At 69.9% G+C, this 57,671-nt stretch carries 47 protein-coding genes and 4 tRNA genes (2 of these 51 cut by a window edge); 38 read left to right on the top strand and 13 right to left on the bottom strand.

The annotated features are described in order from the left end of the window. Nucleotides 1-55 carry the 3' end of an AAA family ATPase gene (locus ACSU1G_RS23415; protein WP_439282425.1) on the top strand. 3,215 nt of this gene lie to the left of the window's left edge, so the window shows 55 of its 3,270 coding nt (coding positions 3,216-3,270); its start codon lies beyond the left edge, outside the window; its stop codon occupies nucleotides 53-55. 3 nt (nucleotides 56-58) lie between these two features. Here ACSU1G_RS23415 and ACSU1G_RS23410 read toward each other — a convergent pair whose 3' ends face one another. The 8 genes from ACSU1G_RS23410 to ACSU1G_RS23375 form a co-directional block, all read right to left on the bottom strand. Next, the gene (locus tag ACSU1G_RS23410) at nucleotides 59-3,352 is read right to left on the bottom strand and encodes an efflux RND transporter permease subunit (protein ID WP_439282665.1); all 3,294 of its coding nucleotides are present in this window, start codon (nucleotides 3,350-3,352) and stop codon (nucleotides 59-61) included. A gap of 25 nt (nucleotides 3,353-3,377) precedes the next feature. Then, on the bottom strand, nucleotides 3,378-4,862 hold the full coding sequence (locus ACSU1G_RS23405) for a malate:quinone oxidoreductase (protein WP_439282424.1): 1,485 nt from the start codon (nucleotides 4,860-4,862) through the stop codon (nucleotides 3,378-3,380). Between the two features lie 51 nt (nucleotides 4,863-4,913). Continuing rightward, nucleotides 4,914-6,656 (bottom strand): ABC transporter substrate-binding protein, encoded by a 1,743-nt coding sequence (locus ACSU1G_RS23400; protein ID WP_439282423.1) that lies wholly within the window; start codon nucleotides 6,654-6,656, stop codon nucleotides 4,914-4,916. A gap of 58 nt (nucleotides 6,657-6,714) precedes the next feature. Beyond that, nucleotides 6,715-6,799: transfer RNA gene (locus ACSU1G_RS23395), tRNA-Leu, on the bottom strand. 78 nt (nucleotides 6,800-6,877) lie between these two features. Further along, the gene (gene bcp / locus ACSU1G_RS23390; RefSeq protein ID WP_439282422.1) at nucleotides 6,878-7,354 is read right to left on the bottom strand and encodes a thioredoxin-dependent thiol peroxidase; all 477 of its coding nucleotides are present in this window, start codon (nucleotides 7,352-7,354) and stop codon (nucleotides 6,878-6,880) included. Between the two features lie 66 nt (nucleotides 7,355-7,420). After that, entirely contained in the window at nucleotides 7,421-9,151 is a 1,731-nt protein-coding gene (locus tag ACSU1G_RS23385) for a peptidoglycan DD-metalloendopeptidase family protein (RefSeq protein WP_439282421.1), read from the bottom strand. Between the two features lie 214 nt (nucleotides 9,152-9,365). After that, a tRNA-Lys gene (locus tag ACSU1G_RS23380) sits at nucleotides 9,366-9,440 on the bottom strand. Nucleotides 9,441-9,520: 80 nt separating this feature from the next. Beyond that, entirely contained in the window at nucleotides 9,521-9,988 is a 468-nt protein-coding gene (locus ACSU1G_RS23375; RefSeq protein WP_439282420.1) for a hypothetical protein, read from the bottom strand. Between the two features lie 148 nt (nucleotides 9,989-10,136). Between ACSU1G_RS23375 and ilvD the strand changes: the two genes are divergently transcribed. The 10 genes from ilvD (at nucleotide 10,137) to ACSU1G_RS23325 (ending at nucleotide 23,377) form a co-directional block, all read left to right on the top strand. Further along, complete coding sequence (ilvD, locus tag ACSU1G_RS23370; protein WP_439282419.1) at nucleotides 10,137-11,885, top strand: dihydroxy-acid dehydratase; 1,749 nt, start codon at nucleotides 10,137-10,139, stop codon at nucleotides 11,883-11,885. Nucleotides 11,886-12,278: 393 nt separating this feature from the next. Beyond that, nucleotides 12,279-14,117: an acetolactate synthase large subunit gene (locus tag ACSU1G_RS23365; RefSeq protein ID WP_439282664.1), complete on the top strand. Its 1,839-nt coding sequence runs from the start codon at nucleotides 12,279-12,281 to the stop codon at nucleotides 14,115-14,117. Nucleotide 14,118: 1 nt separating this feature from the next. Continuing rightward, nucleotides 14,119-14,631, top strand: coding sequence for an acetolactate synthase small subunit (ilvN, locus tag ACSU1G_RS23360; RefSeq protein ID WP_439282418.1), 513 nt, complete (start codon nucleotides 14,119-14,121; stop codon nucleotides 14,629-14,631). A gap of 54 nt (nucleotides 14,632-14,685) precedes the next feature. Continuing rightward, complete coding sequence (gene ilvC / locus ACSU1G_RS23355; RefSeq protein ID WP_439282417.1) at nucleotides 14,686-15,717, top strand: ketol-acid reductoisomerase; 1,032 nt, start codon at nucleotides 14,686-14,688, stop codon at nucleotides 15,715-15,717. A gap of 203 nt (nucleotides 15,718-15,920) precedes the next feature. Beyond that, nucleotides 15,921-17,519 carry a phosphoglycerate dehydrogenase gene (serA, locus tag ACSU1G_RS23350; protein WP_439282416.1) on the top strand — a complete coding sequence of 533 codons (1,599 nt, stop codon included), beginning with the start codon at nucleotides 15,921-15,923 and terminating at the stop codon, nucleotides 17,517-17,519. Nucleotides 17,520-17,601: 82 nt separating this feature from the next. Then, nucleotides 17,602-18,411 carry a hypothetical protein gene (locus ACSU1G_RS23345; protein WP_439282415.1) on the top strand — a complete coding sequence of 270 codons (810 nt, stop codon included), beginning with the start codon at nucleotides 17,602-17,604 and terminating at the stop codon, nucleotides 18,409-18,411. A 9-nt stretch (nucleotides 18,412-18,420) separates the two neighbouring features. Continuing rightward, entirely contained in the window at nucleotides 18,421-20,067 is a 1,647-nt protein-coding gene (metG, locus tag ACSU1G_RS23340; RefSeq protein ID WP_439282414.1) for a methionine--tRNA ligase, read from the top strand. Between the two features lie 126 nt (nucleotides 20,068-20,193). Continuing rightward, on the top strand, nucleotides 20,194-21,303 hold the full coding sequence (locus ACSU1G_RS23335) for a 3-isopropylmalate dehydrogenase (protein WP_439282413.1): 1,110 nt from the start codon (nucleotides 20,194-20,196) through the stop codon (nucleotides 21,301-21,303). A gap of 125 nt (nucleotides 21,304-21,428) precedes the next feature. After that, nucleotides 21,429-22,538 (top strand): branched-chain amino acid aminotransferase, encoded by a 1,110-nt coding sequence (locus ACSU1G_RS23330; protein WP_439282663.1) that lies wholly within the window; start codon nucleotides 21,429-21,431, stop codon nucleotides 22,536-22,538. 44 nt (nucleotides 22,539-22,582) lie between these two features. Then, entirely contained in the window at nucleotides 22,583-23,377 is a 795-nt protein-coding gene (locus tag ACSU1G_RS23325) for a fumarylacetoacetate hydrolase family protein (protein ID WP_439282412.1), read from the top strand. Nucleotides 23,378-23,387: 10 nt separating this feature from the next. Here the strand turns inward: ACSU1G_RS23325 and ACSU1G_RS23320 are convergent, their stop codons facing one another. Beyond that, nucleotides 23,388-24,167 carry a hypothetical protein gene (locus ACSU1G_RS23320; protein WP_439282411.1) on the bottom strand — a complete coding sequence of 260 codons (780 nt, stop codon included), beginning with the start codon at nucleotides 24,165-24,167 and terminating at the stop codon, nucleotides 23,388-23,390. 304 nt (nucleotides 24,168-24,471) lie between these two features. On the opposite strand from ACSU1G_RS23320, the gene ACSU1G_RS23315 reads away from it, so the two are divergent. The 8 genes from ACSU1G_RS23315 to ACSU1G_RS23280 all read left to right on the top strand — a co-directional run bounded on the left by ACSU1G_RS23315 (nucleotide 24,472) and on the right by ACSU1G_RS23280 (nucleotide 33,737). Further along, on the top strand, nucleotides 24,472-26,712 hold the full coding sequence (locus ACSU1G_RS23315; RefSeq protein ID WP_439282410.1) for a carbon starvation CstA family protein: 2,241 nt from the start codon (nucleotides 24,472-24,474) through the stop codon (nucleotides 26,710-26,712). Continuing rightward, nucleotides 26,712-26,918 carry a YbdD/YjiX family protein gene (locus ACSU1G_RS23310; protein WP_439282409.1) on the top strand — a complete coding sequence of 69 codons (207 nt, stop codon included), beginning with the start codon at nucleotides 26,712-26,714 and terminating at the stop codon, nucleotides 26,916-26,918. Before ACSU1G_RS23315 ends, ACSU1G_RS23310 begins: the two co-directional genes overlap by 1 nt. Before the next feature lie 28 nt (nucleotides 26,919-26,946). After that, the gene (gene gltX, locus ACSU1G_RS23305; protein WP_439282408.1) at nucleotides 26,947-28,491 is read left to right on the top strand and encodes a glutamate--tRNA ligase; all 1,545 of its coding nucleotides are present in this window, start codon (nucleotides 26,947-26,949) and stop codon (nucleotides 28,489-28,491) included. 139 nt (nucleotides 28,492-28,630) lie between these two features. Continuing rightward, nucleotides 28,631-28,702, top strand: a tRNA-Gln gene (locus ACSU1G_RS23300). 113 nt (nucleotides 28,703-28,815) lie between these two features. Further along, nucleotides 28,816-28,891: transfer RNA gene (locus ACSU1G_RS23295), tRNA-Glu, on the top strand. A gap of 146 nt (nucleotides 28,892-29,037) precedes the next feature. Then, the gene (locus tag ACSU1G_RS23290) at nucleotides 29,038-30,831 is read left to right on the top strand and encodes a dynamin family protein (RefSeq protein WP_439282407.1); all 1,794 of its coding nucleotides are present in this window, start codon (nucleotides 29,038-29,040) and stop codon (nucleotides 30,829-30,831) included. Between the two features lie 3 nt (nucleotides 30,832-30,834). Then, complete coding sequence (locus tag ACSU1G_RS23285) at nucleotides 30,835-32,568, top strand: GTPase (protein ID WP_439282406.1); 1,734 nt, start codon at nucleotides 30,835-30,837, stop codon at nucleotides 32,566-32,568. A gap of 14 nt (nucleotides 32,569-32,582) precedes the next feature. Continuing rightward, nucleotides 32,583-33,737 (top strand): thiamine-phosphate kinase, encoded by a 1,155-nt coding sequence (locus ACSU1G_RS23280; protein WP_439282405.1) that lies wholly within the window; start codon nucleotides 32,583-32,585, stop codon nucleotides 33,735-33,737. Between the two features lie 42 nt (nucleotides 33,738-33,779). On the opposite strand, the gene ACSU1G_RS23275 is transcribed toward ACSU1G_RS23280, so the two are convergent. Continuing rightward, on the bottom strand, nucleotides 33,780-35,264 hold the full coding sequence (locus tag ACSU1G_RS23275; RefSeq protein WP_439282662.1) for a UDP-glucose dehydrogenase family protein: 1,485 nt from the start codon (nucleotides 35,262-35,264) through the stop codon (nucleotides 33,780-33,782). A 185-nt stretch (nucleotides 35,265-35,449) separates the two neighbouring features. Then, complete coding sequence (locus ACSU1G_RS23270) at nucleotides 35,450-36,217, bottom strand: IclR family transcriptional regulator (RefSeq protein ID WP_439282404.1); 768 nt, start codon at nucleotides 36,215-36,217, stop codon at nucleotides 35,450-35,452. A 104-nt stretch (nucleotides 36,218-36,321) separates the two neighbouring features. On the opposite strand from ACSU1G_RS23270, the gene leuC reads away from it, so the two are divergent. From leuC to ACSU1G_RS23240, 6 genes are all read left to right on the top strand, one after another. Then, a complete protein-coding gene (gene leuC, locus ACSU1G_RS23265) occupies nucleotides 36,322-37,827 on the top strand; it encodes a 3-isopropylmalate dehydratase large subunit (RefSeq protein WP_439282403.1) in 1,506 nt (501 codons plus the stop codon). 2 nt (nucleotides 37,828-37,829) lie between these two features. Beyond that, the gene (leuD, locus tag ACSU1G_RS23260; protein WP_439282402.1) at nucleotides 37,830-38,432 is read left to right on the top strand and encodes a 3-isopropylmalate dehydratase small subunit; all 603 of its coding nucleotides are present in this window, start codon (nucleotides 37,830-37,832) and stop codon (nucleotides 38,430-38,432) included. Nucleotides 38,433-38,560: 128 nt separating this feature from the next. Beyond that, a complete protein-coding gene (murA, locus tag ACSU1G_RS23255; RefSeq protein WP_439282401.1) occupies nucleotides 38,561-39,889 on the top strand; it encodes a UDP-N-acetylglucosamine 1-carboxyvinyltransferase in 1,329 nt (442 codons plus the stop codon). Nucleotides 39,890-39,898: 9 nt separating this feature from the next. Continuing rightward, nucleotides 39,899-40,663 carry a lysophospholipid acyltransferase family protein gene (locus ACSU1G_RS23250; protein WP_439282400.1) on the top strand — a complete coding sequence of 255 codons (765 nt, stop codon included), beginning with the start codon at nucleotides 39,899-39,901 and terminating at the stop codon, nucleotides 40,661-40,663. Further along, entirely contained in the window at nucleotides 40,660-41,727 is a 1,068-nt protein-coding gene (locus tag ACSU1G_RS23245; protein WP_439282399.1) for an NAD(P)H-dependent glycerol-3-phosphate dehydrogenase, read from the top strand. The genes ACSU1G_RS23250 and ACSU1G_RS23245 overlap by 4 nt, the downstream gene beginning before the upstream one ends. Then, a complete protein-coding gene (locus ACSU1G_RS23240) occupies nucleotides 41,724-42,878 on the top strand; it encodes a D-alanine--D-alanine ligase family protein (protein WP_439282398.1) in 1,155 nt (384 codons plus the stop codon). The genes ACSU1G_RS23245 and ACSU1G_RS23240 overlap by 4 nt, the downstream gene beginning before the upstream one ends. A gap of 43 nt (nucleotides 42,879-42,921) precedes the next feature. Here ACSU1G_RS23240 and ACSU1G_RS23235 read toward each other — a convergent pair whose 3' ends face one another. After that, nucleotides 42,922-43,500 (bottom strand): DUF3515 domain-containing protein, encoded by a 579-nt coding sequence (locus tag ACSU1G_RS23235; RefSeq protein ID WP_439282397.1) that lies wholly within the window; start codon nucleotides 43,498-43,500, stop codon nucleotides 42,922-42,924. Nucleotides 43,501-43,684: 184 nt separating this feature from the next. On the opposite strand from ACSU1G_RS23235, the gene ACSU1G_RS23230 reads away from it, so the two are divergent. From ACSU1G_RS23230 to rsmD, 5 genes are read left to right on the top strand one after another with little or no spacing between them, the layout of a single operon-like run. After that, entirely contained in the window at nucleotides 43,685-44,761 is a 1,077-nt protein-coding gene (locus ACSU1G_RS23230) for an LCP family protein (protein WP_439282396.1), read from the top strand. 26 nt (nucleotides 44,762-44,787) lie between these two features. Then, nucleotides 44,788-46,245: a polysaccharide biosynthesis tyrosine autokinase gene (locus ACSU1G_RS23225; protein WP_439282395.1), complete on the top strand. Its 1,458-nt coding sequence runs from the start codon at nucleotides 44,788-44,790 to the stop codon at nucleotides 46,243-46,245. 10 nt (nucleotides 46,246-46,255) lie between these two features. Beyond that, nucleotides 46,256-47,395: a DAK2 domain-containing protein gene (locus ACSU1G_RS23220; RefSeq protein WP_439282394.1), complete on the top strand. Its 1,140-nt coding sequence runs from the start codon at nucleotides 46,256-46,258 to the stop codon at nucleotides 47,393-47,395. After that, nucleotides 47,392-49,686, top strand: coding sequence for an ATP-dependent DNA helicase RecG (locus ACSU1G_RS23215; RefSeq protein ID WP_439282393.1), 2,295 nt, complete (start codon nucleotides 47,392-47,394; stop codon nucleotides 49,684-49,686). Before ACSU1G_RS23220 ends, ACSU1G_RS23215 begins: the two co-directional genes overlap by 4 nt. 10 nt (nucleotides 49,687-49,696) lie before the next feature. Next, nucleotides 49,697-50,317 carry a 16S rRNA (guanine(966)-N(2))-methyltransferase RsmD gene (gene rsmD / locus ACSU1G_RS23210; RefSeq protein ID WP_439282392.1) on the top strand — a complete coding sequence of 207 codons (621 nt, stop codon included), beginning with the start codon at nucleotides 49,697-49,699 and terminating at the stop codon, nucleotides 50,315-50,317. Here rsmD and ACSU1G_RS23205 read toward each other — a convergent pair. Further along, entirely contained in the window at nucleotides 50,270-51,481 is a 1,212-nt protein-coding gene (locus ACSU1G_RS23205) for an aminotransferase class I/II-fold pyridoxal phosphate-dependent enzyme (RefSeq protein ID WP_439282391.1), read from the bottom strand. The genes rsmD and ACSU1G_RS23205 overlap by 48 nt on opposite strands. A 24-nt stretch (nucleotides 51,482-51,505) precedes the next feature. Here ACSU1G_RS23205 and coaD point away from each other — a divergent pair, with 24 nt between their 5' ends. The 8 genes from coaD to ACSU1G_RS23165 all read left to right on the top strand — a co-directional run. Further along, nucleotides 51,506-51,976 (top strand): pantetheine-phosphate adenylyltransferase, encoded by a 471-nt coding sequence (gene coaD, locus ACSU1G_RS23200; protein WP_439282390.1) that lies wholly within the window; start codon nucleotides 51,506-51,508, stop codon nucleotides 51,974-51,976. A gap of 46 nt (nucleotides 51,977-52,022) precedes the next feature. Next, complete coding sequence (gene galU / locus ACSU1G_RS23195) at nucleotides 52,023-52,934, top strand: UTP--glucose-1-phosphate uridylyltransferase GalU (protein ID WP_439282389.1); 912 nt, start codon at nucleotides 52,023-52,025, stop codon at nucleotides 52,932-52,934. 254 nt (nucleotides 52,935-53,188) lie between these two features. After that, on the top strand, nucleotides 53,189-53,710 hold the full coding sequence (locus ACSU1G_RS23190; protein WP_439282661.1) for a YceD family protein: 522 nt from the start codon (nucleotides 53,189-53,191) through the stop codon (nucleotides 53,708-53,710). A gap of 2 nt (nucleotides 53,711-53,712) precedes the next feature. Next, nucleotides 53,713-53,916: a 50S ribosomal protein L32 gene (gene rpmF, locus ACSU1G_RS23185; protein ID WP_439282388.1), complete on the top strand. Its 204-nt coding sequence runs from the start codon at nucleotides 53,713-53,715 to the stop codon at nucleotides 53,914-53,916. A 1-nt stretch (nucleotide 53,917) separates the two neighbouring features. Next, complete coding sequence (gene rnc / locus ACSU1G_RS23180; RefSeq protein ID WP_439282387.1) at nucleotides 53,918-54,640, top strand: ribonuclease III; 723 nt, start codon at nucleotides 53,918-53,920, stop codon at nucleotides 54,638-54,640. After that, the gene (gene mutM, locus ACSU1G_RS23175) at nucleotides 54,633-55,610 is read left to right on the top strand and encodes a bifunctional DNA-formamidopyrimidine glycosylase/DNA-(apurinic or apyrimidinic site) lyase (protein WP_439282386.1); all 978 of its coding nucleotides are present in this window, start codon (nucleotides 54,633-54,635) and stop codon (nucleotides 55,608-55,610) included. The genes rnc and mutM overlap by 8 nt, the downstream gene beginning before the upstream one ends. Nucleotides 55,611-55,711: 101 nt before the next feature. Continuing rightward, nucleotides 55,712-56,980 carry an LCP family protein gene (locus tag ACSU1G_RS23170; protein WP_439282385.1) on the top strand — a complete coding sequence of 423 codons (1,269 nt, stop codon included), beginning with the start codon at nucleotides 55,712-55,714 and terminating at the stop codon, nucleotides 56,978-56,980. 3 nt (nucleotides 56,981-56,983) lie between these two features. Continuing rightward, nucleotides 56,984-57,671, top strand: the 5' portion of a protein-coding gene (locus ACSU1G_RS23165) for a glycosyltransferase family 4 protein (protein ID WP_439282384.1). 524 nt of this gene lie beyond the right edge of the window; 688 of the gene's 1,212 nt are visible here — the first part of the coding sequence; its start codon is at nucleotides 56,984-56,986; its stop codon lies off the right edge, out of view.

Here is a 57,671-nt window from a genome sequence, read left to right as displayed (position 1 = left end):
GCAGAAGACCAAGCAGGGCTCCCACCTGCAGGTCCGGGTACCGGACCCGGCCTGACCGCTATCCGGTGGTGGTGGTGGTGGTGATGGTGGTGGCGGTGCGGGCACGGCGCCGTTCGGCCCGACCCTCGAGAAGCCGATACAGCACCGGCACGAGGATCAGGGTCAGCAGGGTCGAGGACACCAGCCCGCCGACCACCACGATGGCCAGCGGCTGGGAGATGAAACCGCCCTGCCCGGTGAGTCCCAGAGCCATCGGGGTCAGGGCCAGGATGGTGGCCAGCGCGGTCATCACGATCGGGCGCAGACGGTGCAGGGCGCCGTGTTCCAGTGCCGTGGCCAGCGTGTAGCCGGGCCGCCGCCGGTACTGGTTGATCAGGTCGATCAACACGATCGCGTTCGTCACCACGATCCCGACGAGCATCAGCATGCCGATCAGGGAGGGCAGGCCCAGGGAGGTACCGGTGGCCAGCAGCAGCAGGATGGCTCCGGTCGCGGCGAAGGGGATCGAGATCAGCAGGATGAGCGGCTGCAGCAGGGACTTGAAGGTGGCCACCATGATGACGTAGACGATCGCCACGGCGGCGAGCAGTGCCAGGAACAGGTCGTTGAAGGTCTGCTCCTGCTGCGTGGCTGCCCCGCCCAACTCGGCTGCTGTCCCCTCCGGTAGGTCCACGCCCTCCAGGGCGGTCCCGACGGCGGCCGAGACGGCACCGAGATCGTCTCCGGACGGTGTCACGGAGACCACGGCGATGCGATCCGAGTTCGACGACGTCACCGAGGAGCGCACCTCCTGCTGGGAGACGTCAGCCAGCTCCGCCAAGGCCACCGGCCCGCGGGCCGTCATGACCTGGACCTCGCGCAGTTCGTCGAGCGTGGTGATCTGCGCCGGTTCGCCGATCAGCACGGGGTAGTCGGTGTAGTCGATGCGCACGGATCCGGAGGGTACCGGGTTGAGTGCCGCCGCGGCCTGGCCGGCCACAGCCTCCTCACTCAGTCCGTGCTCGGCGGCGGCCAACGAGTCGACGTCCACCTGGAGCGTGGGGCGCACCGCGGCGAGGTCCGAGGTGACCTCACCCGCCCCCTCGATCCCGGTCATGGACTGCACCACGGCCTCGGTGGCCTGTTCCAGCAGTGCCGGGGAAGGGGCCGAGACCTCGACCTGGACGTCCGAGGACATCCCCATGCCGCTGGCCGTGGACAGTGCGACCTCACCGGCGCCCTCCAGACCGGCCAACCGGGTGCGGGCCTGCTCCTGCAGGGTCACCTGATCCACCGCGGCGTCCGTCAGGACGGTGAACGTGGCCTCATCAGAACTCCCGGCCATCCCGGGGATGAAGCCGGCGGATCCGGCGGTCCACTGCACGTCCTGGACGCCGTCGAGGTCCACGAGGACCGCCTCCACCAGGCCGGCGGCCCGGGAGGTCTCCTCCAGTGAGGAGCCGGGCTGCTGTGTGGCGGTGACGGTGAAGGTGTTCTGTCCCGTGTCTCCCAGCAGGTTGGTGGGCACCAGGGGGATCAGCGCCACGGTGCCGGCCAGGAGGGCGCCCGCCGCCACCAGGGTGAGGGCGGGGCGGCGCTGGGTGCCACGGAGCACCGGGAGGTAGAGGCGCTGCAGGGTGCCGCGCGCGATCCCCGGCCCAACCTCGGACTGGCCGGCGACGCCCGGCACCGACTCGGCCGGCACCGACTGCACCGACGCCGATTCCGCAGGCACCGATTCGGCCAGCACCGGTTCGTCCAGCGCCGGTTCGGCCGGCACCGGCTCGGCGTGGCGTCCCCGCCGGCGGGACTGCGCGCGTTCCACCGAACGTCCCAGGAACCACCAGGACAGCACGGGCACGATCGTCAGGGCGACCAGCAGTGAGGCCAGGAGGGCGATGGTCATGGTGATGGCGAAGGGCCGGAAGAGCTCACCGGCCATGCCTCCCACGAGGGCGATCGGGGCGAACACGGCCACCGAGGTGAGGGTCGATGCGGTGATGGCGGTGGCCACCTCGCCCGTGCCCGTCAGGATGGCGGTGCGCTTGTCCTGACCCAGGGAGAGGTGGCGCTTGATGTTCTCGACCACCACGATCGAGTCGTCCACCACGCGGCCGATCGAGATGGTCAGGGCACCGAGGGTCAGCATGTTCAGCGAATAGTCCGAGACGCGCATGCCGATGAACGTCACCAACAGGGACAGCGGGATCGAGATGGCGGTGACGAGGGTGGACCGCACGGAGGCCAGGAAGGCGAGGATCACCACCACCGCGAACAGCAGTCCCAGAAGTCCCTCGACGGCCAGGGTGCTGATGGACTCCTCGATGAACGGGGCCTGGTCGAACACCACCGTGATCTCGGTGGCACCGGCCGTCTCGCCCAGCTGTTCCTGCAGCTGGGGGATCAGCGCGTTGATGGCGTGGGACAGGCTCACCGTGTCCGCGTCCGGGGTCTTGGTCACGGACAGCCCGAGGGTGTCCACCCCGTTGGTCCGCGTCACGGAGGTGGCCTCACCGTCACGGATCACGACGTCGGCCACCTCGCCCAGGCGCACCGGCCCGGTGGCACTGGACGCGCCGTCCCCGGCACCGCCCACCGCAGCATCGGCATCCTCGGCATCATCCGCGGGGACGAGTGGCACGTCGGAGACATCCTCGAGGGATTCGACGGGTGCCCCGGCCTGCACGGGCAGCGTGAGAGTCCCCTCCGTGATCTGGCCGATGGGGAACAGTCCCACGTTCTCCTCGAGCGCGGTGGTGATGTCACCGGCGTTCAGGCCTGCGGCGGCCAGCGCCTCGTCATCGGGCAGGACCGCGATGTGCTGGTCGGTGCCTCCGGTCACCGATGCGGCGCGGACGCCGTCGAGCTTCTGCAACCGGGGCACCGCGAGCCGCTCGACCTCCGAGCGCAACTCGTTCAGGCCGACGTCGGGGTCCGGGGAACCCACCGCCATGAAGACCACCGGGAAGTCCGAGACGGACCCGGCGAACGAGGTCGTCTCGGTGCCGTCGGGCAGGCGGGAGGAGACGTTGGCCACAGCTCGGTCCACCTGGGCGCGTGCCCGGTTGAGGTCCGTGCCGTACTCGAAGCGCAGGGCGATGGTGTTCAGGCCCGTGGTGGAGGTGGAGCTCGAGGACTCGAGACCTTCCACGGCCTGCAGCGCCGTCTCCAGCGGCTCACCGACCTGCCGGTCCACGACGTCGGGGGAGGCCCCCTGCATGACCGAGCTGACGGAGACGACCGGCAACTCGAGGGAGGGGATCAGCTCCTGTTTGAGCTGACCGACCATCAGCAGCCCGAAGACCGCCGTCAGGACGGTGACGAGGGCGATGAGTGCCCTGTTGGCCAGGGAGAAACGTGCCAGGGAACCCATCGCCCAGGTGTGGCCGGCCGGCCGGTCAGGCCAGCTTGAGGGCGGCAGCAGTGGCTTGTTCAACCTCGTTCATCAGGGTTCGGTCCTGATTGAGGTGGCGGCCCAGGGACGGGATCATCTCCTGCAGCTTCGGACGCCACCCATCCATCTTCGCGGGGAAGCACTTCTCCAACAGGTCCACCATGATCGGGGCGGCGGTCGAGGCACCGGGGGAGGCACCGAGCAGGGCGCCGATCGATCCGTCCGCAGCCGTGACGACCTCGGTACCGAACTGCAGCACGCCACCCTTCTTCGGATCCTTCTTCATGACCTGCACGCGCTGGCCGGCCGTGATCATCTCCCAGTCGCCGCCGTCGGCCAGGGGGTAGAAGTCCTGCAGGGCCTCTACCTTCTTGGACTGGCTCTTGAGGACCTCGCTGACGAGGTACTTGACCAGGCCGAAGTTGTCCTTGGCCACATTGAGCATGGGCAACAGGTTGTGGGGGCGGACCGAGAGCGGCAGGTCCAGGTAGGAGCCGGACTTCAGGAAGTTCGAGGAGAACCCGCCGTAGGGCCCGAACAGCAGCGAGCGGCGTCCGTCCACGAACCGAGTGTCCAGGTGCGGCACGGACATCGGCGGGGCGCCGACCGAGGCCTGGCCGTAGACCTTGGCCATGTGCTGGTTGACGATGGTCTCGTCCGTGCACTTGAGGAACTGGCCCGAGACCGGGAAGCCGCCGAAGCCCTTGGACTCGGGGATGCCGGAGGACTGCAGCAGGTGCAGGGCGCCACCGCCGGCGCCGAGGAAGACGAAGCGGGCGCGTGCGGTGGTGGACTCGCCGGCGGCCTTGTTCTTGACCTTGAGCTCCCAGCGGCCGTCCGTGCCCCGGTCCACCGAGGTGACCTGGTGGCCGAAGCGCACATCCACCCCGGAGTTGGCCAGGTTCGTGGTCAGCTGGCGGGTCAGGGACCCGAAGTCCACGTCCGTGCCGTTGGTCTGGCGGGAGGCCGCCAGGCGCTTCCCGTCCTGCCGGCCGTTGATCAACAGCGGGGCCCACTCGCGGATGGTGTCCGCGTCCTCCGAGTACTCCATGGTCTCGAACAGCGGCTGCGCGCTGAGCGAGGCGTGGCGGGTCTTGAGGTAGTCGGCGTGGTCGTCGCCCCAGACGAAGCTCATGTGGGGCAGGGGGTTGATGAAGGTCTTCGGATCGCCGATCTTGCCCTCGTTGACCAGGTAGGACCAGAACTGGCGGGACACCTGGAACCGCTCGTTGATACCCACGGCCTTGGTCGCATCGACGGTGCCGTCGGCGCCGAGGGGTGAGTAGTTGAGCTCGCACAGGGCGGCGTGTCCGGTGCCGGCGTTGTTCCAGGGATCAGAGGCCTCGAGGCCGGCCTGGTTCAGGTTCTCGAAGAGCGCGATGGACCAATCCGGCTGCAGCTGCTGCAGGAAGGTCCCCAGCGTGGCGCTCATGATGCCACCCCCCACCAGGACAACGTCGTAGGTGGTTGCGGCAGACTGCTGGGTCACGATTCTCTCCCGGAGTAACGGTTGGGGTGTGGGTGGCTTCATCCGACTTTACTACCGGCCCGAGCCCGGCTGATCCACGGGGACGATCCGGTCGAAGCGCTCGTCCAACACCGGTGAGGTCGGGTAGGAGACCAGATCGTGCCCGGCGGCCACGGCCGAGATCGGGTAGACCAGCGGCAGGGCCGGCAGGTCCAGGGCCACGGACTCCGCGGCTCGCCGGTAGAGGGTGGTCCGGGTCTCTGTGCTGGAGCTGGCGGCGGCCCGGTCGAGGGTCTCCACCACCAGGGGGTTGTCATAGCCGAACTCGACCGAGTGCGCACCGAAGAGGGGTTCCAGGAAGTGATGGGGATCACGGTATTCCCCGGTGCGTCCCAGGAGGTGGAAGGCGCGATCGGAGCCTGCGGGGATCCGCTCCAGGTAACCGTCCTCCCAGGCCACGGGCACCGGTTCCAGGACGAAGCCGACCCGCGCGAGGTCTTCGGCGATCCGCGCATAGATCGGTTCCGGGGACGGCAGGTAGGGGCGGGACGTCTGGACCGGGTAGAGGAAGGGCAACGGCTCGCCCCGGTATCCGGCCAGTTCCAGCAGGTCCCGGGCCTTCTCCCGGTCGTAGTCGTACGTGGTCAGCTCAGGGTTGGTCACGCCGAGGGACGGCGGGACGAACTCGTTTGCCCGGGCGGAGCCCACCAGGAAGTATTCCTCGGCGAGGGCCCTGCGGTCGATGGCATGGGCCGCTGCCCGGCGGACGTAGAGCTGACCCAGGAGGGGATGCCGCATGTTCATGCCCAGGTACAGCACCGAGAACGGATCTCGTTGGAGGACCTGCGCACCGCCCTGGACCAGGGGACGCAGGGTGGCCGGCGTGACGTAGTCGAAGGCGTCCAGACGGCCCCGGCGCAGCTCGCGGAGCCGCTGTCGGGCGCCGGAGATCACGGCCAGGTGCACGGGGCCGACGGGGGAGGGGCCGTGGCGGTAATCCGGCACCGCGTCCAGCACGATCGGGGGCGCCTCGCCCGGCCAGCCCGGCCCGTCCGGCCCATCCGGCGCGTCCTGAGCGTCGGCCTCGCCCCAGCGGAACGGCCCGGTGCCGGCGGGGCGTGCCGCTGGGAGGCTCTCCGGGCCGGTGGTGCCGAGGGACTGGTCGAAGTCCGCCCAGGAGTCGGGCGAGCTCAGCGCGAACGGCGGTGACGTGAGGGCCGCTGCGAGGAAGACGATCGGTTCGGACAGGACGAGGGAGACGGTCCGCTCGCCCACGGTCTGGCATTCCACATAGCGGCACTGCTCCTCGCCCGCGAAGCCGCCGAAGACCGAGGGGAACGCCAGTCGAGGCAGTCGGTCCAGCCGGTCCTGACCGAGGAGTTCCGGCAGGCGGGCCCACCTCTCGAAGTTGGCGGCCACCACCTCCGCGGTGAGGGGCGTGCCGTCATGGAAGACGACGTCCGGGGTGAGGGAGAAGGTGTAGCGCCGGCCGTCCTCGGAGGCCCTCCACTCGCTCGCCAGTTGGGGGATCGGGGCGCCGGTGTTGGGGTCGACACCCAGCAGGGTCTCCAGGACCTGGCGCGTGCTGCGGTGGGACTCGGCGTCCACGGTCAGGGCCGGGTCGAGGGATTGCGGCTGCGCCGGCACGCCGATGGTCAAGGGCACGGTGGCCGGGACCGGAGGTTCGGCGGACGAGACCGGCCCGCGGCCGGTGGCCGGTATCGACTCGCTGCGGATCTGGGCGGCGCAACCGGTCATCGGCAGGACGAACGCAGCCGCCAGGGAAGTGATGGCGGTGCGGCGTGAGATCTCCACGCGTCCGGGCCTCCCTGCAGCGGATCGGGAACGGATCTGGGGTTGAGCAGTGGACTGCTGGTGCGGGCGGGGGGACTTGAACCCCCACGTCCGGAGACACTGGAACCTAAATCCAGCGCGTCTGCCAATTCCGCCACGCCCGCAAGCCCCGCCAGGCGGGGACAACGGCCCATCCTACCCGGTGGCACCTGCGGTAGATGGCGGGGGCTGCGAGGCGCGGATCAGGCCAGGGAGAGGTCCCGGCGGAGCTTGGCCACGTGGCCGGTGGCCCGGACGTTGTACTGAGCCAACTCGACCGTGCCGTCGGGGCCGACCACCACGGTGGAGCGGATCAGCCCCTCGTAGGTGCGGCCGTAGTTCTTCTTCTCGCCCCAGGCGCCGTAGGCCTCGGCGACGGCGTGGTCCTCATCCGAGAGCAGGGGGAAGGTCAGGCCCTCCTGCTCGGCGAACGAGGCCAGCTTGGCGGGGGCGTCGGGCGAGATGCCCAGCACCGTGAAACCCTCGGCGGCGAAGGCGCTGAGGTTGTCTCGGAAGTCGCACGCCTGGGTGGTGCAGCCGGGCGTGGCGGCGGCGGGGTAGAAGTACACGATGACGCGCTGGCCGGAGTGGTCGGACAGGGAGACCGTGCCGCCGTCCTGATTCGTGAGGGTGAACGCGGGGGCGGTGTCGCCGGGGGCGAGTCGGTGCTGATCAGTCATGAGCACCACTGTAGGTCGTGGGGGAGGAGGTCAGGGAAGTCGAGGAGGCGCGGCCACGGAGGCTCATCAGTTCTCCGCCGAGTCCTTCAGCGCGGCCAGGAACTCCTCATCTGCGCACAGCGGCAGTGACTCCAACCAGGCGGCGCCGGGATCGACCTCGGTGAACCGCTCCTTCTCCACGAGGGCAGGATTCTCCGACTCGTCCAGTACCGCGATGATCTCTGCCAGGACCGTCTCGGCCGTGATGACCACCGACTCACCCTCGAGGTCTTCCGGATCCAGGGCGACGCACCAGCGCGCCGCCTCGTCCTCGGTCAGCGCCGGAGGAGGTGGCGGCGTGGGGGCCTCAGGGACCGGCGGCGCAGGCTTTGTGGGCGCAGGCTCTGTCGGTGCGGGGTCCGGGGTGGGAGCGGGCGTCGGTTCGGTGGGGTCCGGCTGCGTCGGAGTAGGTGTCGGCGTCGGCTCCGGAGTGGGCTCCGGGGTTGGGGTGGGCGTGGGCGGCGCGGACGGAGTGGGCGCCGGCGTGGTCGGGGGGACGGTCGGTGCCGGGGTCGGTTCAGGGGTCGACGGCGGCGCGGACGGTGTGGACGGGGGGCGGGCCGGTGCCGTGGGCCGGGTCGGGGGCTTGGCGGTTGGTTTCGCGGTCGGTTTAGCCGTCGGTTTCGCGGTCGGCCGGGTGGATGGCTGCTCGGTGGGTGTGGCCGGAGACCGGGGCGTGTCGGCCGGCGGCGAGGCGCTGGGGCGGTCCCGATGGCTGTTGCTGTTGCTGTTGCTGTTGCTGGGCGTCCGGGCCTCCTCCCGGGGGCCGGACGCCCGGATGGGCGGTGTAGCGGGGGTCTGTGCGGTGGGGGGCGTCGCGGTGCCACGTGCCCTCTGACGCAACCGCTGCAATTCCTCGGCGGTGAGCGCGGTCGGCTGGCCGGCCACGGCGGGCAGGACGAGGGCCGGGTCCAGTGACTGGCCGTCCACGGTGATGCCGAAGTGCACGTGGCAACCGGTGGAGTTGCCCGTGGTGCCGGCCAACGCGATCACGTCCCCCCGGGTCACCGTGTCTCCGGGGGTGACCAGCAGGGCGGAGTTGTGGTGATAGGCACTGGCCAGGCCCTCACCGTGGTCGATGTCCACCCGCAAACCGGAGGTCCCCCGATCGGCAGCGAAGCGCACGGTACCGTCAGCCGCCGCATGGACCGGCGTGCCGCAGGCCACCGGATAGTCCTGGCCGATGTGGAACTGTACGGCAGGGCCGTTCCGCGTGGGGTTGACCCGCCAGCCGAAGGGCGAGCTGAGGCTGATCGGACCGGACACCGGATGGTCCAGGACCACCCCGAGATCCGGAACGGAACCGCGGTAGACCGAGGCCGGCGCCTGGTCCGTGTTGCCGGTGAGCGAGCTGTTGCGCTCCTGCAGGGCCTGTTGCTGCGCGGCCGAGAGCACCACGAGTGAACCGGGGTACGCGCCGCGGACCGAGGCGAAGGTGGCCGTGACGGCCGGGGCGAGCGGACCGGCCGGGCCATCTCCGAATCCGCCGTCTCCGGTGCCGCCGGCTGAGGGGCCGAGCCCTCCGGACAGGAAGTCGGGCAACAGCGAGGACGACTCGCGCCGGGCCTCCAGTCCACCGCCGCCCAGGGGGCCATCGGCGCGCTCGGCGACGGCCGCCGTCGTGCCGTGGTGTTCTCCGGAGCCGCTGGACGGCGTGGCATCGGACGGCAGGGCCGAGGTGGGACCGATCCCCCCGGAGACGGCCGCCAGGACCAAGGCCGCAGCCGCCGCGCCTGCCGGCGCCCATCCATGCTTCACGATCCGCCGAACCTCCCACGCCAACCCACGACTGTTACCCCGATAGCGTGGCACGCTTTGGCCACGGGAGGTAGGCCTGAGGGTGAACAGAAGGTGCTTCGGGCGTGTCGGATCTCACACGTGGAGACCGGATGAGTGGATCCTTCGGGCTGACGGTGCGTTAAACCAGTAGGACCCCGGTACCGTGACCGGGGTCCTACTGGTTCTACTGCTGTGGTGCACCCCCCGGGACTCGAACCCGGAACCCATTGATTAAGAGTCAATTGCTCTGCCATTGAGCTAGAGGTGCTGGCGTGCTGCGCCGGTATTCCGGCCCGTGCAACGAGGGAAAACATTACCAGAGGAGTCCGGCGGAAGCGAAATCGGCGCCTACTCGTCGTAGTACGAGTCCAGGGTGTCCATGAAATGGGACATGAACTGGTGGAAGTCCTCCGCGTCGGACTCCTGCTCGAGCACGAGGGTGCCGTCGCCGTCCTGTCTCGGCGTGCCCACCAGGGCCCGCAGGTTCTCCGGCAGGGGCACGCGTGGCGAGCCGGCCACCTCGAACCAGGTCCGGAATCCGGTGACGGTCTCCACCTGGTAGCCGGTCCCGGTGTCCGCGAGGGTCGCCACGTTGTCCAAGGCGACCGTGGCGATCGAGGTGTCCTCGCGCAGCTCCGGCAGGGCCTCGAGGTCCACGGGGCACAGCAGCAGTTCCAGTGGCTGGCGCCGGTAGCCGATCGTCCAGGGGTTCCCGGCACCGGAGGGCTGGCCGTAGACCAGGTTGAAGTCCCCGTGGTTGAGGACCTGGGAGTCGAAGGCCCCGCGGAGCAGGTACTTGAGGTCGTCGCCATCCATGCCCACAGTCTACGGAGGTGCGACCCCGGCAGGCGGCAGGCGCCCGGGCGCGGCCGACATCGGCGCCCTGCCTGTCACCCTGCCTGTCACCTGTGCCGGATCGTCACGTGCGCCGGATCGGTGGGGTGGCGGTCCTAAGATGGAGGCCATGACCAGCCCCACCGCAGACACCACCCTCCCCGGGGGGCCCGGCGGCAACGACGCCTCCGCCCCGGACATCAAGCCCCGCTCCCGCGCGGTGACCGACGGAATGGAGCGCGCCCCCGCCCGCGGCATGCTCCGTGCGGTCGGCATGGGCGATGACGACTTCGCCAAGCCGCAGATCGGCATCGCCAGCTCGTGGAACGAGATCACCCCCTGCAACCTGTCCTTGGACCGCCTGGCGCAGGCGTCCAAGGAGGGCGTGCACGCCGGCGGTGGTTATCCGCTCGAGTTCGGCACCATCTCCGTGTCGGACGGCATCTCCATGGGCCATGACGGCATGCACTACTCGCTCGTCTCCCGGGAGGTCATCGCCGACTCCGTGGAGACCGTGATGCAGGCCGAGGCCCTGGACGGCTCCGTCCTGCTGGCCGGCTGTGACAAGTCCCTGCCGGGCATGCTGATGGCCGCCGCCCGTCTGGACGTGGCCAGCGTCTTCATATACGCCGGTTCCACCATGCCGGGCTACGCCACCCTGGAGGACGGCACGGAGAAGCAGGTCACCCTGATCGACGCCTTCGAGGCCGTGGGCGCCTGCGCCCGAGGCCTGATGAGCGAGAAGGACCTGGACACCATCGAACGGGCGATCTGCCCGGGCGAGGGCGCCTGCGGTGGGATGTACACCGCCAACACCATGGCCTGCATCGGTGAGGCACTCGGCATGTCCCTGCCCGGTTCCGCCGCCCCGCCCTCGGCTGACCGCCGCCGCGATGTCTTCTCCCGCCAGTCCGGTGAGGCCGTGGTGAACCTGCTGCGCCTGGGCATCACCTCGCGGGACATCCTGACGATGAAGGCCTTCGAGAACGCGATCGCCGTGACCATGGCCTTCGGCGGATCCTCCAACGCCGTGCTGCACCTGCTGGCGATCGCCCGCGAGGCCGGCGTGAACCTGACCCTGGACGACTTCAACCGCATCGGGGACAAGGTCCCGCACCTGGGTGACCTCAAGCCCTTCGGCCAGTACGTCATGACCGATGTGGACAAGGTGGGCGGCGTGCCCGTGGTCATGAAGGCCCTGCTGGACGCCGGCCTCATCCACGGCGACGCCCTGACCGTCACGGGAAAGACCGTGGCAGAGAACTTGGCGGACATCACCCCGCCGGACCTGGACGGCAAGGTCCTGCGTGCGCTGGACAACCCGCTGCACCACAACGGCGGCCTCGCGGTGCTCAAGGGGTCCCTGGCCCCGGAGGGTGCCGTGGTGAAGTCCGCCGGCTTCGACGCCGACGTCTTCGAGGGCACCGCCCGCGTCTTCGAGCGCGAGCGCCAGGCCATGGACGCCCTGGAAGCCGATGAGCTGAAGGCCGGCGATGTGGTGATCATCCGCTACGAGGGACCCAAGGGCGGCCCGGGCATGCGCGAGATGCTCGCCATCACCGGCGCCATCAAGGGCGCCGGCCTCGGCAAGGACGTCCTGCTGCTCACCGACGGCCGCTTCTCGGGTGGCACCACCGGCCTGTGCATCGGTCACGTGGCCCCCGAGGCGTCCGACGGCGGCCCCATCGCCTTCGTGCGCGACGGAGACCGGATCCGGGTGGACATCGCGGCCCGCACCCTGGACCTGCTGGTGCCCGAGGACGAGCTCGCCTCCCGCCGTGACGGCTGGGAGCCGGTCCCGCCGAAGTTCACCACGGGCGTGCTGGGCAAGTACGCCAAGCTCGTGCACTCGGCCGCAGAGGGCGCCTACCTCGGCTGATTGTCCACGGACCGGACAGCCGTCTCACGATGCGAGACGGCTGTCCGGTAGATTGACACCATCAGCACCACCTCGGGGATACTGGACCCATGTCCAACACACGACGAGTCGTCGTTATCCAGCGCCTGGCCTGAACCACGGTTCGGAAAGGGCGGGTTCGCCCGCTGCCAGGCGCGAGACCCCGAGTAGGCCGACCGGCCGCCGTCGGGGTTTTTTTGTTGGGGAAGCGGAACGGAGCCGGCCACCATATCGGCTCCACGAGTTTCCCCGCCGTGAGGCGGGCGGACCCGGGGGACACCCGGGCCGGCACCCAAGGCGCACCAGTCGCCATCGGACAAGCAGTGACGAAGAGGCACAGCAATGAGTAACGGATCCCGCATCACCCCGTCGGTGATGCCATCCCATGCAGCCCGTGACAAGCGGGACAAGAACGAGTCGACGCCAGACCGCCTGGTCCCGGGGTCGAACCGCGTGATCGGGCCGATCCAGATGACCGGTTCACAGGCGATCGTGCGGGCCCTGGAGGAGCTGGGCGTCACGGATGTCTTCGGGCTTCCCGGCGGGGCGATCCTGCCGACGTACGACCCGTTGATGGACTCCACCGTCATCCGCCACATCCTCGTGCGGCACGAGCAGGGGGCGGGCCACGCGGCGCAGGGCTACTACCTGGCCTCCGGCCGACCCGGCGTGGCCATCGCGACCTCGGGCCCCGGCGCCACCAACCTGGTCACCGCGATCGCGGATGCGCACATGGACTCCCAGGCCTGCGTGTTCATCACGGGGCAGGTGGCCTCCAGTGCGATCGGCACCGACGCCTTCCAGGAGGCGGACATCGTGGGCATCACCATGCCGATCACCAAGCACTCACGGCTGATCACCCGCGCCCAGGACATCCCGCAGGCCCTGGCCGAGGCCTTCCACATCGCCACCACGGGCCGTCCCGGTCCCGTGCTGATCGACGTGGCCAAGGACGCCCAGCAGGGGTCGATGGAGTTCTCCTGGCCGCCGAAGATCGACCTTCCCGGTTACCGCCCCGTGCTGCGCGGCCATTCCAAGCAGGTGCGCGAGGCCGCACGGATGATCCAGCAGGCCGAACGGCCGGTGCTCTACGTGGGTGGCGGCGTGTCCCGCGGCCACGCCAGCGTGGAGCTGCGGGCCCTGGCCGAGCTGACCGGCGCGCCGGTCGTCACCACACTGACGGCCCGCGGCGTCTTCCCCGACTCCCATGACCAGCACCTGGGCATGCCGGGGATGCACGGCTCCGTGGCCGCCGTGTCCGCGTTGCAGATGTCCGACCTGCTGATCACCCTCGGCGCCCGTTTCGACGACCGCGTCACGGGCCAGCTGTCCAGCTTCGCCCCCAAGGCCAAGGTCATCCACGCCGACATCGATCCGGCGGAGATCTCCAAGAACCGCACGGCGGATGTGCCGATCGTCGGCTCGGTCAAGGAGATCATCCCCGAGCTGGCCGATGCCGTGCGGGACCTCCACGGGGAATCCGGGACTCCGGACCTCTCCGAGTGGTGGAAGGTGCTGCGCCGCCTGAGGGAGACCTACCCGATGGGGTACACGCCACCCGAGGACGGGCTGATGAGCCCGCAGAAGGTCATCGAGCGGCTCTCGGCGCATTCCGGGCCGGAGGCCGTCTATGTGGCCGGCGTGGGACAGCACCAGATGTGGGCGAGCCAGTTCGTGCAGTACGAACGCCCGCACCAGTGGCTGAACTCGGCGGGGCTCGGGACCATGGGCTTCTCCGTCCCGGCCGCCATGGGCGCCCAGGTCGGCAACCCGGACCGCGTGGTCTGGGCGATCGACGGCGACGGCTGCTTCCAGATGACCAACCAGGAGCTGGCGACCTGCCTGATCAACAAGATCCCGATCAAGGTCGCGATCATCAACAACTCCTCGCTGGGCATGGTCCGGCAGTGGCAGACCCTGTTCTACGAGTCCCGGTACTCCAACACTGACCTGAACACCGGCCATGACACCATCCGGGTGCCCGATTTCGTCAAGCTCGCGGAGGCCTACGGCTGCGTCGGCCTGCGCTGCGAGAGGGAAGAGGACCTGGACGCCACGATCGAGCAGGCCCTGGCGGTCAACGACCGCCCCGTGGTCATCGACTTCGTGGTCTCCCGGGACTCCATGGTGTGGCCGATGGTCCCCTCGGGCGTGTCCAACAGTGAGATCCAAGTGGCCAAGGACATGACCCCTGACTGGGACGAGGAGGACTGACATGGCAAGGCATACGCTGTCCGTTTTGGTGGAGGATGTGCCGGGCGTGCTGACGCGCGTCGCCAGCCTCTTCGCCCGCCGCGCCTTCAACATCCACTCCCTGGCGGTGGGCACCTCGGAACTCGAGGGACTGTCCCGCATGACGGTGGTGGTGGATGCCGAGGGCGACCTGCTGGAGCAGGTCACCAAGCAGTTGAACAAGCTGGTCAACGTCATCAAGGTGGTCGAACTGGCCGCCGACGCCTCGGTCCAGCGCGACCACCTACTGGTCAAGGTCCGCTCCGACGCCGCGTCCCGGTCCCAGGTGGTCCAGGCCGTCGAGCTCTTCCGCGCCTCCGTGGTGGACGTCTCCACGGACTCGGTCACCATCGAGGCGACCGGGGCCGCCGACAAGCTCTCCGCCCTGCTCGAGGTCCTGGAGCCCTTCGGGATCCGTGAACTCGTGCGCTCCGGCACCATCGCCGTGGGGCGCGGGGGCAAGTCGATGACCGACAGGGCTCTGCCCAAAAACTGATACCAACCCCTCAACCCGACCAAGCAAGCCGATCAAACATCAAGGAGAACTCCTGTGTCGACCACCAAGTACTACGAAGACGACGCCGACCTGTCGATCATCCAGGGCCGCACCGTCGCCGTCATCGGCTATGGCTCACAGGGCCACGCGCACTCACTGAGCCTGCGTGATTCCGGCGTCGACGTCCGCATCGGGCTCGCCGAGGGCTCGAAGTCCCGCGCCAAGGCCGAGGCTGAGGGCCTGCGCGTCGTCACCGTGGCCGAGGCCGCGGCCGAGGCCGACCTGATCATGATCCTCACCCCGGACCAGGTCCAGGGCGCGGTCTACAACGAGCACATCGCCCCGAACCTGCAGGACGGCGACGCCCTGTTCTTCGCCCACGGCTTCAACATCCGCTACGGCTACATCCAGCCGCCGGCCGGTGTGGACGTCGCCCTGGTGGCCCCGAAGGGGCCGGGCCACGTGGTCCGCCGCGAGTTCGAGGCCGGCCGCGGCGTGCCGGCACTGATCGCCGTGGAGCAGGACGCCACCGGCAAGGCCCAGGCCCTGGCGCTGTCCTACGCGAAGGGCATCGGCGGCACCCGCGCCGGCGTCATCGGGACCACCTTCACCGAGGAGACCGAGTCGGACCTCTTCGGTGAGCAGGCCGTGCTCTGCGGCGGCGCCTCGCAGCTGGTCCAGTACGGCTTCGAGACCCTGACCGAGGCCGGCTACCAGCCGGAGATCGCCTACTTCGAGGTGCTGCACGAGCTCAAGCTGATCGTGGACCTGATGGTCGAGGGCGGCATCGCCAAGCAGCGCTGGTCCGTCTCGGACACCGCCGAGTACGGCGACTACGTCTCCGGCCCGCGCGTGATCGACCCCTCCGTCAAGGAGAACATGAAGGCCGTGCTGGCCGACATCCAGGACGGCACCTTCGCCAAGCGCTTCATGGACGACCAGGCCGCCGGCGGTCCGGAGTTCAAGAAGCTGCGTGCTGCGGGCGAGGCTCACCCGATCGAGAAGACCGGCCGCGAACTGCGCCAGATGTTCTCCTGGCTCAAGGACTCCGACGACGACTACACCGAGGGCACCGCGGCCCGCTGAGCCGGCTGGTCCCGCCTTCTGACGGAACCACGGTTCCCGACGCCGGCCCCTCGTCTACCTGCCTTCCCTGCGGTAGGCGAGGGGCCGGCGTCGTTCCTCCTCGTGGCCAACCCCTAGAATCGACAAGGCCGACCCGGGCCAGCGCGCCCGGTCCGCCGGCCCACACACCTCCCCACCCCAGTCCCAACGAAAGCGAATGATCCGTGTCTGAGACCAAGCCCGTCGTCCTCATTGCTGAAGAACTCTCCCCGGCCACGGTGGACGCGCTGGGTCCCGACTTCGAGATCAGGACCACGGACGGTGCGGACCGCGCCCAGCTGCTGGCCGCGCTGCCCGAGGCCAATGCCGTGCTGGTCCGCTCGGCCACGAAGATGGATGCCGAGGCCATCGCGGCCGCCCCGAACCTCAAGGTCATCGCCCGCGCCGGCGTGGGACTGGACAACGTGGACACCAAGGCCGCCACCCAGGCGGGCGTGATGGTCGTCAACGCCCCGACCTCCAACATCCTCTCCGCCGCGGAGCTCACCTGCGGCCACATCCTGGGCGTGGCCCGCAACATCGCCCCGGCCAACCGGGCGCTCAAGGACGGGGAGTGGAAGCGCTCCAAGTACTCGGGCGTGGAGCTGTACGAGAAGAAGCTCGGCATCATCGGGCTGGGCCGCATCGGTTCGCTGGTGGCCGAGCGCATGCGGTCCTTCGGCATGGAGATCCTGGCCTACGACCCCTACGTCACCTCCGCCCGCGCCCAGCAGATGGGCGCCCGGCTGCTCTCCCTGGACGAGCTGCTCACCGAGGCCGACTTCCTCACCATCCACATGCCCAAGACCCCGGAGACCATCGGGATGATCTCGGACGAGCAGTTCGCCCTCATGAAGGACACCGCCTTCGTGGTGAACGTGGCCCGTGGCGGACTGATCGACGAGGAGGCACTGGACCGCGCCCTGGGCGCCGGCATCATCGGCGGAGCGGCCATCGACGTGTTCACCTCCGAGCCGGCTGTGGGCCTGCCGTTCTTCGCCCACGACCACGCCGTGGTGACCCCTCACCTGGGGGCCTCCACCACCGAGGCCCAGGAGAAGGCCGGGGTGTCCGTGGCCAAGTCCGTGCGCCTGGCCCTGGCCGGCGAGCTGGTCCCGGACGCCGTCAACGTGGCCGGTGGCGTCATCCATGAGGACGTCCGCCCCGGCATCCCGCTGGTGGAGAAGCTCGGACGCCTCCTCACCGCCCTGTCCACGGGGGACTCCCTCACCGTGGTGGAGCTGGAGGTGGCCGGTGAGATCGCGGACAAGGACGTGAAGTCGCTGCAGCTGGCGGCGCTCAAGGGCGTGTTCACGGACGTGGTCTCGGACCAGGTCTCCTACGTCAACGCCCCGGTGCTGGCCGAACAGCGCGGCATCGAATCGCGGCTGACCACCACCTCCGAGTCCCCGGCCTACCGCAACACCATCACCGTCAAGGGCGCCACCTCCAACGGCACGCAGCTCTCGGTGGCCGGCACCCTGACCGGTCCCAAGCAGGTGCAGAAGGTGGTGGGGATCGACGGCTACGAGCTCGAGGTGCCGCTCACCGCGCACCTGCTGGTGTTCCGTTATGCCGACCGTCCGGGCGTCATCGGCACCATCGGCCGGGTCCTCGGGGAGGCCGGCGTGAACATCGCCGGCATGGACGTCTCCCGCCAGGTCGAGGGCGGCGAGGCCTTGGCCCTGCTGACCCTGGACGCCGCGCTGCCGGCCGGTGTGGCCGAGGACCTCGGTCAGAGGATCGGAGCCTCCAAGGCGGTCGGGATCGACCTCGAGGACTGAACGCGCCGTCCGGCCCTGATCCCGTGAGTCATGACGTGGCGCCTCTCATCAACCTCTCATCCACCTCTGCTGGACTACTGCGATGCGTGCTTCTGAGCAGGTGAGGCGGGATCGTGCCCCGGCTGTCCTGAGATCTGGGAACTGGTGGGGCCCCACCCTGTGGTCGCTCGTGGCCGTCAGCGTGGTCCTGGTGCTGCTCTCCGCCGCCGCCCCCCTGGTGCTCGGAGCAGGTCCCGTGGACCGTACCTCGCCGGTGCGGGTCTTCTTCGACGTGTCCGGGGAGCGCAATCTGCCCACGTGGTGGAACAGCGGGCTGCTGATGCTGGCCGGCGTCCTGAGCGCCGCCGTGGGGTTGCTGCGCCGCCGCGCCCGGGTGGACGGCCGGTCCGGGTGGCTGGCCTGGTGTGGCTTGGCGCTGCTGCTGGCTCTGATGTCCCTGGACGAGTACGCCGGAATCCATGAGCGCTTGGACGGACTCTGGCGCCTGGTGGTGGGGCAGAACCCCCTGCCGGCCTTCGGCTGGCTCATGCTGGGTGTCCCGGTGGCCCTGGGCGTGGTGGTCTTCCTGTGGCTGTGCGCCCGCGTGTTGCCCGCCCCCTCGACCACGCTGTATGTGCTGGGGATCGGGGTGTTCTTCCTCGGTGCCCTCGGCGCCGAGGTCCTCGTGGTGGCCGCGGGGATCCCGCTGGACTCCTGGGCCTACGTGGCCAGCTACCACGTGGAGGAATTGCTGGAGTTCACCGGTTCCGCGCTGTTGGTGGTGGCGCCGCTGTCAGCCGCGCGGCTGACATCCGTGGAACCGTCCCGGGAGGAAGGCGGAGCCGCTGGCCTGGAGCTGCGATGGCATGAGGGGCGCGGCCGCACGCGCCGTGGGCCCGCGGCGATGCGATAGATTCGACGGGTGACTTCTCCGGTGAACAACCCCCAGGACCAGGCCCCGATTCGGGAGTCGTACTACCTGACGACCGCCATCTCCTACCCGAACGGCGATCCGCACATCGGCCACGCCTACGAGTACGTGGGCACCGACGTGATGGCGCGCTTCCAGCGGCTGGACGGCAAGGATGTGTACTTCCTGACCGGCACGGACGAGCACGGTCAGAAGATGCAGCAGACGGCCGAACGTGAGGGGATCAGCCCTCTGGAGCTGGCCACGCGCAACGCCGCGCGGTTCAAGGCGGTGGACGACGAGGTGCTGGACATCTCCTACGACCGGTTCATCCGCACCACCGATGCGGACCACGCGGCCGCGGTCCAGGAGATCTGGCGGCGCATGGAGGCCGCGGGGGACATCTACCTGGACACCTACGCCGGGTGGTATTCGGTCCGCGACGAGCGGTTCTTCACCCAGGACGAGACCGAGGTGCGCGAAGACGGTCAGCGCTACGCCGCGGAGACCGGGACCGAGGTCACCTGGACCGAGGAGGAGAGCTACTTCTTCCGTCTCTCGAAGTACCAGGAGCCGCTGCTGGAGCTGTATCGCTCACGGCCGGACTTCGCGGCGCCGCAGTACCGCTTCAACGAGGTCATCCGCTTCGTGGAATCCGGGCTGGGTGACCTGTCCATCTCCCGGACCTCCTTCGACTGGGGCATCAGCGTCCCGGCGCCGGCCGATGCCTCCGGCCAGCGGCCCACGCAGGACCATGTCACGTACGTCTGGGTGGACGCCCTGACGAACTACCTGACCGGGGCGGGCTTCCCGGACGAGGAGTCCGAGCAGTTCCGGCGGTGGCCGGCCGACCTGCACGTCATCGGCAAGGACATCTCCCGCTTCCACTGCATCTTCTGGCCCGCGTTCCTGATGAGCGCCGGGATCGAGTTGCCGCGGCGCGTCATGATCCACGGCTTCCTCAACAACAACGGCGAGAAGATGTCCAAGTCGCTGGGCAACGTGGTGGGGCCGGCCGAGTGGGTCCAGCGTTACGGACTGGACGCCGTCCGGTACTTCCTGCTGCGGGAGTTCCCCTTCGGGGCGGACGGCTCCTACAGCCACGACGCGGTCGTCGGGCGGAAGAACGCGGATCTGGCGAACAACCTGGGCAACCTGGCCCAGCGGTCCCTGTCCATGGTGGCCAAGAACCTGGGCGGGATCCTGCCGGAGCCCGGGGAGTTCACGGACGCCGACCGCGCCCTGCTCGAGTCGGTCTCCGCACTGCTGGCCGGTGCCCGTGCCGACTACGCCGTGCAGGACTACCACCACGCGCTCGAGACCACGTGGTCCGTGCTGGGGGACGCCAACGCCTACTTCGCCGAGCAGCAGCCGTGGGTGCTGCGCAAGACGGACCCGGCCCGCATGGCCACCGTGCTGTACGTGACGCTGGAGTCGGTCCGGCGGGTGGCGCTGCTGGTCCAGCCCGTCATGCCAGGCTCGGCCACCCAGCTGCTGGACCTGCTGGGCGTCGAGGACTCCGGCGACGCCGGCCGCTCCGGTTCCTCAGGGACCGGCGCGCGATCCTTCGCGGCCTGGGACGCGGCCCTGGTGCCGGGTACCGCCCTGCCCGCGCCGACCCCGGTCTTCCCCCGCCACGAGGAGCCGGACGCGGGCTGACCCGCGGTTCCCGGATCCCGTCCTCCTGTTGGAATCCGTCCTCCTGTCCTGGGGCCTGATGTCCATCATGTGGACGCGACGACCACATGATGGACGTTCGACCGTGCTCGTCCATAGTCTGTAGCCATGGACAACGTCACCTCAGCACCCGCCCCCTCCGCCCCCTCCGCCTCGAGCACGCTGGACCTGGCCGTGATCGGCGGGGACGGGATCGGTCCGGAGGTCACCGCCGAGGCGCTCAAGGTCATGCGGGCGGCCACGGTGGCAGCGGGCGACGCCGAGATCCACGCCACGGAGTACTCCCTCGGCGCCGCACACTGGCTCGAGACGGGGGAGACCCTGACCGATGAGACCCTGGAGCAGCTGCGTGGCCATGACGCGATCCTCTTCGGCGCGGTCGGCGCCGCCCCGAACGACACCCGCATCCCGTCCGGCCTGATCGAGCGCGACCTGCTGTTGAAGCTGCGGTTCTCCCTGGACCATGGCGTCAACCTGCGCCCCTCCCGGCTCTACCCCGGAGTGGTGAGCCCGCTGGCCCACCCCGGGGACATCGACTTCGTGGTGGTGCGCGAGGGCACCGAAGGCCCCTACGTGGGCAACGGCGGGGCCATCCGCACCGGCACCCCGCAGGAGATCGCCACCGAGGTCTCGATCAACACCGCCTTCGGCGTGGAACGGGTCGTGCGCCATGCCTTCGCCCTGGCCGCCGAGCGCCCCCGCCACCACGTGAGCCTGGTGCACAAGCACAACGTCCTGATCCATGCCGGCCACCTGTGGCGCCGGACCGTGGAGGCCGTGGCGGCCGAGTACCCGCAGGTCACCCACGACTACATGCACGTGGACGCGGCCACGATCTACCTGACCACAGATCCTGCACGCTTCGACGTGATCGTCACCGACAACCTCTTCGGGGACATCCTCACGGACCTGGCGGCGGCCGTCAGCGGCGGAATCGGCCTGGCCGCCTCCGGCAACCTGAACATCTCCGGGACCGGGCCCTCCATGTTCGAACCGGTCCACGGCTCCGCCCCGGACATCGCCGGTCAGCAGAAGGCGGATCCCACGGCAGCCATCCTCTCCGCCGTCCTGCTGCTCGAGCAGGCCGGCCGCACCGAGGCGGCCCGGCGCATCAACGAGGCGGTGTGGGCTGATCTGGCGGCACGCGCCGACTCGGGCGGCCAGGCCGCGCCCCGGTCCACCGCGCAGATCGGTGACGCCATCTCCGCGCGCCTGTAGGGACGCCCGCCGGTGGAGAAACCCGCTGGTGGGGAAGCGGGCCGGTGGAGAAGCCCGGGCTGGAAGGACCGCACCGTGTCGGGTTCTATGATGGATGGACTCGAGAGAAGGAAGATGCCGTGACCATGGAGTTCACCCGCCACCCCCATCCGACGCCTGTGTCCGAGGACCGGCGTCGCGAGATCCTGGTCGATCCCGGTTTCGGGCAGCATTTCACGGATCACATGGTCTCCATCGACTGGACCCGCCCCGACGCGGAGGCCGACGCCTCCGGCACCGGTGGTGCGTGGCGCGATGCGCGGATCGAGCCCTTCGGCCCGCTGTCCCTCTCACCTGCCGCCGCCGTGTTCCACTACGCGCAGGAGATCTTCGAGGGACTCAAGGCCTACCGCCATGAGGACGGCAGCGTGTGGACGTTCCGCCCGCAGGCCAACGCGGCGCGGCTGAACCGCTCCGCGCGTCGTATCGCCCTGCCCGAGCTGCCGGAGGAGGACTTCCTCGAGGCGTTGCGGCTCCTCGTGGCCACGGACGCGTCCTGGGTGCCCGAGGGCGAGGGGCAGTCGCTCTACCTGCGCCCGTTCATGATCGCCACGGAGGAGTTCCTCGGGGTGCGGCCCTCCAACGAGGTCGCCTTCAAGGTCATCGCGTCCCCGGCCGGAAACTACTTCGGTGGCGAGCTGAAGCCCGTGTCCATCTGGGTCTCCCGCGAGCTGGCGCGTGCCGGGCACGGTGGGACCGGTGCCGCGAAGTTCGGCGGCAACTACGCCGCCTCCCTGGCCGCCCAGCTCGAGGCCACCGCCCACGGCTGCGACCAGGTGCTGTTCCTCGACCCCACCCGCGAGAACGCGGTGGAGGAGCTCGGCGGGATGAACATCTTCTTCGTCTTCGCCGACGGCACCCTGGTCACCCCGGAGCTCACCGGCACCATCCTCGAGGGGATCACGCGGTCCTCCGTGATCCAGCTCGGAAGGGACCGCGGGCTGGACGTGGTGGAGCGCACCGTCACGCTGGACGAATGGCGCGAGGGCGTCTCCAACGGGCAGATCAGCGAGGTCTTCGCCTGCGGCACGGCCGCCGTCATCACCCCGATCGGGACCCTGGTGGACGGCGAGGACTCCTTCGCCTCGCCGGAGTTCGACGAGACCAGCGTGGCCATGGACATCCGTGATGAACTGCTCGGGATCCAGACCGGGCACTCCGAGGACCGCCACGGCTGGCTGTACCGGCTGGCCTGAGCCAGCGGTCCTCACCACCGTATGCGCTGGCTTAGGCTGGTTCCATGCGCATTGCCCGATTCGTCGTCGACGCCGAACCCCAGTACGGACTCATCGAAGGAGAGCCGGACGCACCTGAGCAGGACCTGGAGGTCGTGGTCCTGCACGGTGATCCGTTCTTCCAGGGGATCCAGCCCACCGCCACCCGGCACCGCCTGGCTGACGTGCGCCTCGTGGCGCCGATCATCCCGCGGTCCAAGATCGTGGGGATCGGCCGCAACTGGGCAGACCATGCCTCCGAACTGGGCCATCAGGTCCCGGACAGCCCCCAGTTCTTCCTCAAGCCCAACACCTCCGTGGTGGGCCCGGGCGAGCCGGTGACCCTGCCGCCCTGGTCCGAGGAGGTGTCGTACGAGGCCGAGCTGGCCGTGGTCATCGGGACCATCTGCAAGGACGTCCCCGCGGAGCGGGTGGATGATGTGGTCTTCGGCTACACCGTGGGCAACGACCTCACGGCCCGGGATGCCCAGAAGGCGGACCTGCAGTGGGCCCGCGCCAAGGGCTTTGACGGGTCCTGCCCCCTGGGCCCGTGGATCGAGACCGGGCTCAAGAGCGCGGACACCGAGGACCTGGGCATCCGGATGACGCTGGACGGCGCCCTCGTCCAGGACGGCCGCACCTCGGACATGGTCTTCGGCGTGCGCGAGATCGTCTCGGCGGTGTCCCAGGCCTTCACGCTGCTGCCCGGTGACGTCATCCTCACGGGGACGCCGGCCGGCGTCGGGCGGGTGGAGGCCGGCCAGCGCACGGAGGCGACCGTCGAGGGCATCGGTTCCCTGACGACCCTCTACCGGCGCTGACCGGACCGGGTCAGAACCGGCGGCACTGGTCCTCCTTGGAGCCGTGCACCACGTTGGACCAGCCGCGCGGGAGCCGGTTCTCCTTGCACTGTAGGTTGCCGCGGATCGTATTGCCCGTGATCTCCTGCCAGCCGGCGCGGTTCTTGAACACCTGGGTGTCCCCGCCGACCTGATTGCGGTACATGGCCAGGTAGCTGCCCTCCTCGTGCTGGACATCGCCGTTCACCGTGGTCCGCTCGACGCGGGTGTTGGTGTACTTGGCCTGGACGTCGCCGTAGACGCGGGAGGTCAGCACGTGCAACCCCTCGCGGGTCCTCTCGGCCTGGACATTGCCGAAGACCCGGCCGGACTGGAAGCGCGCGAACCCGGCGTTTTTGACCTGGAGGTCTCCGTCGATGGTGGACTGGAACACCGAGATCAGCGCCGGTGAGGACTCGCCCTGCACGTTGCCGCCCACCGAGCCGTGCCGGAACCGCAGGGTGGAGCCGGACTCCAGCGTGATGTTGCCGTTGACGCGCACGGCGGTCATGTCGCAGGTCCGTCCGCGGGGGACGGTGACGTTGTCCCGGATCACGGTGTCCTTCAGGACGCCCGCACAGGATCGGTCGGCGTGGGCGGGTTCAGCCGTGGCACCGGCGGCAGTCCAGAAGGAACCGGCGGCCAGCAGGACCGCCACGGCCAGGCCCCAGACCCGACGGCGGCGGGCCGGCCGGACTGCAGGGCTCGCTCCGGCGGCGTCCGGGTGCAGGGAAGGCTGTGGGGAAGACTGGGAGGATGCGGTGATGTACATGGAAGGTTCCTCTTCTGCGGGGAGCCGGTCTGTCCAGCTCATGGACCCCATTGAGCCATCGGAGGATGAGACCTCGGTGAGACCCCGGTGAGACCTCCGTGAGATCGGGGTGGGAACGAGGTGAGATCGCGGGGGACCACCGTGACGCGGGGCGAGGCTGCTGGCGCACCGCATCTTGACCCGTCGAGGCCTGATGGCGAAGATATACAGGCGTCACGTGAACCACAGGGATCACTGGAACAACTCTGACCACGCCTGTCACATCTAACGCATTTGTCACATCTGTCACCGAGGGGATCCGACGATGAGCCATACCAATCCGTCCGGCACCGAGAGGGTGGCTGATCTGCCACCGGTCCACGTGGAGTCCGCACCGCGGTGGACGCCGCTGAAGATCGCGCTCTGGGCGGGCATCGCCCTGCTGGGCGGCGTGGCCTGGGTGATGCTGGCCATCGTCCGCGGTGAGACCGTCAATGCGATCTGGTTCGTCTTCGCCGCGGTCTGCACCTATCTGGTCTTCTACCGCTTCTATTCGAAGTTCGTGGAGCGCAAGATCGTCCGGCCGGATGACCGTCGGGCCACCCCTGCCGAGTACAAGGCCGATGGCAAGGACTACGTCGCCACGGACCGCCGGGTGCTCTTCGGGCATCACTTCGCCGCCATCGCCGGTGCCGGTCCGCTCGTGGGGCCCGTGCTGGCCGCGCAGATGGGATACCTGCCCGGCACGATCTGGATCATCGTCGGGGTGGTGCTGGCCGGTGCGGTGCAGGACTACCTGGTGCTGTTCTTCTCCACCCGCCGGGGTGGACGCTCCCTGGGTCAGATGGCCCGGGACGAGCTGGGCCGGGTGGGTGGCTATGCCGCCATCGTGGCGACACTGCTGATCATGGTCATCATCACCGCCATCCTGGCCCTCGTGGTGGTCAATGCCCTGGGCGAGAGCCCCTGGGGCGTGTTCTCGGTGGGCATGACCATCCCCATCGCCCTGTTCATGGGCGTCTACCTCCGTTTCCTGCGGCCGGGGCGGATCGCCGAGGTCTCCCTGATCGGCTTCGTGCTGCTGATGGCCGCCATCGTGGGTGGCGGCTGGGTGGCCGACACCGAGTGGGGCGCCATGTTCTTCACCCTGGACCGCACCACCATTGCCTGGGGCATCATCGTCTACGGGTTCATCGCGGCCGTGCTTCCCGTCTGGTTGCTGCTGGCCCCGCGCGACTACCTCTCCACCTTCATGAAGATCGGGGTCATCCTCCTGCTGGCGGTGGCGATCGTCATCGTCCAGCCCGCCATCGATGTCCCGGCGGTCAGTGAGTTCGCCTCACGGGATGACGGGCCGGTCTGGGGCGGTGCACTGTTCCCCTTCCTGTTCGTCACGATCGCCTGCGGTGCCCTGTCCGGGTTCCACGCACTGATCGCCTCCGGGACCACCCCGAAGATGATCGAGAAGGAGAAGCAGACCCGGTTCATCGGCTACGGCGGCATGCTGATGGAGTCCTTCGTGGCCGTCATGGCGCTGGTGGCGGCAGTGTCCATCGACCGGGGCATCTACTTCGCCATGAACGCCCCGGCCGCGATGACCTCCGGTTCCGTGGAGGGCGCCGTGGCCTGGGTGAACTCGCTGGGACTGGCCGGGGTGGACCTCACCCCGCAGATGCTGACCACGCTCGCCGAGCAGGTGGGCGAGGAGACCGTGGTCTCCCGGACGGGCGGGGCTCCGACCCTGGCTGTGGGCCTTGCCCTGATCATCGGCCAGTGGATCGGGGGCTCGGGCATGATGGGCTTCTGGTACCACTTCGCCATCATGTTCGAGGCACTGTTCATCCTCACCGCCGTGGACGCCGGCACCCGGGTGGCGCGGTTCATGCTGCAGGACTCCATCGGCAACGTGGTGCCCCGCTTCAAGGACACCGGCTGGCGGCTCGGGGCATGGCTGTGCACGGCCATCATGGTGGCCGGCTGGGGGGCCGTGCTGATCATGGGGGTGGGGGACCCCCGCGGCGGGATCAACACCCTGTTCCCGCTGTTCGGCATCGCCAACCAGCTGCTGGCCGCGATCGCCCTGGCCGTGGTGCTCACCATCGTGGCCCGCCGCCGGACCTTCGGGGCCCTGTGGGTCGTGGCCTTGCCGCTGGCCTTCATCACGGTGGTCACCACCGTGGGCTCGTTGCAGAAGATCTTCTCCCCGGCCACGGCCGTGGGCTACTGGGCGCAGCACGTCCAGTTCCGGGACGCCCTGGCGGCCGGGGAGACCTCCCTGGGGGCCGCACCGGACGTGGCCGCCATGGAGTCGATCATGCGCAACTCCTTTATCCAGACCTCGCTGTCCGTCATCTTCCTGGTGTTGACCCTGGTGGTGATCGCCACCTCGGTGACACGTACCCTCCAGGCGTTCCGTTCCACCGAGGTGGTCGACCATGCGGAGCCCGCCGTGCCCTCGCGGATCTTCGCCCCGGCCGGGCTGGTGGCCAGCCGGGAGGAGAAGGCGATCCAAGCGCAGTGGGACGCGCTGCCGGAGGACCGCCGCACCGTCCGGGGTGGCCACTGATGCGCCAGTCGATACCGGGGCGGCTGAGACGTGGCGGGGCCTCCCTGCTCTGGTTCCTCCGGGCGCTGCTGGGGGAGGACCGCTACCGTCAGTACGTGGAACACCAGTCCCGGGCCCACCCGGGACTGGTTCCCCTCAGTGAGCGGGACTTCTGGCGGATGATCTACCGGGAGCAGGACCTCAACCCCTCGGGACGCTGCTGCTGAGTTCCCAGCGGCTAAACTTCAGGGCATCATGACTGAATCCCTGCCCGGTACCCCCGTTCCCGCATCCGCCGATATCCCCGCCGTTCCCGCCGACGCGCCCGTGCGGGTCCGGTTCTGTCCTTCGCCCACCGGCACCCCGCACGTCGGGTTGATCCGCACCGCCCTGTTCAACTGGGGCTGGGCGCGCCACACCGGCGGGAAGATGATCTTCCGCATCGAGGACACGGACGCCAAGCGGGACTCCGAGGAGAGCTACCAGCAGCTGCTCGAGGCCATGGCCTGGCTGGGCATCGACTGGGACGAAGGCGTGGAGGTCGGAGGCCCGCACGGTCCGTACCGCCAGTCGCAGCGCTCCGAAATCTACCAGGACGTCATCACCCGGCTGAAGGACGGCGGCCACATCTATGAGGCCTTCTCCACCGCCGACGAGGTCGAGGCCCGCCACCGCGCCGCCGGCCGCGACCCCAAGCTCGGCTATGACAACCACGATCGTGAACTCACCGAGGACCAGAAGGCCGCGTTCCGGGCCGAGGGCCGCGCACCGGTGCTGCGCCTGCGCATGCCGGATGCGGATATCACGTTCACGGACACCGTGCGCGGTGAGATCACCTTCCGCGCCGGATCGGTCCCGGACTTCGTGGTGGTCCGGGCCGACGGTAATCCGCTGTACACGTTGGTCAACCCCGTGGACGATGCCCTGATGGAGATCACGCACGTGCTGCGCGGCGAGGACCTGCTGTCCTCCACGCCGCGCCAGATCGCCCTGTACCAGGCCCTGTATGCGGTGGGCGTGGCGAAGTACATGCCCGAGTTCGGCCACCTGCCCTACGTGATGGGGGAGGGCAACAAGAAGCTGTCCAAGCGCGACCCACAGGCCAGCCTGTTCCTGCACCGCGAGAACGGGTTCATCCCCGAGGGCCTGATCAACTACCTGGCCCTGCTGGGCTGGTCGCTGTCCGCGGATGAGGACATCTTCACGCGCGAGCAGTTCATCGAGGCCTTCGACATCCATGACGTTCTGGCTAACCCGGCCCGCTTCGACGAGAAGAAGGCCACCGCCATCAACGGCACGCACATCCGGCTGCTGGACGGCGCCGACTTCCGCGACCGCTTGGTGCCCCACCTGCGCGCCGCCGGACTCGTCGGAGCGGAACTCTCCGAGCGCGAGGGCCGGATCCTGGACGCGGCGGCCCCGCTGGTCCAGGAGCGGGTCGCCCTGCTCGGTGAGGCGGTGGACATGCTCGCGTTCCTCTTCCTCCAGGACGGACAGATCACGACGGCGGACGGGGCCCTCAAGGGAATGCCCGCCGACCTGCCCGGTGTCCTGGCCGCGGCCCGGGCGTCCCTCGCCACCCTGGACGCGGCCTCCTGGACCGTGGAGGGCATCGAGGCGGCCCTGCGCTCCGCCCTGATCGACGGGCTGGGCCTGAAGCCTCGCCAGGCCTTCGGCCCGGTCCGGACCGCAGTGTCCGGCAAGAAGGTCTCGCCACCGCTGTTCGAGTCCCTGGAGATACTGGGCCAGGAATCATCCCTGGCACGGCTGGACCGCTTCGCGGCCGAACAGGCCGGTTGAGAGCCGCCGGCGCCGCCCCGGTGACCTCGTTTTGTCATCGGGGCGGAACGCCGGTATAGTAAACACCCGTGCCGGAGAGACTGCGGCACGGATGGCTGAAGACCGAATCGGTTCCTCCGAACACGGACTTGACAGCCTATGGGGTATGGTGTAATCGGCAACACAACGGTTTCTGGTACCGTCATTCTAGGTTCGAGTCCTGGTACCCCAGCGGTTTCACTGAACAGCGCAGTATCGATTTGGTGAAGACCTCCAGAGTGTGAAACACTTCTGGGGTTGCCCCAGCGGATGTGCCACGGCGCAGAACGCTGGAGCAACGGTGACGGCCCCATCGTATAGCGGCCTAGTACGCTGCCCTCTCACGGCGGTAACGCGGGTTCGAATCCCGCTGGGGTCACCACAGTATGAAGGCCCGGTCCATCTGGACCGGGCCTTCGTCGTTCCCAGGTGTCTGGACACGACTGTCCGGACCAGGCTGTCCGGACCAGGCTGTCTGGACCCGGTGGGGGCCGCCCCGGTACCGTGTCAGATGTCATGATGGGGTGCGTGAGCACCACAGATGACGACGCCTCCGCGCTGGGATCGCTGCCTGCGGCGGCGGCCGAGGCGGTGGACCTGCTGAGCCGGCTGCGCCTGGGGCTGGAGCAGGTCGCCCTGCCGCTGGGGATCGACGGAGCCGCCGAATCCGCACGGATCCGGGATGCCGTGCTGAACCAGGTGGATGACTACGTCCTGCCGCGCTACCGCAGCCTCGACGCGCCCCTGTTGGCCGTCGTCGGGGGCTCCACCGGCGCCGGGAAGTCGACGCTGGTCAACGCGCTGGTCGGCCACCCGGTGACCCGTTCCGGAGCTATCCGCCCCACCACCCGCCAGCCGATCCTGCTGCACCATCCGGACGACGTCGAATGGTTCACCACCGCACGGGTGTTGCCCCATCTGTCCCGGACCCGGGGGCACCGGGCCGATCCGGAGGAGGCCGTGACCGCCGACCGGGCCGGTGTGGACCCCGACCCCGCGGCCATCGGCTCCCTCGTCATGGTGGCCGAACCTTCCTTGACCGCCGGATTGGCGTTGCTGGACGCCCCGGACATCGACTCCATCGCCGACGAGAACCGTCGGTTGGCGGGGCAGTTGCTCTCCGCCGCCGACCTGTGGATCTTCGTCACCACCGCCAACCGCTACGCGGACGCCGTGCCCTGGGAATTGCTGTTGGACGCCGCCGCCCGGGATATCACCGTGGCGGTCGTGCTGGACCGGGTACCGGCCGGCGTCCACGCCGAGGTGGGAGCCGATCTGCGCGGGATGCTGGAGCGGCAGGGGCTGGGATCGGCCCAGCTGTTCGTGGTCACCGAGTCGGTACTGGACTCTGAGGGCATGCTGCCCGCCGGCGCCGTGGACCCGCTGCGGGACTGGCTGGCGTCCATCGCCGCCGATGCCGGCTCGCGCTCCGAGGTGGCCCGCCGCACCCTGAACGGGGTGGTCCGTCAGCTGGCGGACAAGGTGGAGGGCCTGGTCCGGGCCGAGGAGGACCAGCGCCGGGCTGCGGCGCGGCTGACCGGGGACGTGGACTCGGCGTACGAGCAGGCGCTGCAGGAGGTCCTGGCCTCCACCCAGGACGGGACGCTGCTGCGCGGTGAGGTCCTCTCCCGCTGGCAGGACTTCGTGGGGACCGGGGAGTTCTTCCGTTCGCTCGAGTCCGGGATCGGCCGGCTGCGGGACCGGCTGACCGCGTTCCTGACGGGCCGGCCGGCCCCGCCGGAAGAGGTCGAGACGGCCATCGAGACCGGCCTGCACGCCGTGCTCGTGGAGCAGGCCGCCGCGGCTGCTGAAGAGGTCGAGCAGCGCTGGCGGCAGGACGCCGCCGGGCGCGGGCTCGTGCACGGCCTGGACCTGGCCGGACTGCCGGAGGATTTCCCCGCACGGGCCGCCGCCCAGATCCGCGGCTGGCAACAGGACCTGATCCACCTGATCCAAGCCGAGGGGGCGGGCAAGCGGACCATGGCCCGGATCTCCGCCCTCGGCGTCAACGGCGTCGCGGTCACCCTGATGGTCGTCTCCTTCGCCTCGACCGGTGGACTGCTGGGCATCGAGGTGGGGATCGCGGGGGGCACAGCGGTCCTCGCCCAGAAGCTGCTCGAATCGATCTTCGGTGAGGACGCCGTACGCCGCCTCGCCCGTCGCTCCCAGGAGAATCTGGTGGAGCGGATCACCGAGCTCCTGCAGACCGAGGCCAACCGCTTCAGGCGGCTGCTGGAGACGGTGCCGGACGAGGAGGCCTCGGCGCAGCTGGAGGCACTGGTCCCCGCGTTGCGTCGGCTGGCCGGACGGCGGGAGGGCTGAACCATGTCGAAGACCGAGCAGAGTCCACTGGACCGCAAGCTGACGGCCCTGCAGACCGCCACCGAACTGGGGGAGGGGCGCGTCTCCCAGGAGGCCGTGGACGCCGCCGGACAGGTCGTCGGGCGTGCCGCACAGCGGCGTCAGCTCTCCGCGGACCACACCGTCGTCGGCTTCTTCGGGGCCACCGGTTCCGGCAAGTCCAGCCTGTTCAACGCCGTCACCGGGCAGAGCCTGGCCCGCGTCGCGGCCACCCGGCCGACCACCGCCGAGCCGTTGGCCGCGGTGTGGGGGGCGGAGGGCGCCGGCTCGTTGCTGGACTGGCTCGAGGTGGATCAGCGCCACCACATGGAGGGGCCGCCGGCCGGCACCGACCCGAAGGGGCGCTGGGCCAGACTGCTGGGACGGCGGCCGGGAACGGGAACGGGACCCGGCCTGGGCCGGTCCGGCGGTGACGCCGAGACCCACGGTGGGCTGATCATGTTGGACCTGCCGGACGTCGACTCGATCGCCGTCCACCACCGGCAGATCGCGACGCGGCTGACCGGCCAGGTGGACGTCCTGGTCTGGGTGGTCGACCCCCAGAAGTATGCCGATGCCACCCTGCACCGGGAGTTCCTGGAGCCGCTGGCCGCCCACCGCGGCGTGACCCTGGTGGTCCTTAACCAGGTCGATCGGCTCGCGGAGCAGGACGTGGCGGCGGTGCTGTCCTCACTGCGGGGGATCCTGACCCAGGACGGGCTGAGCCGGGTGCCGGTGTTCGCGACGTCTGCCGTCACCGGTGAGGGGATCGAGCCACTGCGCCACGCCATCGCCGAGGTGGCGGAACGGCGGACCGCCGCGACGGACCGGTTGCTGTCCGATGTGCGCACTGCAGCCCGGGCCCTCGGTGCCCAGGACGCCGGCGGGGTGCCGGCGGGTGTGGGCAAAGGCGCCGAGGCCCTGCTGGTGGACGCCCTGGCAGAGGCCTCCGGCGTGACGACCGTGGTGCGGGCCGTGCAGCAGTCCTACCGGCTCGAGGGCGGGCGCCGCACCGGCTGGCCCGTGACCCGGTGGATGGCCCGCGTGCGGCAAGACCCACTGCGTCGCCTGGGCCTGCGCCGTCAGGACGATGCTGCGGGTACCCGGGGGCCCTCCCGGGCCGTCGACGACCCCCGGGTGCACCGGACGTCGTTGCCGGAACGCAGCCCCGCGCAACGGGCCCAGGCCGAGGGCGCCATCCGGGCCTTCGCCGACGGGGCGAGTCAGGGCGCACCGGAGACCTGGCGCTCCGCGATCCGCCGCGCCGCCCGCAGCAACGAACGGACGCTTCCTGATGAGCTGGACCAGGCGGTCTCGTCGACCGACCTGAGGGCCGGAGCCAGGACGTGGTGGTGGCCTGTGATCAATGTCCTGCAGTGGCTGGCCCTGCTCGCCGCTCTCGCGGGGCTGGGTTGGCTTGGGGCGCTCGCCCTGGCCGGGTACTTCCAGTTCGAGCTGCCACCGGCGCCGGACGTGGAAGGCTTCCCGATCCCCACCCTGCTCGTGGCAGGGGGGCTGGCCTTCGGCGTGCTGCTCGCCCTGCTCGCGGCCCCGCTGGTGCGCCTCGGCGCTCGCCGTCGCGCCCACCGGGCCCGGAGGCGACTGCGCGGCGGGGTCACCACCGTCGCCCGTGAGCGGATCGTGGTGCCCGTGGTCGCCGAGATCGAACGCTATGGGGCGTTCCGGGAGGCGCTGGCGGCGGCCAGTGGGCGGCATTGACGGGCGGTGAGACGGTGATCGGGCTGACCGTGGGGGGATTGGGGGAGGCGGGAATCCTGCGCATCCTGAACCGTCGCTTCGCCGCGCTGCCGGCGGCGGACGACTGGCCTGAGGGGACCGTCGGGCCGGGGGACGACGCCGCCGTGGTGGCTGCCCCGGATGGACGGTTCGTCATCACCACGGACGCCATGGCCCAGGACCGGGACTTCCGGATGACGTGGCCGGCGGCTGCCCCGCGAGGGCCAGTGGCAGGCGGGGACTTCGCCGGGGGCTACTCCACCGGCTGGAAGGCGGCCGCCCAGAACCTCTCCGACGTCAACGCGATGGCCGCCGTCCCCTCCGGCCTCCTGCTGGCGCTGACCATGCCGGCCACCACATCAGCGGCCTGGGTGGACGGCCTCGCTGCGGGTCTCTCCGGAGCGGTGATCCACCTGGGGGCGGACCACTGCCGCGTGGTCGGCGGGGACCTCGGGGGCGATGACCGCATCACCCTGGCGGTCACGGCCACGGGAGACCTGCAGGGCCGGGCGGCGGTCCGGCGCACCCTCAGTGGACGACCCCACCGGACGCCGGACGGTGCGGATCCACGCCTGGACCTGGTCCTCTGTGGTCGGGCGGGCTGGGCCGCCGCGGGGTTGGACGTGCTGGACACCGGTCGGGAGGGACTCCTGCGCCGGCTGGACACCGCGCAGCACGCGGGCCGGACCGGGATCCACCGCACCGCCGCCCTGGCGGCTGCCGCGCAACTGCGACCCCGGCCTCCCCTGGGGGCCGGGCGCCGAGCGGCCGAGGCGGGTGCGCTGGCCATGATGGATGTCTCCGACGGCCTGCTCAAGGACGCCGGACGGCTCGCCGCGGCCAACGGCCTGCGGGCGGAGCTCGACCCGGAGTGGGTCCGTTCCGAGGCCCGGGCGCTGATACCCCTGGCCCGTGCCCTGGGCCGGGATGCCGAGGAATGGGTGTCCGCCGGTGGGGAGGACTACGGGCTGCTGGCCGTGGTGCCCGCCGCGGGGTCCTCCGGTGCTGCACTGCCGGCGGGGTTCCGCCGGATCGGGAGGCTGGTGGGGCGGCCGCTGGAGGGCGGGCAGTCCTCGGCCGAGGTCACCGGGGGCCCCGACGGCTGGGACCACTTCGCCGCTCCGCTCAGATCACGGCCGCAGTCCGGGTAGGGACACGCCGCGCGAATCGACAGGTCGCGCTCTCGTGATGCCTCAGTGGGCTGATTCCTCGGTGGCCGGGTCGAAGCGGTGGCCGAGGGCGGCGAGCGTGAATCCGGCGTCCCGCCACGCCTGGGGATCCAGGACGTTGCGGCCGTCGATGAGGAGGCGGCGGTCCACGAGCCGGCCCACATAGTCCGGGTCCATCTGGCGGAACTCGTCCCATTCGGTGAGTAGGATGACCAGATCGGCACCGACGAGGGCCTTCTCCAAGGCGTCGACATAGTCCAGGCGGGGGAACCGTTGGGCCGCGTTGGCGTTGCCCTGCGGGTCGTAGACGGCGACGTCGGCCCCGGCGGTGAACAGCCGGTTGGCCACATCCAGGGCGGGAGAGTCCCGCACATCGTCCGAGTGGGGCTTGAACGTCACCCCCAGCAGGGCCACTTTCGCACCGTTCAGGACTTCGACGGCGGCGGGCGAGGGCACCTGACTGGCCGTGTCCCCGGCGCAGCGGGCGACACCGTCGCGGTGGTGGGAGAGGACCTGGACGGCGAGGTCGACCACGCGATCGCGGCGGCGCAGGTTGATGTCATCCATCTCGGCCAGAAAGCGCATGGTCCGGTCCAGGCCGAGCTCCGAGACCCGGGCCTGCAGGGCGCGGATGTCCTTGGGCAGGCAGCCGCCGCCGAAGCCGACGCCGGCGTTGAGGAACTTCCGCCCGATCCGCGGGTCGTGGCCGATCGCATCGGCCAGGGTGCCGATGTCCCCGCCCACGGTCTCGGTGATCTCGGAGAAGGCGTTGATGAAGCTGATCTTCGTGGCCAGGAAGGCGTTGGCGGCGACCTTGACCAGTTCGGCGGTCTCAAAGTCGGTGGCGATCCACGGGGTGTCCTCGGCCAGGGACTTCGCATAGACCTGCCGCAGGAGGTCCTCGGCGTGCTCGGATTCGACGCCGACGACGATCCGGTCGGGGCTCAGCGTGTCCTTGACCGCATAGCCCTCGCGCAGGAACTCGGGGTTCCAGGCCAGCTCCACCTCCCCGCCCAGTCCGGCCTCAGTGCGGGCGGCGGCCAGTAGGTCCCTCAGGCGGGCGGCGGTGCCGACCGGGACGGTGGACTTGCCCACGATCACCGCGTCCCGGGTGATGTGCCGGGCCAGCGAGAGGACCGAGGCATCCACGAAGCGCAGATCGGCTGCCGTCTCGCCGGGCTTCTGCGGGGTGCCGACCCCGATGAAGTGCACATCGGCCCAGGCCCCGACCTCCTCATAGGAGGTGGTGAACCGCAACCGGCCGGACTGCACGTGCTTGATCAGCAGGTCGGGCAGCCCGGGCTCGTGGAAGGGCAGCTCACCGCGGGTCAGGGCCTCGATCTTGGCCGGGTCGATGTCCAACCCGAGCACCTCGAACCCCAGCTCCGCCATGCAGGCGGCATGCGTGGCCCCCAGATACCCCGTCCCGATCACGGAGATGTTCGGCCGCGCCGGGGTGGCTTCGGGCAGCGGTGTTCCGGCGCCGGGTGGCAAGGGTGAGGCGTCCATCATGGCGGTATCAATCCTGTCCGGTGGGCATCAGTGTCGAGCGTACTGGTCTCGTCCGGGCAGGCTAGGGATAGGCAGGGCCGTGGAATGGTCCACGGGGAGAACGCCGGGCCAACGGGGTGGGAATTCCGCGGATGCCGGTGAGGTGCCCGATCCTCCGGGCACCCAGGCCGGCGCACGGAGGCTCAGCGTGCGGAGCCGGACACCCCCGTGGCACGGATCAGTTCGGTGAGCTGGTGCGCATGGCGCATCACGGTCTCCGCGTGGACGCGGCCGGGCTGACGCGTCAGCCGTTCGATCGGCCCGGAGATGGACATGGCGGCGATCACGCGGCCGCTGGGACCACGGACGGCGGCCGAGACCGAGGCGACGCCGGGTTCGCGTTCCCCGAGGGACTGGGCCCAGCCGCGGCGGCGGACGGCGGCCAGGACCGTCGGCGTGAAGACGGAGCCGTCCAAGCCTTCCACCAGTCGCTCGTTGTCCTCCCAAGCCAGCAGGATCTGGGCTGCGGAGCCGGCCTTCATGGACAGCCGAGTCCCCACCGGGATCGTGTCCCGCAGTCCCACGGGCCGTTCCGCGCTGGACACGCAGACCCGGGCGTCGGCCTGGCGTCGGAAGAGCTGGGAGCTCTCGCCGGTGGCGTCCCGCAGTCGGGAGAGGACGGGGCCCGCGGCCGAGGTCAACCGGTCTTCCCCGGCGGCGGAGGCCAGTTCTGTCAGCCGGCTGCCCAGGACGTACCGTCCTTGCAGGTCCCGGCCCACCAGCCGGTGGTGCATGAGGGCGGAGGCCAGCCGGTGGAGGGTGGGCCGGGCGATGCCCGTGGCCGAGACCAGCTGGGCCAACGACGTGGGCCCGGCCTCGAGCGCGTCCAGGATGGCAGCGGCCTTGTCCAGTACCCCGACCCCGCTGGGGGTCCGGAGGGCCGGGTGGTCGTCAGACGACGTGGTGTCCATACTCTGATACTACCGTCTCAACATGCGAGACAAACGCATCGCGGATGGCACGGTGGGATCGGGTGGTGCCAGAGTAAAGGATGTCACTGGCGGAAGGACACGAGATGGCAGACAGCACAGCAACAAACACGGTAGCGGGCGCGTCAGCGGGCGCAGTGGCGGGAACGGCCCCGCTCACTCTGGCCGAGAAGGTCTGGCGGGACCACGTGGTGGTCTCCGGAGAGGGGCTGGGCGAGGCCCAGACCCCGGACCTGCTCTACATCGACCTGCACATCATGCACGAGGTGACCAGCCCGCAGGCCTTTGAGGGGTTGCGGCTGGCCGGCCGTCCCGTCCGCCGACCGGATCTGACGATCGCCACCGAGGACCACAACACGCCGACCCTGGAGATCGACCGGCCGATCGCCGATCCGGTCTCGGCCAAGCAGATCCAGACCCTGCGGGACAATGCCGCAGAGTTCGGTATCCGGTTGCACTCCCTGGGGGACGCCGAGCAGGGGATCGTGCACGTGGTGGGCCCCCAGTTGGGCCTCACCCAGCCCGGGATGACCGTGGTGTGCGGCGACTCCCACACCTCCACGCACGGGGCCTTCGGGGCCTTGGCCTTCGGGATCGGCACCTCTGAGGTCGAGCACGTCCTGGCCACCCAGTCCCTGCCGTTGAAGCCGTTCAAGACGATGGCCGTCAACGTCGAGGGCACCCTGCGAGACGGGGTGACGGCCAAGGACATCATCCTCGCCGTGATCGCCCAGATCGGCACCGGCGGCGGACAGGGCTACGTCCTGGAGTACCGTGGCTCCGCCATCCGTGCGCTGTCCATGGAGGCCCGGATGACGATCTGCAACATGTCGATCGAGGCCGGAGCCCGGGCGGGCATGGTGGCGCCGGACGAGACCACCATCGAATACCTCCGGGGCCGGGCACACGCCCCGCAGGGGGAGGACTGGGATGCGGCGGTGGCCTACTGGTCCACGCTGCCCACGGACGAGGGGGCCGCCTTCGATGCCGAGGTCTTCCTCGACGCCGACTCGCTCGAGCCCTTCGTCACCTGGGGGACGAACCCCGGTCAGGGCGTGTCCCTCAACGACGCCGTGCCGGACCCGGAGCACTTCGATGACCCGAATGCGCGGGCCGCGGCCGAGCGCGCGCTGGAGTACATGGACCTGACGGCCGGCACGCCGATGAAGCAGATCCGCGTGGACACCGTCTTCCTGGGTTCCTGCACCAACTCCCGGCTGGAGGACCTGCGCACGGCAGCCGAGATCCTGAAAGGCCGGACCAAGGACGAGCACGTCCGGATGATCGTGGTCCCGGGCTCCGCCCGGGTCCGGTTGGAGGCCGAGGCCGAAGGCCTGGACCGGGTGTTCACGGACTTCGGTGCTGAATGGCGCTTCGCCGGCTGCTCCATGTGCCTGGGCATGAACCCGGATCAGCTGGCGCCGGGGGAGCGGTGCGCCTCCACCTCCAACCGCAACTTCGAGGGGCGTCAGGGCAAGGGCGGGCGTACACACCTCGTCTCGCCGGTGGTGGCCGCCGCCACCGCCATCCGGGGCACGCTGTCCTCGCCGTCCGATCTGGCGGCCAACGAATCCGAACTGCAGGAGGCCTGAACATGGAACCCGTGACCCACCACACCGGAATCGGTGTCCCGCTGCGGCAGTCGAACGTGGACACCGACCAGATCATCCCGGCCGTCTACCTCAAGCGGGTCACCCGCACCGGGTTCGAGGACGCCCTGTTCGCCGGTTGGCGCAAGGATCCGGAGTTCATCCTGAACCGTGAGCCCTACTCACGGGGCTCCGTCCTGGTGGCCGGCCCTGATTTCGGCACCGGCTCCTCCCGCGAGCACGCGGTCTGGGCCCTGAAGGACTTCGGCTTCCGGGTGGTGCTCTCCGCCCGGTTCGCGGACATCTTCCGGGGCAACTCCGGCAAGCAGGGCCTCGTGGCCGCCGAGGTGGACCAGCAGGACATCGAGCTGATCTGGAAGGAGATCGAGAACCACCCCGGCACCGAGGTGTCCGTGGACCTCGAGACCCGCACCGTGACCTGCGGTGCGGTCAGCACCACGTTCCAACTCGACGACTACACGCGGTGGCGCCTGATGGAAGGGCTGGACGACATCGGCCTCACCCTGCGCAGTGAACAGCAGATCGCCGATTTCGAGGCGCGGCGCCCGGCCCTGAAGCCCGCCACGCTGCCCGTGCGGACCGGCTGATCCCCGACTGTCCCCCCGATGCACCGTATGCTGGTGTGCGGATCCGCGCCGTCCGGGTTGTATTCCCCAGCGGATCCACACACCAGCGACGGTCCGACCCGGCGGGCCACGGAGGAATGCCACTGCATATGGGAAATCTGCTGACGATCAACGGCGGTAAGCCGCTCGATGGACGGGTGTCCGTCCGCGGAGCCAAGAACCTCGTGCCGAAGGCCATGGTGGCCTCGCTCCTGGGAGACAAACCGTCGGTGCTGCGGAACGTCCCGGAGATCCGGGACGTCGACATCGTCACCGGTCTGCTCTCCGTGCACGGGGTCAAGGTCTCCAAGGACCCGGTGACCGGCGACCTCTCCCTGGACCCCTCGGACACCAAGTCCGCCACCAGCTCGGAGATCGACGCCCACGCCGGCGACTCCCGCATCCCCATCCTGTTCTGCGGCCCCCTGATGCACTCGATCGGCGAGGCCTTCATCCCCGATCTGGGCGGATGCAAGATCGGTGACCGGCCGATCGACTTCCATCTCACCGTGCTGCGCAACTTCGGTGCCGTGGTGGAGAAGCGTCCCGGTGGCATCCACATCTCGGCGCCGAAGGGATTGACCGGGGCCAAGCTCGAACTGCCCTACCCCTCCGTGGGTGCCACCGAGCAGGTGCTGCTGACCGCCGTGAAGGCCGAGGGCATCACCGAGCTCAAAGGTGCTGCCGTGGAGCCGGAGATCCACGATCTGATCCACATCCTGCAGAAGATGGGCGCCATCATCACGGTCCAGACCGACCGGACCATCCGGATCGAGGGCGTCAGCAAGCTCTCCGGGTTCAACCACCGTGCCATCCCGGACCGCAACGAATCGGCGTCCTGGGCCTCTGCCGCACTCGTGACCCAGGGGGACATCTACGTCGAGGGCGCCATGCAGCGCGACCTGACGGCCTTTTTGAACATCTACCGGAAGATCGGTGGCGAGTTCGAGGTGGATGACGAAGGCATCCGCTTCTGGCACGGTGGGGGGAGCCTGAAGCCCCTCGTGCTGGAGACCAACGTCCACCCGGGCTTCATGACCGACTGGCAGCAGCCGCTCGTGGTGGCCCTGACCCAGGCGGAGGGGGTCTCGATCGTGCATGAGACCGTCTACGAGAACCGCTTCGGGTTCACCGACGCCCTCGTGCGGATGGGCGCCTCGATCCAGCTGCACCGCGAGTGCCTGGGATCCGTGCCGTGCCGCTTCGGCCAGCGCAACTTCCTGCACTCCGCCGTGATCTCCGGGCCGACCGAGCTGCACGGTGCCGACTTCGACATCCCGGACCTGCGCGGCGGGTTCTCCCACCTCATCGCCGCCCTGGCGGCCCGGGGGACCTCGCGGGCCACGGGGATCGAGATCATCAACCGCGGCTACGAGAAATTCATGGACAAGCTGACCGGCCTCGGAGCGGACGTCGAGCTGTCCGTCGTCAGCCGGTAGGGGAGCGCTGTGACCGAATCCGCCGGACTGCGCGCCGGGTACTTCGCCGCGGCCGCAGCGGTACGTCCCACGCTCAACGCCATCATGTCCAAGGAGTGGCAGGGCCGGGAGCACCTCCCGGAGGGTGGATTCATCCTGTGCGCCAACCACCTCTCCAACCTGGACCCCCTGGCGGTGGGGCACATGGTCTACAGCCTGGGGTACCTGCCGCACTTCCTGGCGAAGGCCGAACTCTTCCAGCTTCCCGTGCTGGGTGGGATGCTCACCAGGATGCGCCATATCCCCGTGGACCGCGCCCGCGGCGGCAACGAGTCCCTGCTCGCCGCAGACGAGGCGCTGGCCTCCGGTGGGGCGATCATCATCTATCCGGAGGCCACGCTGACCACGGATCCGGATCTCTGGCCGATGAAGGCCAAGACGGGTGCTGCTCGGCTGGCGCTGAGGACCGGCGTGCCGGTCATCCCCGTGGCCCAATGGGGCATCCACGAGGTCATGCCCAAACCGGCGAAGGCGCCCAAGCCGTGGCCCCGGCGTACCGGTCGGATCAGGATCGGGGCGCCCGTGCCCCTGGAGGACCTGCGGGGCTCGGCCCTGACGCGGGACGTCCTGGACGCGGCCAGTGAACGCATCATGTCCGTCATCACGGGTGAGTTGGAGGTGCTGCGCGGCGAACCGGCGCCCGAGGGGCGGTGGAATCCACGGACCGCACGGCGCGAGCCGATCCTCGGGCGGCAGGATCCGGGCGGGTCGTCGCCGGAACGGGGAACCCCGTGAGTGCGGGGGCACCGGAGTCAACGGGCACGCCGTCACGGCCCGAGAAACTCGTCGTCGTGGGGGCCGGCAGCTGGGGGACCACCTTCGCCAAGGTCCTGGCTGACTCCGCCCTGGAACGGGGGGTCCCCGCACCCGAGATCGTCGTGTGGGCCCGGCGGGCCGAGATCGCGGAGTCCATCACGAGGGACCACCGCAACGAGGACTACCTGCCCCAGATCGAGTTGCCGGAGTGCTTGAGCTCGACCACCGATCTGGCCGCGGCCGTGGCCGGGGCCGGGCTCGTGGTGCTGGCGATCCCCGCACAGCAGGTCCGGGGGCACCTGCCGGCCATCCGCGCCCACCTGGACCCGGCCGCCGTCGTGCTCTCCCTCGTCAAGGGACTGGAACGGGGCACCGACGCCCGGATGAGTGAGCTGTGTGCCGAGGAACTGGATCTGCCGGCGGACCGCTTCGCCGTGGTGTCCGGACCGAACCTGGCCCTGGAGATCGCGCGGGGGGAGCCCACCGCCACCGTGGTGGCCTCCACGGATCTGGTCACCGCCGAATGGATCGCCACCCGGACCGCCGGGCCGTACTTCCGGCCCTACACGAACACGGACGTGACCGGCGTGGAGATCTGTGGCGTGGTCAAGAACGTCATCGCGCTGGCCGTGGGCATCTGTGACGGGCTCGGCTTCGGGGACAACTCCAAGGCCTCCGTCATCACCCGCGGGCTGGCCGAGACCACCCGACTGGTCGAGAGCCTCGGCGGTCAGGCCGGGACCCTGGCCGGGCTGGCCGGACTGGGGGACCTGGTGGCCACCTGTGCCTCGCCGCTGTCCCGGAACCGGACGGCCGGCCGGTACCTCGGCCAGGGACTGAGCGTGACGGAGGCCACCGACCGGCTCAAGCAGACCGCGGAGGGCATGAAATCCGTGTCCGCCGTGGTGGACCTGTCCCGGCGGCACGGCGTGGAGATGCCGATCAGCGAGGCCATGAACGCGGTCATCGCCGAGACCCTCGATGTGCACACCCTGGCCGGCCTGCTGCTGTCCCGTGACCTCAAATCGGAAGGACGAACGTGAGTACGGAACCTGACCGCAACCACCCCGCGGGATCCGGAGACGGCGGTCGTCTGCGCGTGCTCGTGCTGTTCGGAGGCCGTTCGAGTGAACACCCGATCAGCTGCATCACCGCCACCGGCGTGCTGAACGCCATGGACGCGGAACGCTACGAGGCGGTGCCGGTGGGGATCACCCAGACCGGTCAATGGCATGGCCTCGGGCCGGATCCGCAGAGCTGGAACCTGCCCGGCGGGGACCTGCCCCGGGTCCCGGAGCCCACGGACCCGCTGACGCTGCATCTGACCTCCGCCGGCACCCACGAGCTCGTGTCCGTCACCAGTGGCACCTCCCACGGGGCCGTGGACGTGGTCTTCCCGCTGCTGCACGGCCCCTTCGGTGAGGACGGGACGCTGCAGGGTGAACTGGAGATGGCCGCCGTGCCCTATGTGGGCGCCGGGGTGCTGGCCTCGGCCGTGGGCATGGACAAGCACTTCATGAAGGTGGCCTTCCAGGCCGCCGGGCTCCAGGTGGGGCCGTGGGAGACCATCACCGACCGCCAATGGCGGGCCGATCCCGAGGCCGCCGTGGAGCGGGTGGCCGCCCTCGGCCTGCCGCTGTTCGTCAAACCGGCCCGGGCAGGTTCATCCTTCGGCATCACCAGGGTGTCCACCCCGGAGGAGATCGTCGGGGCTATCGAGGAGGCCCGGCGCTTCGATCCGAAGGTCGTCGTGGAGGCCGGGATAGCGGGCCGCGAGATCGAATGCGCCGTGCTGGACGGGCACGGCCTCTCGGCGCCGCGAGCCTCCCTGCCCGGGGAGATCGTGGTGCACGAGGGGAGCGGCGAGCACGACTTCTACGACTTCCAGGCCAAATACCAGGACAACTCCGCGGCGGAGCTGTCCTGCCCGGCGGACCTGCCCCGGGAGGCCGTCGCCCGGGTCCAGCAGCTGGCGGTCCAGGCCTTCGACGCGGTCGACGGGGAGGGGCTCTCCCGGGTCGACTTCTTCTACACGCCGGACGGCTCGTTCATCATCAACGAGATCAACACCATGCCGGGGTTCACGCCGATCAGCATGTACCCGGCCATGTGGGAGCGCACGGGACTGTCCTACCCAGAGCTGATCGACGAACTGCTGGCCCTCGCGCTCGAGCGCGGCACCGGGCTGCACTAGACGCCTGCCGGCGGGTCCGGACTGTACGGGACTAGAACTAGGACTACGACGACGGCGCGTCCGTCTGCGGGATCGGCGCCTGGCTCGGCGCCTGGCTGGGGGCTGGGGCAGGTGCCTGGGTGGGTGCCGTGCTGGTGCACCCGCCGGTGGCGGGGATGCGGCCCACCGCCGTGGCCAGGTCCACCATGACCGAACTCGACCCGGCCCGGGTGTCATCGAAGAGGACCTCGACGGCGGGGGACCGGCCGTAGGTGGTCAGGGTCCAGAACTCGCCGTCATCTCGGGTCACCCAGTCGATGCCGTCGGCCGTGACGCAATGCTCCGTGGTGGGCCCCGGAACAGGGACCCCGCAGCGGAGGATGACGGCGGAGGGCTCACCCCAGACGGCCGTGGCCTGACTGTCCGTCTCGCGGCGTTCCAACCCGGCGACGACGTCCGGGAGGGTGACCATGGCCTCGGCGCAGACGGGATCGGTGGCCTCGGGAGCCGGTTCCACGTTCGCCACCGGTCCGCCGCACCCGCTGACAGCCAGGGCCGCGCCGGTGAGGACCAGCGCTCCCAAGGCCCTGACGCGGCGGTGCGGGGCAGGGCTGATCGAGGTCACCAGGTCAGGGGAAAACATGAAGACAGCCTACGATGTCCGGGTGCGGGGGTGCCGTACCATGGAGCGAGCACTTCACGGTGTCGGCCCGCTCGGGCGGCGTCCCCGGTGGCCGGCGTGCCGGTGACCACCGTGATGCGGCGGTCATCCACCCCGCAGCCACTGACCGGTGCAACCGCCATCGCCCACACCACGGAGGACCCACGTGTCTGAACGCCCCACCGACGACCTGGAGTCCCCGCAGGACGCCCAGGTCGGCACCGCATCCCACCGGTCGAGGCCTCGGAAGCGGAAGAACAAGGCGGTCTGGTGGACGCTCGGTGTGCTCCTGGTGCTGGTGATCGGGGCCGGCGTGGTGGCCGCCGGGTACCTGATGAACCTCGCCTCCACGTTCGACAATGACACCGAGCGCTTCGAGACGACCTTCCCGGAGGCGGACACCCGCCCGAGCAAGGCTCCGGCGGAGGACGGCAGGGAAGAGCCGTTGAACATCCTGCTGCTGGGCTCCGATTCCGGTGGCGGGTCGGGAGAGACCGAGAACCTGGCGGACGTGCCCCAGGCCGGACGCTCCGACACCATGATGTGGGTCCATATCCCGGGGGACCGCCAAAACGTCTATGTGATGTCCCTCATGCGCGATCTCTGGGTCGAGATCCCCGGGGAGGGCACCCACAAGCTCAACGCCGCCTACTCCTTCGGCGGTGTGCCCCAGACCGTCCAGACCTTGGAGACGATGTTCGGCACCCGGATCGACCACGTGGCGGCCGTGGACATGGCCGGGTTCGAGGGCCTGGTGGATACCCTGGGCGGCGTGGACATCACGGTGCCCGAGTCCTTCCGGTCGGGCAACGGCGGAAAGTCCTTCCAGGCCGGCACCCAACACATGGACGGGGACACCGCGCTCTCCTTCGTCCGCGAGCGGTATGCGTTCTCCGATGGGGACTATTCTCGGGTGCGCCATCAGCAACTGTTCCTGAAGGCCGTGGCCCAGAAGGTCCTGACGCCGAGAATCCTGACAAATCCGGCCAGAATATCCGATATGGTTGGCGGGTTGTCTCCATATCTGACGCTGGATGAAACGTTGAACTCGGGGGAGTTGGTCTCCATCGGACGGACCATGACCGACGTTCGATCGGATGATCTGGAGATGTTCACGGTGCCCACCAACGGGGTGGGCCGCGCGAGAGGTCAGTCTGTCGTCTGGCCGGACGAGCAGGCCATTGCGGACATCGGTTCCGCGCTCAGCCACGACGACATGGCCTCGTACCTTTCCGGTCAGTGACCGGAACTCACACGAAAGGACGCGACTTGGACCTTCGCGACTACATCCGGATCCTGCGGAACAATTGGCTGTCGATTCTGCTGGTGACGCTCCTGGGCGTCGCCGTGGCAGCAGGTGCCACCGCCTTGACGAAACCGAGCTACACGGCCCGGACACAGATCTTCGTGGCGGTGAACTCCGGAGACACCGCGAGCGACATCCTGCAGGGGTCCAGCTTCTCCGAGAAGCGCGTCACCTCCTACGTCACCCTGGCCACGAGCCCGCGGGTCCTGCAGCCGGTCATCGACGACCTGGGCCTGGACACCAGCGTGCAGGGATTGGCGGCGACCGTGGAGGCCACTGCCCCGCCGCAGACCGTGTTGATCAACCTCTCCACCACGGACCAGGACCCGGCCCGCTCAGCGGAGATCGCCAATGCCGTGGCTGAATCGCTGATCGCCACCGTGTACGAGGTGGAGAGCCCCGAGGGCAGCAGCAATCCCCTGGTGGACCTCTCGGTGGTGGAAGAGGCCTCCGTGCCCCTGTCACCCTCGAGCCCGCGTGTCGCCCTGAACCTGGTCCTGGGCCTCGTGGTCGGCGCGGCACTGGGGGTGGCCTTCGCCCTGCTGAGGACCCTGTTGGACTCACGGATCCGCAGCCGCGAGGACGTGGAACGCATCACGGACGCCGCGGTGCTGGGGGCCTTCGCGGACCACAAGGCGGCCGAGGACGAACCCATCATCGCGCTGGACGATCAGTTCGACCCGCGTGCCGAGAACTACCGTCAGCTGCGGACCCACCTGAAGTTCACGAATGTGGACGGCGGAACCCAGTCCGTGGTGGTCACCTCCTCGATCCCGGGTGAGGGCAAGACCACCACCTCCTGCAACCTCGCCATCATGCTGGCCGAGTCCGGCAGCCGCGTGATCATCATCGATGCGGACCTGCGCCGTCCAGGGGTCGCCAAGACCCTGGGGCTGGAGGGCGCCGTGGGACTGTCCACCATCCTGTCCGGCCAGATCGACCTCGAGGACGCACTGCAGTCCTGGGGTGCCGACGGCGAACTGGACGTCATCACCTCCGGCGAGATCCCACCGAATCCCTCCGAGCTGCTGGGCTCCGAGGCCATGCGCCGGCTGCTGCGCCAGTTGGAGGGCCGCTATGACGTGGTCCTGCTGGACGCCCCGCCGCTGCAGCCCGTGACGGACCCGTCCGTGCTGGCCGCCATGACCTCCGGCGTGCTGCTCGTCAACCGCGTGGACGGCTACGTGCACCGCGAACAGCTGCAGGGCGGCCTGGACAGCCTGGCCTCCGTGGATGCCCGGCTGCTGGGTCTGGTGCTGACCCGTGTGCCGCAGAAGCGCGGCACGTACTACGCCTATCAGTACGCCTACGAGGCGGACACCGTGGAGCCCACCTCGGCCCGCCGCTCCAACGGCGGCCGACCCTCCAGCAAGGGACAGTCGTCGAACCAGAAGGCGCTGACGGGCATGCGATTCCGGTGAGGTACCCGGCATGACCAGGGACGAGACACCCCCCCGCACCCCCTCGCGGGTGCATCAGTGGCTGGAACTGGCGGAGACCGTGGTCGGCAACGCCTCGGACCGGATGGATGCCATGAACATCTTCCCGGTCCCGGACGGTGACACCGGCAGCAACCTGTACGGGACCGTGCGCGCCGCGCGTGCCGCGGTCGACGCGTCGACCACCGAGGACGTCGGTGTGCTGCTGGCCACGGCCGGACGCGCCGCGTTGGACCAGGCCCGGGGGAACTCCGGCACCCTGCTGGCGGTGATGCTCATCGGCATGTCCGAACCCCTCAACGGGCATGAACGGCTGGCGGCGCCCACCCTGGCGATCGCCCTGGAACGTGCCCGGACCAGCTGCTGGGCCGCGCTGTCCGATCCTCAGGACGGCACCATGCTCACGGTCCTGGGCTCCGCGGCCCGCGCCGCGGGCGAGTACGCTGCGGGGCTGCAGGGCCAACCGGAGGACCAGGCGATGAGCCGCCGTGAACTCGGGGCGGCCCTGGACGCGGTGGTGGAGGCCTCATGGCACGCCGTCGTCCGGACGGAGGACCAGTTACCGGCCCTGACCGAGGCCAACGTGGTGGATGCAGGTGGGGTGGGCCTGATGCTGATCCTCGACTCCCTCCGGGCCACCGTCATGGGGACCCGGATCGATCCGGGCCTGCTCGACGGGCTGCACGGTTTCTCCGCCTCCGCCCCGCACATCCATGCCGACCGCGAGTCGACGGTGGGCTACGAACTGATGTGCAGCATCGACCTGGACCCGCTCACCGCCGCCACGCTGCGGTTCGAGCTGAACGAGATGGGCAACTCCGTGATCATGAGTCCCCTGGGCTCGGCGGGTGACCGCCCCGGCACGGATCACCAGGACGCGGCGGCCGCGGACCACCGGGAGGATGAGGCCGACACGCCGGTACGGTGGCGCCTGCATGTGCACGTGGATGACCACGAGGCAGCCGAGGCGCTCGTCCGTCAGGCCGGCACGCCCGAGAACCTGGTGATCACGTCCCTGCGGCACGGTGCCGACCCAGTCAGCGCCGACCCAGTCGGCGCCGCCCTGGACACCGGGAACCCGGATGCCTCCACCCAGGACGGAGAGGTGCCGGGGCCGGAGGCCTCAGCATGAGTCCGGACCCGCTCCTGCAGCCGCTCGAACGGCTCCTGGGCGGCCGCACGGGGCAGCGCCTGAACCAGGAGTTGGGGCTGGCGACGGTGGGGGACCTGTTGCACCACTTTCCCCGCCGCTGGATCGAGCGCGGGGAGCTGACCCCGATCGCCGCCCTGCCCGTGGGCGAGCAGGTCACCGTGGTGGCCCGCGTGGTCTCGGTCGAACGCCGGCAGATGCACTCGCGGCGCGGCTTCATCGTGGATGTCATCGTCAGTGATGAGGCTCCGCAGGATCTGCGGGATCTGCAGGATCACGGGGGCGCCGGCAGTGCCCACCGCCCGTCCGGGCTGGCGATGGCGTTCTTCAACAGCTATGACGCGCTGCGCCGCCTGCAGCCGGGCCAGCGGGCCATGTTCCACGGGAAGACGGCCCTGTACCGGGGGGACCTGACCCTGAACAACCCCGACTTCTCCGTCCTGGACGACGCCGAGGTGCCGGGGGAGGAGGATCTGTCCCCCGTCCCGATCTATCCCGCCACGGCCAAGGTCCCCAGCTGGGTCCTGCGCGCCAGCATCGGGACCGTCCTGGATGCCTTGTCTCCGCCGGGTTCCGCCGCCCTCGTGGATCCCGTCCCGGCCGAGCTGCTCGAGGCGGCCAGCACGGACGGGGTGCCCCTGCCGTCCCTGTCCTCCGCCTACGCGGACATCCACCGGCCGGCGGAGGTGGCCGATGCGCTCCGAGCCCGGCGCCGGTTCGCCCTGCAGGAGGCGCTGGTGCTGCAGGGCGCCCTGGCCCTGCGGCGGCATGCGGCCGCCCTGCCGGACGCGGTGGCGCGCCCCGCCGTCGGCCACCGGTTGCTGGCCGCCCTGGACGCGCGGCTGCCCTTCACCCTGACCGAGGGACAGGTCTCCGCCGGGGCGGCGATCGCCCACGACCTGGCGCGTGACCGGCCCATGAGCCGACTCCTGCAGGGGGAGGTGGGCTCCGGCAAGACCCTCGTGGCCTTGCGGGCCATGCTCCAGGTGGTGGACGCCGGTGGCCAGGCGGCCCTCGTGGCCCCCACCGAGGTGCTGGCCGCACAGCATTACCGTTCCCTGACGGCCACCCTGGGACCCTTGGCGCAGGCCGGGCGGCTGGACGCCCCGGACGGGCCGGCCACCGAGGTGGTGCTGCTGACCGGATCGCTGACGGCGGCCCAGCGCCGGGCGGCGCTGCTGAAGATCGCCTCCGGGCAGGCCGGTCTGGTGGTCGGCACCCATGCGCTGTTCGGCGGCACCGTGCAGTTCGCGGACCTGGCCCTGGCGGTGGTGGACGAGCAGCACCGCTTCGGCGTGGACCAGCGTGAGTCGCTGCGCCGGGCCAATCCGGGCACGCATCTGCTGGTCATGAGCGCCACCCCGATCCCGCGGTCCGTGGCCATGACCGTCTTCGGTGACCTCGACCTCACGGTGCTGTCCGGACTGCCCTCCGGGCGCCGGCCCGTGGCCACCCACGTGGCCCGCATGGCCCACGGCCCGCGCATCATCGCCCGCGTCTGGGAGGTCATCGCCGAACAGGTGGCCGCCGGCCACCAGGCGTTCGTGGTGTGCCCGAAGATCGAGCCGGCGCAGGACGGCCAGCAGTCGGAGGGGCCCGACGACGGCGAGGCGCCCGGGGCGGGCCCGTCCGGTCCCGCTGAGGCCCGGGACCGGCGGCACGACGCGGCCGTCCAGGACATGCTGCCGCGCCTGGCCTCGATCCCGGCGCTGCGGGGGCTCCGGATGGCGGGCCTCCACGGCCGCCAGGACCAGCCGACGCAGGCGGAGACGATGGGCAGGTTCGTGGCCGGGGAGGTGGATGTGCTGGTGGCCACCACCGTGGTGGAGGTCGGCGTGGACGTGCCCAACGCCACGGTCATGGCCGTCCTGGACGCCGATGCCTTCGGCCTGTCCACCCTGCACCAGCTCCGCGGCCGGGTCGGCCGCGGCACCGCGCCCGCGATCTGCCTGCTGGCCACGCGCCTGCCGGATGGGCACCCCGCGCTGGACCGCCTCCACGTGCTCGCGGCCACCCAGGACGGGCTCGAGATCGCCCGGGCCGACGTCCAGCAGCGCGGGGAGGGGGACGTCCTCGGCGCCAGCCAGCACGGCGGCAGCCGGCTCAAGGTCCTGAGGGTGCTCCAGCACGCCGAACTGATCGAGCTGGCGGCGGACTGGATCACCCGGCACGTCACCGCGGACGGTACGCTGGACCACCCGCCGTTGACCGAGGCCGTGACGGCCTGGGAGGCGGGACACGAGGACACCGGCGACTACATCGAGAAGGGCTGAGGCTCCGACCATGCCCAGGATCATCTCCGGCCAGGCCGGGGGACTGACGCTGCAGTCCGTGCCCGGGGACGCCACCCGCCCCACCACGGACCGGACCCGCGAGGCCCTGTTCTCCTGGTTGGCGAGCCGGGGCTGGTTGGAGGACGCCGCCGTCGTGGATCTCTTCGCCGGGGCCGGCACCCTCGGCGGGGAGGCCGCCAGCCGGGGTGCCCGGCGCGTCCTGCTCGTGGAGCGGGACCGGCGCGCCGCCGCCGTCTGCCGCAAGAACGCGGAGGCGCTCAACCAGCGGGTGGGACGGCCGGTGGTCGAGGTCAGCGCGGCCGACGTGGACCGGGTGCTGGACTCGCCGGCGGGTGCGGGACCGTGGGACCTGGTCCTGGCGGACCCGCCCTATCCGCTCACGGGAGCCGCGTTGGCGGGGACCCTGGGGCGGATCGCGGCCGTCCTGGTGCCGGAAGGCCTGCTGGTGTTGGAGCGGTCCTCCCGGTCGGCGGAACCGGACTGGCCTGCCGGTCTCGAACCCCTCGAGGTACGCCGCTACGGGGAGACCACGCTGTACTTCTGCCTGGCGCCCGCCTCGCCGTCAGCGGTCGGGGACGCCGAAGACGCCGGGCAGGCGCTGGAACCGTGACACCGCCTCGGCCAGGACCGCCGGGGACTTGCAGAACGCCCAGCGCATCCAGGACGCCAGTGGTGGCGGCCCGCCCGGTTCCGCCGCCGGGCTGCACAGGGCGCTGACCGGTATCCCCACGACGCCGGCCCGTTCCGCGAGCCGGGCGGTCGCACCCAGGGCGTCCGTCACCCCGAGCGGAGCCAGATCCGTGACCGTGAAGTAGCCGGCGGCGGGCACCACCGGATCCAGCCCGGCTGCCCGCAGCCCGGCCACCAGCCCGTCGCGGGCCGTGCTGTACCGGCGACGCTGCTCGGTGAGGAAGCCCTCGCCCTCCGCGAGGGCGCGGGCGATGGCCGGTTGGTACGCGGGGCCGGAGGAATACGTGAGGAACTGCTTCACCGAGTACACGGCGTCCACCAGGTCCGCCGGCCCGGTGGCCCAGCCGACCTTCCACCCCGTCAGGGAGAAGCTCTTGCCGGCCGAGGACACGGTCAGGGTGCGGTCCCAGCCGCCGGGTACGGAGGCCACGGGTCGGTGCACGCCGTCGAACACCAGGTGCTCGTAGACCTCGTCACTCAGGATCAGCATGCCGTGCCGGGCACACACCTCCACGAGCCGGGTGAGGACATCGGCCGGCACCACGGAGCCGGTGGGGTTGTGGGGCGTGTTCAGCAGCAGGAGCCGGGTGCGCGGGGTGATGGCGGCCTCCAGTGCCTCCGGGTCGGGCAGGAAGTCCGGCACCGTCAACGGGACGGTCACGAAACGGGCCCCGGTCTGGGCCGTGATCGCCGCGTAGGAGTCATAGAAGGGCTCGAAGGCCACGACCTCGTCCCCCGGCTGCACCAAGGCCAGCAGGGCCGCCGCGATACCCTCGGTGGCCCCGGTGGTCACCACCGCCTCCCGATCGGGATCCACCTCGAGGCCGTAGTGGCGGTGCTGGTGGGCGGCCACGGCCCGGCGTAGACGGGGATCACCGCGCCCGGGTGCGTACTGGTTCGCGCGGCCGGTCAGGATGGCCTCTGCGGCCAGCGCCCGGACCCAGTCGGGGCCCTCGGTGTCCGGAAAGCCCTGGCCCAGGTTCACGGCGTCGTGACGGGCGGCCAGGCGGGTCATGGTCTCGAAGACGGACGGTGGATGTCGTGGCGTGACGTGGGGTCGGGGTGGCTGTGATGCGGCGGGCATGGGCTCCATAGTATGTTCGAGAGCATGCGCCGAGCCGTCTGCCCAGGATCCTTCGACCCCTTGCACAACGGTCACGTGGAGGTGATAGCGCGGGCCACCAATCTCTTCGATGACGTCATCGTGGCGGTCTCCACCAACTATGCGAAGAAGTACCGCTTCGATGTGGACACCAGGATCGAGATGATCCGGGAGACGGTCTCCTCCCTGCAGGGGATCTCGGTGGTGCCCATGGGTGACGGCCTGCTGGCGGAGTTCTGCCGCAAGGCGGGGGCCAATGCCATCATCAAAGGCCTGCGCAACACCGCGGACTTGGAGTACGAGATGCCCATGGCCGCGATGAACCGCCACCTGACCGGGGTGGAGACCGTGTTCCTGCCCACGGACGGCCGGTACGCACACCTGTCCTCCACGCTCATCAAGGAAGTGGGCCAACTCGGCGGGGACATCTCCGAGTTCGTCCCCCGCGCTGTCATGCGCCGGCTGCACGAGAGCTGACCGACCCCGACCACCAGCCGTTACCGTGAGAGGTTATCCTGCACCCATGACTGAACGCCCGCAGAACCCCCGTACCAAGAAGGCCGTCATCCCCGCCGCAGGGCTGGGAACCCGGTTCCTGCCGGCTACCAAGGCCATGCCCAAGGAGATGCTCCCGGTGGTGGACATGCCGGCCATCCAGTACGTCGTCGCCGAGGCGAAGGCGGCGGGGCTGGATGACATGCTGATGATCACCGGCCGCAGCAAGCGGGCGCTGGAGGACCACTTCGACCGTGTTCCCGCCCTGGAGCGGAGCCTGGAGCTGAAGGGGGACTTCGGCAAGCTGGACAAGATCCAGGAGGCCACCAACCTCGGCAACATCCACTACTTCCGCCAGATCGATCCCAAAGGCCTCGGCCATGCCGTCCTGTGCGCCAAGCAGCACGTGGGCCGCGAGCCCTTCGCCGTGTTGCTCGGCGACGACCTGATCGACGCACGGGACGACCTGCTCGAACGCATGATCGACGTGCAGCAGGAGAAGGGCGGGTCCGTGATCGCGCTGATGGAGGTCCCGCGGGAGAACATCTCCGCCTACGGTGTGGCGCAGGTCGCCGCGGTGCCAGGAGGCCCCGAGGACGTCGTGCGCATCACCGGACTGGTGGAGAAGCCGCCCGTGGACCAGGCCCCGTCCAACCTGGCCGTCATCGGCCGATACGTCCTGGATCCCGTGGTGTTCGACGTTCTCGAGCGCACCGGGCCCGGCAGCGGCAACGAGATCCAGCTGACTGATGCCCTGCAGGTCCTGGCCCAGGGCGAGGGCGAGGGGTTCGGCGTACACGCGGTCGTCTTCAGCGGCAAACGCTATGACACCGGTGACAAGCTGAGTTACCTCAAGGCTGTCATCGAGCTGGCCAGCGCCCGCGAGGACCTCGGCCCGGGTCTTCGTCCCTGGCTGAAGGAATTCGTCGCAGAACTCTGAGTCAGAACTCTGAGGGAGACCTCCGGCAGGTCATTTGGCCCGCAGGGCATCAGCCATTAGACTGGTGAGTCGGTCCCGCGGGTTCTGTCCTGCCTGGATGCCGGAGCCCGGTGCAAGCCGGGTGAGGGGATCCGAACCGTCACCACTGCCGATCGGAAGGAATGCTGATGTCCGCGTCATCGTCCCCGAACGCAGCCGGTGCAACGGAGGCTTGGGTGCACTCCGTCCGGGATCTGGTGCGCAACCCGGGGTCCATGCGGACTCTGGAGGAGCAGTGGCCAGCCCCTGAGGCACTGTCCACTCCGCTCATCGGCATCCCGGCTGGTTCAGCCGTGGACGTCGAGTTGCGTCTGGAAGCGGTCCACGAGGGCATTCTGGTCACCGGTGAGGCTCACGCCGAGCTGGTGGGGGAGTGCAGTCGGTGCCTGGACCCGATTCAGGACGGGATCACCGTGGACCTGCAGGAGCTGTTCCTCGCGGCCGCCCCCGAGGGTGGGAGCGACGAAGAGCGCCTGGTGGTGCACGAGACCGTGGATCTGGAGCCAGTGCTCCGGGACGCCGTGGTCACCGCCCTGCCGTTCCAGCCGGTCTGCCGGCCGGAGTGTCAGGGTCTGTGCCCCGATTGCGGTATCCGACTGGAGGACGCTGGCGAAGACCACGTCCACGAACAGCTGGATCCTCGCTGGGCGGCCCTGGCCGAACTGACGAAGACCCCCGCGTCCGGCGATGCCGGACCGGAACCCAAGACCTCATCCGACGAGACAGAAGAGAGATAGCCGTGGCAGTCCCGAAGCGGAAGATGTCCCGTTCCAACACCCGTAACCGCCGCTCCCAGTGGAAGGCCACCGTGCCCCCGCTGGTGAAGTCCGTGGAAAACGGCCGCGTCACCTACCGCCTGCCGCATCAGGCCCAGGTCGTGACCGATTCCGCCGGTACGCCGATGTTCCTGGAATACAAGGGCCGCAAGGTCGCTGACGCCTGAGGTGCCCGTGGCGCCACAGTCAACTGAAGACCTGCACCAGCGTCTCGGGGTCACTCTTGACCCCGAGACGCTTGTTCTTGCCCTGACCCACCGGTCCTACGCCTACGAGCACGGTGGGCTGCCCACGAACGAACGCCTCGAGTTCCTCGGCGATTCCATCCTGGGCTTCGTGGTGACGGACCACCTCTACCGCACGTATCCCGCCCTCACCGAAGGTGACCTGGCCAAGATGCGTGCCGCCGTCGTCTCCACCCGCGCACTGGCCTCGGTGGCGCGCACCATCAGGGTGGGCCCCTCCATCCTGCTGGGTGAGGGTGAACGGCGCACCCGCGGTGCGGACAAGGACTCCATCCTGGCCGACACCATGGAGTCACTGATCGGCGCCACCTATATGGAGCACGGTCTGGGTGCGGCCCATGACCTGGTCCACCGCCTCGTGGTGCCCCTGCTCGAGGACGAACTCGCCATGGGGGCCGGCACGGACTGGAAGACCTTCATCCAGGAGGCCGCCGCGAACGGCAGCCTCGGGGGCGTCGAGTACCGGATGGAGTCCACCGGTCCGGACCATGACAAGGTCTTCACCGCCACCCTGGTCATCGGGGCCGTCACCTATGCCACCGGCACGGGACCGTCCAAGAAGGAGGCGGAGCGCCAGGCCGCTGCCCGATCCTGGGACGAGGTGAAGGCGGCCGCCGAGGCCGCCGGAACAGCCGGTCGTGCCTGAGCTTCCCGAGGTCGAGGTGGTCCGCCGCGGATTGGCCCGCTGGGCGGCGGGCCGGCCGGTCTCCGCGGTCGAGGTGTTGGATGAGCGCTCCGTCCGGCGGCAGCCCGGTGGCGCGGCGGCCTTCGAGGCCCAGCTCATCGGCCGCCGGCTGGCTGCACCTCAGCGTCGGGGGAAGTACCTGTGGGTGCCCCTGACCGGTTCCGGGAGTGACGGGGGCGAGCTGTCCACTGCTCCCCAGCTGTGCCTCGTGACACACCTGGGCATGAGCGGGCAGCTGCTCGTCAGCACCCCCTCGGACCCGGTGCAGCGGCACCTCCGGATCCGGATCCTGCTGGAGCATCCCGGCGTCCAGGGGACCGGCGTCCGGGACACCGCCACCCAGGAGGGCGACGCCGCGCTGGAACTGCGCTTCGTGGACCAACGCATCTTCGGGGGACTGTTCCTGGATCCCCTGGTGCCGTCGGCGGATCGGCCGGAACAGTTGCTGCCGGCCTCCGTGGCGCACATCGCCCGGGACCCCCTGGACCCCCATTTCGACCCGGCCGCGGTCCACATGCGGCTGAGGGCCCGCAAGGCCGGACTCAAGCGGGCGTTGCTGGATCAGTCCCTGGTCTCCGGCATCGGCAACATCTACGCGGATGAGGCCCTCTGGCGGGCCCGCCTGCACTACGCCCGCCCCACGGAGACGCTGAATCGCAGCGAGTCGGCCCGGCTGCTGGCCGCCGTCCAGGAGGTGATGGAGGATGCCCTGGCCCAGGGGGGTACCAGCTTCGACTCCCTGTACGTGAACGTCAACGGCGAGTCGGGCTACTTCGACCGCTCCCTCAACGTCTACGGACGGGCTGGCCGCCCCTGCCCGCGCTGCGCCGCCGAGGGGCGGGATAGCCTGATCCTCAAGGACCGGTTCATGAACCGGTCGTCCGCCTATTGCCCGCGGTGTCAACCGGTTCCCCGGCGCGCGCGCTGGTGATCGGTGGCCCTGCAACCGGTTCCCGGCGTCACCGCGGAGCGCTCGTGGTCAGGGCCGCGGTCTAGGATGGTCTGGAACTTTCTGCATGGATGGGAAACCCTTTGGCTCACACCGAGAACCACGACTACCTGCCGCGCCGGTCGCGTGGCCGGAACCGTCGGAGGCGTCACACCGTCCGCAACGCCCTGATCGTGCTGGCGGCTCTGCTGGTCGTCGTCCTGGTCCTGGTGGGCGTGTACGTGGCCTCCATCGCCTCCACCTTCAATGACAAGCGCCAGACCGTGGACGCAGGCATCGCCACCGAGCAGGCGGCCTCGGACGGGGCGCTGAACGTGCTCGTGATGGGCTCGGACTCACGGGGCACTGGGCAGGACACCGCGGAGAACAAGGGCGAGGACGGCGAACGCTCGGACACCATGATGCTGGTGCACGTGCCCGAGGACCGGCAGAACATCGTCGTCATGTCGATCGTGCGGGACCTCTGGGTCGAGATCCCCGGTGAGGGGGAGCGCAAGGTCAACTCGGCCCTCGGCCTGGGCGGCTATCCCCTCGTGACCGCCACGGTGGAGGACATGTTCGGCGTGAACGTGGATCATCTGGCGGTCATCGACTTCGAGGGCTTCAACGGACTGACGGAGGCCCTCGGCGGTGTCGAGGTGTGCAACCCGACCGTCTTCTCCTCCGGTCAGGTGAATCCGTCCTACTTCCCGCAGGGGGAGATCCTGCTCCGGGGCACCGATGCCCTGCGGTACGTCCGTGAACGCAAGGCCTTCCTGGGGGGCGACTTCGAGCGGGTGGCCAACCAGCAGCGCTTCGTATCCGCCATGGTGGACCAGATCCTCACGGTGGACACGCTGGCCAATCCACAGCGGGTGATGGATGTGGTCAACGCCATCGTGCCGTTCATCTCCGTGGACGAGGGGCTCGACGCCGCCACGATCGCGGGCTACGGACTGCAGCTGAACGGGATCCGCTCCGGTGACGTCGAGACCTTCACCATCCCGCACGGTCCACCCGCCGAGGGCCCGGGCGGGGCCTCGATCGTGCTTCAGGACGAGGAGGCCATGGCGGAACTGCGCCAGGCCCTGCAGCAGGACCGGATGGACGAGTACTTGGCCTCTGATGACTCTGATGACTCTGACGGCTCTGACGGCTCTGAGGATGCCGGGACAGACCCGGAGGCCTCCGCCTCGGACGCTGCCTCGGCTTCTGGGTCCGCACAGGCGACCGGCTCGCCCGGCGGGCAGACCAGCGATCAGGCGGGCGATCAGGCGAGCGAGCAGGCCACGGACGGGCCGTCCGGTTCGGGCCCCGCCGCCACCGGGAGTGCCTCCACTCAGGCTCCGGCCTCCGTCTGTGCGGGTGCTTAGACCATGCGGGTTCAGCTGATCACCCATTCGTACCTGCCGGAGCGCACCCCGCCGGAGCGACGCTGGTCTGCCCTGACCGCGGCCTTCCGCGGCGCCGGCTGGGCGGTGGACGTGATCTGCCCACCGCCGGACCCGCACCACACCCCCTCACGCGACGCTGCGCGGCAGGGCCCGTTGCCGAGGACCGGGCCCGGCGGGGAGCGGGTACGGCGCACCTGGATGCCCTCCGGCCTGCCCACCACGAGGGCCGGCCGATTCGCCGGGCACATCGTCAACGCCGTGGCGGCCATCCCGGTGGGGCTGGCGGCGCCACGCCCGGACGTGATCGTGGTGACCATCCCGGCCCTGCCCAGCGCCGTGGCCGGCTGGACGCTGTCCCGGCTGCGCCGGGTGCCGCTCATCGTGGAGATGCGGGACGCCTGGCCGGACCTCGCCCGTGAGTCAGGGGTGCGGGGCGGTGTGCTCAGCAAGACCATGGAGTCGGTGGTCACCGGGACCCAACGCTCCGCCGAGGCAGTGGTCACCGTGACCGCCGGTTTCGCCGAGCGTCTGCGCCAGCGGGGGATTGCCACCGTGGTGACCATCGGCAACGGCGTGGCGGTGGAGTCCATCCCCGCCGTGCCGCGGCGGGTCCGTGGACACGGGGAACTGAACGTCCTCTACCTCGGCAACCACGGTGAGAGCCAGGGGT

The organism is Microbacterium sp. A93, assembly GCF_051842835.1.
The sequence above is the reverse complement of the archived record's forward strand: the minus strand, read 5'-3'. Positions and strand labels throughout refer to the sequence as shown.

Bases quoted from the DNA above. Each gene is read 5' to 3' on its own strand.
- murA (WP_439282401.1), top strand. From the start codon at position 38,561: ATGGGAAATCTGCTGACGATCAACGGCGGTAAGCCGCTCGATGGACGG.
- galU (WP_439282389.1), top strand. From the start codon at position 52,023: ATGACTGAACGCCCGCAGAACCCCCGTACCAAGAAGGCCGTCATCCCC.
- ACSU1G_RS23235 (WP_439282397.1), bottom strand. From the start codon at position 43,500: ATGTTTTCCCCTGACCTGGTGACCTCGATCAGCCCTGCCCCGCACCGC.
- ACSU1G_RS23310 (WP_439282409.1), top strand. From the start codon at position 26,712: ATGCGCCAGTCGATACCGGGGCGGCTGAGACGTGGCGGGGCCTCCCTG.
- gltX (WP_439282408.1), top strand. From the start codon at position 26,947: ATGACTGAATCCCTGCCCGGTACCCCCGTTCCCGCATCCGCCGATATC.
- ACSU1G_RS23215 (WP_439282393.1), top strand. From the start codon at position 47,392: ATGAGTCCGGACCCGCTCCTGCAGCCGCTCGAACGGCTCCTGGGCGGC.
- ACSU1G_RS23330 (WP_439282663.1), top strand. From the start codon at position 21,429: ATGGAGTTCACCCGCCACCCCCATCCGACGCCTGTGTCCGAGGACCGG.
- ACSU1G_RS23325 (WP_439282412.1), top strand. From the start codon at position 22,583: ATGCGCATTGCCCGATTCGTCGTCGACGCCGAACCCCAGTACGGACTC.
- rsmD (WP_439282392.1), top strand. From the start codon at position 49,697: ATGCCCAGGATCATCTCCGGCCAGGCCGGGGGACTGACGCTGCAGTCC.
- ACSU1G_RS23270 (WP_439282404.1), bottom strand. From the start codon at position 36,217: ATGGACACCACGTCGTCTGACGACCACCCGGCCCTCCGGACCCCCAGC.
- ACSU1G_RS23335 (WP_439282413.1), top strand. From the start codon at position 20,194: ATGGACAACGTCACCTCAGCACCCGCCCCCTCCGCCCCCTCCGCCTCG.
- ACSU1G_RS23345 (WP_439282415.1), top strand. From the start codon at position 17,602: ATGCGTGCTTCTGAGCAGGTGAGGCGGGATCGTGCCCCGGCTGTCCTG.
- ACSU1G_RS23365 (WP_439282664.1), top strand. From the start codon at position 12,279: ATGCCATCCCATGCAGCCCGTGACAAGCGGGACAAGAACGAGTCGACG.
- ilvN (WP_439282418.1), top strand. From the start codon at position 14,119: ATGGCAAGGCATACGCTGTCCGTTTTGGTGGAGGATGTGCCGGGCGTG.
- ilvD (WP_439282419.1), top strand. From the start codon at position 10,137: ATGACCAGCCCCACCGCAGACACCACCCTCCCCGGGGGGCCCGGCGGC.
- bcp (WP_439282422.1), bottom strand. From the start codon at position 7,354: ATGACTGATCAGCACCGACTCGCCCCCGGCGACACCGCCCCCGCGTTC.
- ACSU1G_RS23190 (WP_439282661.1), top strand. From the start codon at position 53,189: ATGCGGACTCTGGAGGAGCAGTGGCCAGCCCCTGAGGCACTGTCCACT.
- ACSU1G_RS23275 (WP_439282662.1), bottom strand. From the start codon at position 35,264: ATGGACGCCTCACCCTTGCCACCCGGCGCCGGAACACCGCTGCCCGAA.
- ACSU1G_RS23315 (WP_439282410.1), top strand. From the start codon at position 24,472: ATGAGCCATACCAATCCGTCCGGCACCGAGAGGGTGGCTGATCTGCCA.
- coaD (WP_439282390.1), top strand. From the start codon at position 51,506: ATGCGCCGAGCCGTCTGCCCAGGATCCTTCGACCCCTTGCACAACGGT.
- ACSU1G_RS23375 (WP_439282420.1), bottom strand. From the start codon at position 9,988: ATGGATGGCGACGACCTCAAGTACCTGCTCCGCGGGGCCTTCGACTCC.
- ACSU1G_RS23205 (WP_439282391.1), bottom strand. From the start codon at position 51,481: ATGCCCGCCGCATCACAGCCACCCCGACCCCACGTCACGCCACGACAT.
- ACSU1G_RS23410 (WP_439282665.1), bottom strand. From the start codon at position 3,352: ATGGGTTCCCTGGCACGTTTCTCCCTGGCCAACAGGGCACTCATCGCC.
- ACSU1G_RS23220 (WP_439282394.1), top strand. From the start codon at position 46,256: ATGACCAGGGACGAGACACCCCCCCGCACCCCCTCGCGGGTGCATCAG.
- leuC (WP_439282403.1), top strand. From the start codon at position 36,322: ATGGCAGACAGCACAGCAACAAACACGGTAGCGGGCGCGTCAGCGGGC.
- ACSU1G_RS23285 (WP_439282406.1), top strand. From the start codon at position 30,835: ATGTCGAAGACCGAGCAGAGTCCACTGGACCGCAAGCTGACGGCCCTG.
- leuD (WP_439282402.1), top strand. From the start codon at position 37,830: ATGGAACCCGTGACCCACCACACCGGAATCGGTGTCCCGCTGCGGCAG.
- ACSU1G_RS23320 (WP_439282411.1), bottom strand. From the start codon at position 24,167: ATGTACATCACCGCATCCTCCCAGTCTTCCCCACAGCCTTCCCTGCAC.